General features: G+C 63.3%; 64 protein-coding genes, 1 other RNA gene and 1 pseudogene (1 of these 66 cut by a window edge). 28 read left to right on the top strand and 38 right to left on the bottom strand.

All coding sequences use genetic code 11. The annotated features are described in order from the left end of the window. Positions 1-116: 116 nt before the first annotated feature. Positions 117-587, bottom strand: a complete 471-nt coding sequence (ybgC, locus tag FJ953_RS20940) for a tol-pal system-associated acyl-CoA thioesterase (protein WP_140493226.1) — start codon at positions 585-587, stop codon at positions 117-119. A 57-nt stretch (positions 588-644) separates the two neighbouring features. On the opposite strand from ybgC, the gene FJ953_RS20935 reads away from it, so the two are divergent. After that, the gene (locus FJ953_RS20935; protein ID WP_140624978.1) at positions 645-1,913 is read left to right on the top strand and encodes a cellulase family glycosylhydrolase; all 1,269 of its coding nucleotides are present in this window, start codon (positions 645-647) and stop codon (positions 1,911-1,913) included. A gap of 107 nt (positions 1,914-2,020) precedes the next feature. Here the strand turns inward: FJ953_RS20935 and ruvB are convergent, their stop codons facing one another. From ruvB to FJ953_RS20900, 7 genes are all read right to left on the bottom strand, one after another. Next, the gene (gene ruvB / locus FJ953_RS20930; RefSeq protein WP_140493220.1) at positions 2,021-3,058 is read right to left on the bottom strand and encodes a Holliday junction branch migration DNA helicase RuvB; all 1,038 of its coding nucleotides are present in this window, start codon (positions 3,056-3,058) and stop codon (positions 2,021-2,023) included. A gap of 43 nt (positions 3,059-3,101) precedes the next feature. After that, a complete protein-coding gene (gene ruvA / locus FJ953_RS20925) occupies positions 3,102-3,722 on the bottom strand; it encodes a Holliday junction branch migration protein RuvA (RefSeq protein ID WP_140566844.1) in 621 nt (206 codons plus the stop codon). 27 nt (positions 3,723-3,749) lie between these two features. Beyond that, a complete protein-coding gene (locus FJ953_RS20920) occupies positions 3,750-4,169 on the bottom strand; it encodes a type II toxin-antitoxin system VapC family toxin (RefSeq protein ID WP_140493214.1) in 420 nt (139 codons plus the stop codon). Further along, entirely contained in the window at positions 4,147-4,416 is a 270-nt protein-coding gene (locus FJ953_RS20915) for an AbrB/MazE/SpoVT family DNA-binding domain-containing protein (RefSeq protein WP_140493211.1), read from the bottom strand. Before FJ953_RS20915 ends, FJ953_RS20920 begins: the two co-directional genes overlap by 23 nt. A gap of 55 nt (positions 4,417-4,471) precedes the next feature. Further along, positions 4,472-4,981 carry a crossover junction endodeoxyribonuclease RuvC gene (gene ruvC / locus FJ953_RS20910; protein ID WP_140517554.1) on the bottom strand — a complete coding sequence of 170 codons (510 nt, stop codon included), beginning with the start codon at positions 4,979-4,981 and terminating at the stop codon, positions 4,472-4,474. A gap of 92 nt (positions 4,982-5,073) precedes the next feature. Beyond that, on the bottom strand, positions 5,074-5,607 hold the full coding sequence (locus FJ953_RS20905) for a DUF1465 family protein (protein ID WP_140493205.1): 534 nt from the start codon (positions 5,605-5,607) through the stop codon (positions 5,074-5,076). Positions 5,608-5,990: 383 nt separating this feature from the next. Then, entirely contained in the window at positions 5,991-6,371 is a 381-nt protein-coding gene (locus FJ953_RS20900) for a cbb3-type cytochrome c oxidase subunit I (protein ID WP_140550847.1), read from the bottom strand. 327 nt (positions 6,372-6,698) lie between these two features. Here FJ953_RS20900 and FJ953_RS20895 point away from each other — a divergent pair, with 327 nt between their 5' ends. Continuing rightward, positions 6,699-7,250, top strand: coding sequence for a DUF2269 family protein (locus tag FJ953_RS20895; protein ID WP_140624977.1), 552 nt, complete (start codon positions 6,699-6,701; stop codon positions 7,248-7,250). A gap of 21 nt (positions 7,251-7,271) precedes the next feature. Here FJ953_RS20895 and FJ953_RS20890 read toward each other — a convergent pair whose 3' ends face one another. The 3 genes from FJ953_RS20890 to FJ953_RS20880 all read right to left on the bottom strand — a co-directional run bounded on the left by FJ953_RS20890 (position 7,272) and on the right by FJ953_RS20880 (position 9,415). Continuing rightward, on the bottom strand, positions 7,272-8,042 hold the full coding sequence (locus FJ953_RS20890; protein ID WP_140493196.1) for a sulfite exporter TauE/SafE family protein: 771 nt from the start codon (positions 8,040-8,042) through the stop codon (positions 7,272-7,274). Positions 8,043-8,158: 116 nt separating this feature from the next. Further along, on the bottom strand, positions 8,159-8,887 hold the full coding sequence (locus FJ953_RS20885) for a class I SAM-dependent methyltransferase (RefSeq protein ID WP_140517552.1): 729 nt from the start codon (positions 8,885-8,887) through the stop codon (positions 8,159-8,161). 87 nt (positions 8,888-8,974) lie between these two features. Further along, positions 8,975-9,415, bottom strand: a complete 441-nt coding sequence (locus FJ953_RS20880; RefSeq protein WP_140517551.1) for an Lrp/AsnC family transcriptional regulator — start codon at positions 9,413-9,415, stop codon at positions 8,975-8,977. Positions 9,416-9,545: 130 nt separating this feature from the next. Between FJ953_RS20880 and FJ953_RS20875 the strand changes: the two genes are divergently transcribed. The 11 genes from FJ953_RS20875 (at position 9,546) to FJ953_RS20830 (ending at position 18,020) form a co-directional block, all read left to right on the top strand. Further along, complete coding sequence (locus FJ953_RS20875; RefSeq protein WP_140624976.1) at positions 9,546-10,451, top strand: DMT family transporter; 906 nt, start codon at positions 9,546-9,548, stop codon at positions 10,449-10,451. A 131-nt stretch (positions 10,452-10,582) separates the two neighbouring features. Continuing rightward, complete coding sequence (locus tag FJ953_RS20870) at positions 10,583-11,230, top strand: thiamine phosphate synthase (RefSeq protein WP_140624975.1); 648 nt, start codon at positions 10,583-10,585, stop codon at positions 11,228-11,230. A gap of 1 nt (position 11,231) precedes the next feature. Beyond that, a complete protein-coding gene (locus FJ953_RS20865; RefSeq protein WP_140517548.1) occupies positions 11,232-12,272 on the top strand; it encodes a tetratricopeptide repeat protein in 1,041 nt (346 codons plus the stop codon). Between the two features lie 36 nt (positions 12,273-12,308). Continuing rightward, positions 12,309-12,482, top strand: coding sequence for a hypothetical protein (locus tag FJ953_RS30585; RefSeq protein ID WP_181171627.1), 174 nt, complete (start codon positions 12,309-12,311; stop codon positions 12,480-12,482). Position 12,483: 1 nt separating this feature from the next. Beyond that, positions 12,484-12,801 carry a UBP-type zinc finger domain-containing protein gene (locus FJ953_RS20860; protein WP_140525042.1) on the top strand — a complete coding sequence of 106 codons (318 nt, stop codon included), beginning with the start codon at positions 12,484-12,486 and terminating at the stop codon, positions 12,799-12,801. A gap of 112 nt (positions 12,802-12,913) precedes the next feature. Further along, positions 12,914-13,480 (top strand): elongation factor P, encoded by a 567-nt coding sequence (efp, locus tag FJ953_RS20855; RefSeq protein WP_140493174.1) that lies wholly within the window; start codon positions 12,914-12,916, stop codon positions 13,478-13,480. An 87-nt stretch (positions 13,481-13,567) separates the two neighbouring features. After that, complete coding sequence (locus tag FJ953_RS20850) at positions 13,568-14,368, top strand: inositol monophosphatase family protein (protein ID WP_140493170.1); 801 nt, start codon at positions 13,568-13,570, stop codon at positions 14,366-14,368. A gap of 124 nt (positions 14,369-14,492) precedes the next feature. Then, positions 14,493-15,179 (top strand): hemolysin III family protein, encoded by a 687-nt coding sequence (locus FJ953_RS20845; protein WP_140493526.1) that lies wholly within the window; start codon positions 14,493-14,495, stop codon positions 15,177-15,179. Positions 15,180-15,284: 105 nt separating this feature from the next. Continuing rightward, positions 15,285-16,310, top strand: coding sequence for a MotA/TolQ/ExbB proton channel family protein (locus tag FJ953_RS20840; RefSeq protein ID WP_140493167.1), 1,026 nt, complete (start codon positions 15,285-15,287; stop codon positions 16,308-16,310). 1 nt (position 16,311) lies between these two features. Next, positions 16,312-17,343: a peptidoglycan -binding protein gene (locus FJ953_RS20835; RefSeq protein ID WP_140493164.1), complete on the top strand. Its 1,032-nt coding sequence runs from the start codon at positions 16,312-16,314 to the stop codon at positions 17,341-17,343. Positions 17,344-17,594: 251 nt separating this feature from the next. Further along, on the top strand, positions 17,595-18,020 hold the full coding sequence (locus tag FJ953_RS20830; RefSeq protein ID WP_140554911.1) for a hypothetical protein: 426 nt from the start codon (positions 17,595-17,597) through the stop codon (positions 18,018-18,020). Between the two features lie 77 nt (positions 18,021-18,097). Here the strand turns inward: FJ953_RS20830 and FJ953_RS20825 are convergent, their stop codons facing one another. Continuing rightward, positions 18,098-18,451, bottom strand: a complete 354-nt coding sequence (locus FJ953_RS20825) for a DUF1304 domain-containing protein (RefSeq protein WP_140624974.1) — start codon at positions 18,449-18,451, stop codon at positions 18,098-18,100. A gap of 143 nt (positions 18,452-18,594) precedes the next feature. Here FJ953_RS20825 and FJ953_RS20820 point away from each other — a divergent pair, with 143 nt between their 5' ends. After that, on the top strand, positions 18,595-20,082 hold the full coding sequence (locus FJ953_RS20820; RefSeq protein WP_140624973.1) for a carboxypeptidase M32: 1,488 nt from the start codon (positions 18,595-18,597) through the stop codon (positions 20,080-20,082). Positions 20,083-20,100: 18 nt separating this feature from the next. Here the strand turns inward: FJ953_RS20820 and FJ953_RS20815 are convergent, their stop codons facing one another. Further along, positions 20,101-21,900 carry an ABC transporter transmembrane domain-containing protein gene (locus FJ953_RS20815; RefSeq protein ID WP_140493152.1) on the bottom strand — a complete coding sequence of 600 codons (1,800 nt, stop codon included), beginning with the start codon at positions 21,898-21,900 and terminating at the stop codon, positions 20,101-20,103. A 208-nt stretch (positions 21,901-22,108) separates the two neighbouring features. Here FJ953_RS20815 and rpmE point away from each other — a divergent pair, with 208 nt between their 5' ends. Further along, on the top strand, positions 22,109-22,330 hold the full coding sequence (gene rpmE, locus FJ953_RS20810) for a 50S ribosomal protein L31 (RefSeq protein ID WP_006327661.1): 222 nt from the start codon (positions 22,109-22,111) through the stop codon (positions 22,328-22,330). 207 nt (positions 22,331-22,537) lie between these two features. On the opposite strand, the gene FJ953_RS20805 is transcribed toward rpmE, so the two are convergent. After that, positions 22,538-23,173: a TetR/AcrR family transcriptional regulator gene (locus tag FJ953_RS20805; protein WP_140624972.1), complete on the bottom strand. Its 636-nt coding sequence runs from the start codon at positions 23,171-23,173 to the stop codon at positions 22,538-22,540. Positions 23,174-23,394: 221 nt separating this feature from the next. Here FJ953_RS20805 and FJ953_RS20800 point away from each other — a divergent pair, with 221 nt between their 5' ends. After that, on the top strand, positions 23,395-23,874 hold the full coding sequence (locus FJ953_RS20800; protein WP_140624971.1) for a DUF1772 domain-containing protein: 480 nt from the start codon (positions 23,395-23,397) through the stop codon (positions 23,872-23,874). Positions 23,875-23,937: 63 nt separating this feature from the next. Continuing rightward, positions 23,938-24,099 carry a hypothetical protein gene (locus FJ953_RS30580; RefSeq protein ID WP_181165385.1) on the top strand — a complete coding sequence of 54 codons (162 nt, stop codon included), beginning with the start codon at positions 23,938-23,940 and terminating at the stop codon, positions 24,097-24,099. A 22-nt stretch (positions 24,100-24,121) separates the two neighbouring features. Here the strand turns inward: FJ953_RS30580 and FJ953_RS20795 are convergent, their stop codons facing one another. The 3 genes from FJ953_RS20795 to FJ953_RS20785 form a co-directional block, all read right to left on the bottom strand. Continuing rightward, positions 24,122-24,418 carry a SelT/SelW/SelH family protein gene (locus FJ953_RS20795; RefSeq protein WP_140493146.1) on the bottom strand — a complete coding sequence of 99 codons (297 nt, stop codon included), beginning with the start codon at positions 24,416-24,418 and terminating at the stop codon, positions 24,122-24,124. A 12-nt stretch (positions 24,419-24,430) separates the two neighbouring features. Further along, the gene (locus FJ953_RS20790) at positions 24,431-25,180 is read right to left on the bottom strand and encodes a YebC/PmpR family DNA-binding transcriptional regulator (RefSeq protein ID WP_140525039.1); all 750 of its coding nucleotides are present in this window, start codon (positions 25,178-25,180) and stop codon (positions 24,431-24,433) included. 209 nt (positions 25,181-25,389) lie between these two features. Further along, entirely contained in the window at positions 25,390-25,713 is a 324-nt protein-coding gene (locus FJ953_RS20785) for a helix-turn-helix domain-containing protein (protein ID WP_140493140.1), read from the bottom strand. Between the two features lie 51 nt (positions 25,714-25,764). Between FJ953_RS20785 and FJ953_RS20780 the strand changes: the two genes are divergently transcribed. The 4 genes and pseudogenes from FJ953_RS20780 to FJ953_RS20765 all read left to right on the top strand — a co-directional run bounded on the left by FJ953_RS20780 (position 25,765) and on the right by FJ953_RS20765 (position 27,339). Then, positions 25,765-26,247 carry an SRPBCC domain-containing protein gene (locus FJ953_RS20780; protein ID WP_140624970.1) on the top strand — a complete coding sequence of 161 codons (483 nt, stop codon included), beginning with the start codon at positions 25,765-25,767 and terminating at the stop codon, positions 26,245-26,247. A gap of 17 nt (positions 26,248-26,264) precedes the next feature. Then, complete coding sequence (locus FJ953_RS20775; protein WP_281405133.1) at positions 26,265-26,654, top strand: VOC family protein; 390 nt, start codon at positions 26,265-26,267, stop codon at positions 26,652-26,654. Between the two features lie 11 nt (positions 26,655-26,665). After that, a pseudogene (locus FJ953_RS31000) lies at positions 26,666-26,845 on the top strand (hypothetical protein); the annotation flags it as partial. A 26-nt stretch (positions 26,846-26,871) separates the two neighbouring features. Beyond that, entirely contained in the window at positions 26,872-27,339 is a 468-nt protein-coding gene (locus tag FJ953_RS20765; RefSeq protein ID WP_140624969.1) for an SRPBCC family protein, read from the top strand. Positions 27,340-27,345: 6 nt separating this feature from the next. Here the strand turns inward: FJ953_RS20765 and FJ953_RS20760 are convergent, their stop codons facing one another. From FJ953_RS20760 to ssrS, 6 genes are all read right to left on the bottom strand, one after another. Beyond that, complete coding sequence (locus FJ953_RS20760) at positions 27,346-27,633, bottom strand: BrnA antitoxin family protein (protein ID WP_140624968.1); 288 nt, start codon at positions 27,631-27,633, stop codon at positions 27,346-27,348. After that, on the bottom strand, positions 27,614-27,901 hold the full coding sequence (locus FJ953_RS20755; protein WP_140566813.1) for a BrnT family toxin: 288 nt from the start codon (positions 27,899-27,901) through the stop codon (positions 27,614-27,616). The genes FJ953_RS20760 and FJ953_RS20755 overlap by 20 nt, the downstream gene beginning before the upstream one ends. Positions 27,902-27,981: 80 nt before the next feature. After that, entirely contained in the window at positions 27,982-28,749 is a 768-nt protein-coding gene (locus tag FJ953_RS20750) for a TerC family protein (protein WP_140517541.1), read from the bottom strand. 70 nt (positions 28,750-28,819) lie between these two features. Then, positions 28,820-29,644, bottom strand: coding sequence for a YmdB family metallophosphoesterase (locus tag FJ953_RS20745; protein WP_140493122.1), 825 nt, complete (start codon positions 29,642-29,644; stop codon positions 28,820-28,822). Between the two features lie 61 nt (positions 29,645-29,705). Beyond that, positions 29,706-30,293, bottom strand: coding sequence for a 5-formyltetrahydrofolate cyclo-ligase (locus tag FJ953_RS20740; RefSeq protein WP_140517540.1), 588 nt, complete (start codon positions 30,291-30,293; stop codon positions 29,706-29,708). A gap of 95 nt (positions 30,294-30,388) precedes the next feature. Further along, a non-coding RNA gene (gene ssrS / locus FJ953_RS20735) (6S RNA) lies at positions 30,389-30,544 on the bottom strand. A gap of 159 nt (positions 30,545-30,703) precedes the next feature. Here ssrS and FJ953_RS20730 point away from each other — a divergent pair. Then, the gene (locus FJ953_RS20730) at positions 30,704-31,543 is read left to right on the top strand and encodes a MoxR family ATPase (protein ID WP_140517539.1); all 840 of its coding nucleotides are present in this window, start codon (positions 30,704-30,706) and stop codon (positions 31,541-31,543) included. 40 nt (positions 31,544-31,583) lie between these two features. Here FJ953_RS20730 and FJ953_RS20725 read toward each other — a convergent pair whose 3' ends face one another. Further along, positions 31,584-33,146 carry an MFS transporter gene (locus tag FJ953_RS20725; RefSeq protein WP_246671771.1) on the bottom strand — a complete coding sequence of 521 codons (1,563 nt, stop codon included), beginning with the start codon at positions 33,144-33,146 and terminating at the stop codon, positions 31,584-31,586. Between the two features lie 143 nt (positions 33,147-33,289). On the opposite strand from FJ953_RS20725, the gene FJ953_RS20720 reads away from it, so the two are divergent. From FJ953_RS20720 to msrB, 5 genes are all read left to right on the top strand, one after another. Next, positions 33,290-34,153, top strand: coding sequence for a LysR family transcriptional regulator (locus FJ953_RS20720; RefSeq protein ID WP_140517537.1), 864 nt, complete (start codon positions 33,290-33,292; stop codon positions 34,151-34,153). Between the two features lie 65 nt (positions 34,154-34,218). Further along, complete coding sequence (locus FJ953_RS20715) at positions 34,219-34,665, top strand: GNAT family N-acetyltransferase (protein ID WP_140517536.1); 447 nt, start codon at positions 34,219-34,221, stop codon at positions 34,663-34,665. A gap of 7 nt (positions 34,666-34,672) precedes the next feature. Further along, complete coding sequence (locus FJ953_RS20710) at positions 34,673-35,863, top strand: VWA domain-containing protein (RefSeq protein ID WP_140517535.1); 1,191 nt, start codon at positions 34,673-34,675, stop codon at positions 35,861-35,863. Between the two features lie 24 nt (positions 35,864-35,887). Then, positions 35,888-36,685: an MBL fold metallo-hydrolase gene (locus FJ953_RS20705; protein WP_140493101.1), complete on the top strand. Its 798-nt coding sequence runs from the start codon at positions 35,888-35,890 to the stop codon at positions 36,683-36,685. Positions 36,686-36,798: 113 nt separating this feature from the next. Continuing rightward, on the top strand, positions 36,799-37,200 hold the full coding sequence (gene msrB, locus FJ953_RS20700) for a peptide-methionine (R)-S-oxide reductase MsrB (protein ID WP_140525027.1): 402 nt from the start codon (positions 36,799-36,801) through the stop codon (positions 37,198-37,200). 63 nt (positions 37,201-37,263) lie between these two features. Here the strand turns inward: msrB and FJ953_RS20695 are convergent, their stop codons facing one another. From FJ953_RS20695 to FJ953_RS20635, 13 genes are all read right to left on the bottom strand, one after another. Continuing rightward, entirely contained in the window at positions 37,264-37,563 is a 300-nt protein-coding gene (locus FJ953_RS20695) for a hypothetical protein (protein ID WP_140525026.1), read from the bottom strand. 7 nt (positions 37,564-37,570) lie between these two features. Beyond that, positions 37,571-38,011 carry a hypothetical protein gene (locus tag FJ953_RS20690; protein WP_140566798.1) on the bottom strand — a complete coding sequence of 147 codons (441 nt, stop codon included), beginning with the start codon at positions 38,009-38,011 and terminating at the stop codon, positions 37,571-37,573. A gap of 32 nt (positions 38,012-38,043) precedes the next feature. Continuing rightward, entirely contained in the window at positions 38,044-38,304 is a 261-nt protein-coding gene (locus FJ953_RS20685; protein ID WP_140493089.1) for a DUF2312 domain-containing protein, read from the bottom strand. 165 nt (positions 38,305-38,469) lie between these two features. After that, entirely contained in the window at positions 38,470-41,928 is a 3,459-nt protein-coding gene (pyc, locus tag FJ953_RS20680; protein WP_140624967.1) for a pyruvate carboxylase, read from the bottom strand. A gap of 273 nt (positions 41,929-42,201) precedes the next feature. Continuing rightward, complete coding sequence (locus FJ953_RS20675) at positions 42,202-43,320, bottom strand: branched-chain amino acid ABC transporter substrate-binding protein (protein WP_140493083.1); 1,119 nt, start codon at positions 43,318-43,320, stop codon at positions 42,202-42,204. Between the two features lie 137 nt (positions 43,321-43,457). Then, positions 43,458-43,805, bottom strand: a complete 348-nt coding sequence (locus FJ953_RS20670) for a DUF6867 family protein (RefSeq protein WP_140493080.1) — start codon at positions 43,803-43,805, stop codon at positions 43,458-43,460. A 17-nt stretch (positions 43,806-43,822) separates the two neighbouring features. Further along, positions 43,823-44,551, bottom strand: a complete 729-nt coding sequence (locus FJ953_RS20665; RefSeq protein ID WP_140493077.1) for an ABC transporter ATP-binding protein — start codon at positions 44,549-44,551, stop codon at positions 43,823-43,825. Further along, complete coding sequence (locus FJ953_RS20660; RefSeq protein WP_140624966.1) at positions 44,551-46,053, bottom strand: ATP-binding cassette domain-containing protein; 1,503 nt, start codon at positions 46,051-46,053, stop codon at positions 44,551-44,553. Before FJ953_RS20660 ends, FJ953_RS20665 begins: the two co-directional genes overlap by 1 nt. Further along, positions 46,053-47,651, bottom strand: a complete 1,599-nt coding sequence (gene livM / locus FJ953_RS20655; protein WP_140624965.1) for a high-affinity branched-chain amino acid ABC transporter permease LivM — start codon at positions 47,649-47,651, stop codon at positions 46,053-46,055. Before livM ends, FJ953_RS20660 begins: the two co-directional genes overlap by 1 nt. Before the next feature lie 4 nt (positions 47,652-47,655). Further along, the gene (locus tag FJ953_RS20650) at positions 47,656-48,558 is read right to left on the bottom strand and encodes a branched-chain amino acid ABC transporter permease LivH (RefSeq protein ID WP_140493067.1); all 903 of its coding nucleotides are present in this window, start codon (positions 48,556-48,558) and stop codon (positions 47,656-47,658) included. 335 nt (positions 48,559-48,893) lie between these two features. Beyond that, a complete protein-coding gene (locus FJ953_RS20645; RefSeq protein ID WP_140554899.1) occupies positions 48,894-49,895 on the bottom strand; it encodes a 4-hydroxyproline epimerase in 1,002 nt (333 codons plus the stop codon). Positions 49,896-49,911: 16 nt separating this feature from the next. Then, on the bottom strand, positions 49,912-51,225 hold the full coding sequence (locus tag FJ953_RS20640; RefSeq protein ID WP_246674860.1) for an FAD-binding oxidoreductase: 1,314 nt from the start codon (positions 51,223-51,225) through the stop codon (positions 49,912-49,914). Between the two features lie 27 nt (positions 51,226-51,252). Then, the gene (locus FJ953_RS20635) at positions 51,253-52,146 is read right to left on the bottom strand and encodes a dihydrodipicolinate synthase family protein (RefSeq protein WP_140560778.1); all 894 of its coding nucleotides are present in this window, start codon (positions 52,144-52,146) and stop codon (positions 51,253-51,255) included. 116 nt (positions 52,147-52,262) lie between these two features. Between FJ953_RS20635 and FJ953_RS20630 the strand changes: the two genes are divergently transcribed. Next, positions 52,263-52,907, top strand: coding sequence for a GntR family transcriptional regulator (locus FJ953_RS20630; RefSeq protein ID WP_224518934.1), 645 nt, complete (start codon positions 52,263-52,265; stop codon positions 52,905-52,907). Between the two features lie 85 nt (positions 52,908-52,992). Here the strand turns inward: FJ953_RS20630 and FJ953_RS20625 are convergent, their stop codons facing one another. Next, a protein-coding gene (locus FJ953_RS20625) for a hypothetical protein (protein WP_140517526.1) crosses the window boundary here: on the bottom strand, positions 52,993-53,125 show its final stretch. 167 nt of this gene lie beyond the right edge of the window; the window shows 133 of its 300 coding nt (coding positions 168-300); its start codon lies off the right edge, out of view; it ends in the stop codon at positions 52,993-52,995.

Below are 53,125 nucleotides of genomic sequence, written 5' to 3'. Positions count from 1 at the left end.
CCAATCTTCACCAATCTCTTCATGAACCGTTATGGTTAAGGATGGGTTAGTCCATCAGGCGCGGCGCATTGCCGCGCTTCAAGGCGGCGCCGGCGATACCAACAACGCCGACCCTTTTAGCCCGCCTTGGGTATGAACGCTGCTATCCACTCCCTGGGGAAGCGGCGTGGCCGGCCATTCTCGCCGATGATCGCCGCCTCCACCCTGGCCTCGACCAGCACCTCGTCGCCGCGCTTGAGCTGCTGGGCCATGAAGATGCGCGCGCCGGAGATTTCCTCGGTCCGGGTGTCGATCGTCAGGATGTCGTCCATGCGGGCCGGGATGCGGAAGTCGATCTCCATGCGACGCACCACCCAGACTATTCTTTCGCCATGCTTGCCATCGGCAAGTTCGGTGTGGTGGACGCCGCTCAGCCTCAGATAGTCGGAGCGGCCGCGCTCGAGGAATTCGAGATAGCGGGCGTGGTAGACGACGCCGGAGAAATCGGTGTCGGCATAGTAGACCCGCGCCATCAGCCGATGGCCGAACGCCGTCAGCGCACCGGAAATCCCCGCCAGCAAGGTCGCGGATTCACCATGATCGTCCATTGCGCTTCCTTTTTCAGTCGCGGCAAGGCACCTGTGCCGCGCGTGACATGGCATCGGATGGCACTGTTGACGGCGATGATCAAGACCTTGGCGGCGGCGCTGTTCGTGGTGATGGCTCTGTTCGTCGTGATGGCTCTGGCCGGGCCGAGCCAGGCCGCGACCTTCTCCATGAAGCGCGGGCTCAATCTCGACCAGTGGGTGACCTGGCCGGGCGAAGACCAATGGGGCAACGCCAAGGCCATCCTGCCCTACCCGGAATGGCGCAAATTTCTCAAGGACGACGATCTCGAGGCTTTGAAGCATGCAGGCTTCGATTTCCTGCGCATGCCGGTCGATCCTTCGCCCTTCCTTTCCGAAAATACGATGGCCTTGCGCGAGGATCTCTATGCCAGCGTGCTGGACTCTGTCCGCATGATCAACCGCGCCGGCCTGAAGGTTGTCGTCGACATGCATCTGATCCCCGCCGGCAGTGGGCGCAAGATCGGCATGGCCGAGGTGATGAACAACCCGGTGACATTCGATGCCTATGTCGAGGTGGTGCGCAAGATGGCGCACACGCTCGCCGGGGAAGATCCGGGGCAAGTGGCCTTCGAACCGATGAACGAACCGATCGTCGACTGCGACGCCGACGGCACCAGCCTGTGGCCGCAACGCCAGCAGAGGTTGTTCGCCGCGGCGCGTTCTTCGGCGACGAGATTGACGCTTGTGCTGACCGGGGCCTGCTATTCCGCGGCGTCGTCGCTGGAAAAAATCGATCCGATGGCGATCCCGGACGACAACGTCATCTGGACCTTCCATTCCTACGATCCGTTCCTGCTTACCCATCAGGGCGCGACCTGGGCCGGCGATTTCATTCCCTATGTGACCGGCCTGCCCTACCCGCTGACCGCGGTGCCGCCGGCTGAGCTCGACGTCACGCTCGACGCCATCCGCGCCAGGATCAAGACCGAGGCACCTTGGGCGCGGCAGGGCGGGCTGCTTGCCTATCTCGACGAGCAGGTAGCCAGCATGGACACCGACGCCAAGCTGCTTGGTCTCATGGACGCCCCATTCAAGGCCGTCGATGCCTGGGCGAAGGCCAACCGCATCAGGCCGGAAAACGTCACGCTGGGCGAGTTCGGCATGATCCGCCAGGAATACGGCAATCCCTATGTGATGCCGGCCGGCTATCGTGCCGCCTATGTCCGGGACATGATCGCGCGCGCCGAGGCGCATGGCTTCTCCTGGTCGGTCTGGAGTTACGGCGGCGCTTTCGGCATCGTCGATGCTTTCAACGGCGAAAAGGCCGAGCACGATGTGCTGGACGTGATCCGGTCGCTTCACTGAGCGCCGTTGCTCCACACCGCCGGGATCGATCAGCAAGATCTCCGGTCGCACACCGCAAAGCGGTTGCGACGCTTGATCGCCGGCCCGAACGCCGCCGCCGGGGGCCGCTATTCTTCCTGGAATAAATTGATCTGCTGTTGCGCCAGGTCCTTCGGCGCGTCGAGGCCGAGATGGCGCCAGGCATTGGCCGTCAGCACACGGCCGCGCGGCGTGCGCTGGATGAAACCCTGCTGGATGAGATAGGGCTCGATGATGTCCTCGATGGCATCGCGCGGCTCGGACAGGCCGGCGGCGATCGTCTCGATGCCGACCGGCCCGCCGCCGAAATTGCGCGCGATCATCGAAAGATACCGGCGGTCGAGCGCATCGAGGCCGAGCGCGTCGACCTCCAGCCGGGTCAAGGCCTCGTCGGCGATCAAGCGGTTCACATGACCATCGCCGGCGACCGAAGCGAAATCGCGCACGCGCCGCAACAGCCGGCCGGCGATGCGCGGCGTGCCTCGCGCGCGCCGCGCGATCTCCAGCGCGCCGTCATCGCCGAGCGGCATTTGCAGGATGCGTGCGCCGCGCCGCACGATCTGCTCCAGTTCCTCGACCGTGTAGAAGTTGAGCCGCACCGGGATGCCGAAGCGGTCGCGCAGCGGATTGGTGAGCAGGCCGAGCCGCGTGGTGGCGGCGACCAGGGTGAAACGGGCAAGATCGATCTTGACCGAGCGCGCCGCCGGCCCCTCGCCGATGATCAGGTCGAGCTGGAAATCCTCCATCGCCGGATAGAGGATCTCTTCCACCGCAGGATTCAGCCTGTGGATCTCGTCGATGAACAGGACGTCGCCTTCTTCGAGATTGGTCAAGAGTGCGGCGAGATCGCCGGCTTTGGCGATGACCGGTCCGGAGGTTGAGCGGAAGTTGACGCCGAGCTCGCGCGCCATGATCTGCGCCAGCGTCGTCTTGCCTAGACCTGGCGGCCCGACGAACAGCACATGATCGAGCGCCTCCTTGCGCCCCTTGGCGGCCTCGATGAACACTTTGAGGTTGGCCCGCACCGCCGCCTGGCCGACGAAATCGTCAAGCGTCTGCGGCCGCAAACTCTGGTCGGCATCCTCGCCGCGTTTTTCCGGAGCGATCAGACGGGGGGAAAGGCTCATGCCGCCTTCCTTGCATATGGCCGGGAACCGAACAAGCGTGCGCTCATCGCGCCAGTTCCTTGAGCCCGAAGCGAATCAGCTTCGACGCGTCCGCCTCCTCGCCCGCCGTCTTCAGTGCCGCCGCCACCGCATTGGCGGCGGTGTCGCGGGAATAGCCGAGATTGACTAGGGCCGAGACCGCGTCTGTGATCGGCGCGGCTGCCACGCCTTCGCCGAGCTCCTGCTTCAAGCCGATCGTGCCCGACGCGGCACCGGCATAGGCCGGCGCCTTGTTTTTCAATTCGGTAACGATGCGCTCGGCCACCTTCTTGCCGACGCCCGGCGCCCGGGAAACCATGGCGATGTCGCGCAACGCGATCGCGTTGGCAAGGTCGGCCGGCGCCAGTGTCGACAGGATGGCCAGCGCCACCTTGGCGCCGACGCCCTGCACATTGCTCATCAACAGCCGGAACCATTCGCGCTCCAGCACCGACTGGAAGCCGTAGAGCCGGATCATGTCCTCGCGCACATAGGTCTCGATGAACAGCACCACCGCTTCGCCGGGCGAAGGCAGCGCGGCCAGCGTCCGCGCCGAGCAGTAGGCGACGTAGCCGACGCCATGCACGTCGACCAGGCAATGATCCTCGTCGATCTCGTCGAGCATACCCTTGAGCTTGCCGATCATGCCAAATCTTTCATGGAAGATAGGCCCTCATGGGTGCGTTTCAGGAGAAATGATGTCAAGGTCCGGGAAATAACTGCGATAACGCGCGGCGTCGCGCGTCAAAAGACGATGTCCGGCAACGGTCGCATGAGCGCCAATAAAGAAGTCCGGCAAGGTTCGTTCGCGGATTCCACCAGCACGGCGATAACGGGAATGCGTCACACCTGCAAGGAAGGCCGCATCCCAGGGCAGAAACTCGCGATCGATCTCGAGCATGTCGACCGCTTTTCGAAGCGCTGCCTCCGAGGCGATCAGCGGCGCCAGTTCAGACCAGATGATCGTATTGACCACCAAGTCGCCGTCGCGGCGGCATGAGGCGATTGCAGACGCCGACCATTTTGTCAGCGGTCCGGCCGGCCCCCAAACGTCGATCAGGACATTTGTGTCAATCAACGTCGAGATCTTCACGCGGCCCCCTCAGCCACTCCATATACTCGTCGGTCGTCATGCCACCCAGATCCAACGTCCCCTCCATCCGGTCAAGGACATTACTGAACCTGCGCAATTTCTCCTCCTCGGGGAGATTCTCGTTGACGGCCACAAGCCGAGCACCCTCATCGGTGGCCACGAATTCCACCTCGGAGCCCGGGCGGATACCCAGGTGATCCCTTATCTGTTTGGGGATCGTGACTTGGCCTTTGGTGGTGACGCGCATGGTAATACCTCAAAGTATTACCTACGACAGACAAGGGAACAAGTCAAGAACATCGTCAACCGGCAAGTGCCATCCGATAGGCGACGCTTTGCCGGTGATGCGCGTGGCAAATGGCTATGGCGAGCGCGTCGGCGGCATGTTCGGTGTCGAAGGTCGCTTTCGGCAGCAGCACCTTCACCATCATGTGGATCTGCTTCTTGTCGCCATGGCCGACGCCGATCACCGCCTTCTTGACGGCATTGGGTGCATATTCGGCAACGACCAGGCCGGCTCGCGCCGGCACCAGCATGGCGATCCCGCGCGCCTGGCCAAGCTTCAGCGTCGCCACCGCATCCTTGTTGACGAAGGTCTGTTCGACGGCCGCCTCATGCGGCATGGCGGAATGCAGGATTTCAGCCAACCCGTCATGCAGCTGGCACAGCCGCGTCGCCAGCGCCGCCTTGTCTTCGGAACGTACCGTGCCGGACGCGACGAAGCGCAGCGAGTTGCCGAGGCTTTCGACAATGCCCCAGCCGGTGCGCCTGAGCCCCGGATCGATACCGATGATGCGAATCGCGTCCCTCATCCGGTTACTCTATCTCCCGGAGACAGCGATGCCAGCGAAATGTGAACAAACCGGAAACAGTAACGCGCTGACCGGGAACGTTCCAGAATAGTTCAGTTTCGGGCGAAAGCCGTGTTGAGCAGGCTGATCTGGTCCGAGACCGGATTGGGCCGGCGGCTCATGGGCTGCATGTCGACCACCGCGCCGGCGCCGTAGATCTCCTCGTCCATGCGGCGCACCAGTGCCTGCAGGCGCAGCGACCGGTTGACGAGGTCGAGGAAATCCTTGGGCAGTTCGGCCCAGCCGGCCGCCTCGTCATGGGCGGAGGCGGTGTCGAGGCGCACCTTGGACTTTTCCGATGCGACCTGGTCGCGGGTCATCTCGCCGGAATTCGCGGCGCGCTGCAGAAGCAGCCACGAGGCGACCTGCATCAGCCTGGTGGTCAGCCGCATCGATTCGGCCGCATAGAGCGTGGCCGCCAGCCGCGACAGCTTCTTGGCCTCGGCCCGGCCCTTGCCGTCGAGATACTCCGCCGCCTGTTCGACTAGCCCCATGCCTTCCTGGTAGAGCGGTTTGAAGGAGTGCGAAAAGACCCGACGTTCCGCCAGCTTGACGGTTTTCGCGCTGCCCTTCGAAGGCTCGTTCATCGATACGCCCCTGCACTTGCAACCGGCCGATTCGGCTTACTGCCGATACACCCGGAACCCTACATAACTGAAGCTTGAAAATGCGCCTCGTCCGGGGTGAAGGCAAGCACATGTTTAACAGAAGGTTAACGTGATCCGGTGCGGACCGTGTCGCTGGAAAGCGGACAAAAAAAGAGCCGCGGATAAGGCGGCTCTCAGGAGTTTAACAGGGAGGCGTCAAACAAAGTGGCTCCAACCACTCGGTAAGAATCCAGATCACTGGATGCGCATAGTAAACGCCTGTAAAGCTTAATGAACCCTTAACGGCGCCGATGTTTTTTGAGCGAACCCCGCGCCACTGTGCCGTAACAGCACAGTTCCTGAAGGATGTGCCGAGCCTCGACTCAGGCCGTTTTCCACACCGCCGGCAAGGCAATGAAGGCAAACAGCAGCAAGGCCGCGTAGAAACCCATCGAAGACGCCGCCACCAGCGGTTCGATCGCGGCATTGCCGCCAAGCAGGAAGTAGAGCCCGATCAAAAGGCCGATGCCGCTGATTGCGGTCAGCCAGAAGTGAACGACGGCAACCGTCTTCTGTCCGACCGCCGGAAACAGGTGATAGAAGAAGGCGAAGACCGCCGACATCAGCCATCCAGCGACCATCGTATGGGCGTGGGTCGGCATCTGGCCATGGTCCTGGCTGATCGCCATGTACAGGCCGAGCGCCATGCCGCACAGCGCATAGATAACGGCCAGCGTGAAGAAATTCCGTGCTACCCCTTGCATATCTTTCCCCCGAGTTGCCTTTCCCGTGTTCGGGAAAGGGTTGATCGTCAGGCGATTGCTCTCGCCACCGGGCTCCCGGCGCGGGCGCACTAGCATCGGCACTGTTTCTGGACGATGTCGCGCCCCCGGACGCCCCTCATAATAGCAGAAAACCGAATGGCGCGCTCGCAATATCAGTGGCTCCTTACGTTAGCCGGCACTTGAAACAGAACTGGTTTTTTCACGACATCGTTCCGAAACAGGCGCGGCGATAAACGCTTGGCCATCGAAGCGGTGGGCGGGCGACGGCTCGCTTCCTTCGCTACATCAGGCACCGGGGAGAAAGCCATGGATTGGTATTCCATCGTCAAATTGCTGCACATACTTTCGGCGACCCTGTGGGTCGGCGGCGGCTTCGCGCTGATGGTGCTGGCGACGCTTGCCGACCGCTCGGGAAACATCCAGGGAACGCTGCAGGCAATGCGGGCCACGGGCGAATTGGGAAACCGCTTCTTCGCGCCGATGTCGATACTGACACTGGCCTTCGGACTGATCATGTGCTGGTTCTGGGTCGGCTTCTCGCAACTGTGGATCCTGATCGGTCTTGCCGGCTACGCGACCACCTTTTCAATCGGCATGTTCGTCTTCAAGCCGAGCGCCGATCGCATGGGCGCGATGATCGCCAGGGATGGCGTGACGCCGGCCGCCCTAGCCTATGGCCAGCGCATCCTGCGGGCGGCGCGCTTCGACTATGCGGTGATGCTGGTCATCATCGCCGACATGGTGCTGAAGCCGACCATCGACGACTTCACGGTCCTTGCCGCCATGGGGCTTGTGTTGGCGGCTGGCGCCACCCTGGCGCTCGGCCGACCAAGGCGCATGGTGCCGAGCGTCGCCTGAGGCAGGCGAAAACGGTCCCGGCTACATCAGGCCGGCGATCCCGTCCCACAGAAGCTTCACCGCGACGACGGCCACCGTCGCATAGGTGAAGGGATAAAAGATCTCCGGACGCATGCGGCGCACCAGCCAGGCGCCGGCGATGGTGGATAGCGGCGCCAGCGGCATCAGCACCGCCGACGCGGTCAGATTGGTGCTGTCGAACTGGCCGAGCGCGAAATAGGGAACGAGCTTCAGCGCGTTGGTGGCGGCAAAGAAGATCGCCGCCGTGCCGGACAACACCTTCGGGTCGAGCCGGATCGGCAGCGCGTAGACCTGAAAGGGCGGGCCGCCGACATGGGCGACGAAGCTGGTGAAGCCGGCGACCGTGCCCCAGAGGGCCGCGGCGACGCGGTTGGGCTGCGCCGCATGGTCGGCGCCGTGGCGGTACTTCAGATAGAGCCAGCGCAGCACGAAAATGATGGCGACGGCGCCGACGATCAGCCGCACGGCCTCCTCGGTGACCAGTGCGGCCGTCAGCCAACCGAGACCGATACCGATCACCGCGCCGGGCATCATGTCGACCAGCATCTTCCTGTTATAGACGCCCCACCATGTCCATACCGAAACGATGTCCATCAGGCATAGGATGGGCAGCAGGATGGCCGCCGCTTGCACCGGCGGCATGGTCAGCGCCATCAGCGGCACGCCGACGAAACCGACCGCGCCGCCAAATCCGCCCTTGGACAGGCCGACCAGAATGACCGCCGGGACGGCGGCCGCATAGAACCACGGATCGGAAAGCAGGCCTGACATGGAGGAGGGACTGGTCTGGAGGGAAAGCGAGTCAACGCCTGAATAGCCCAGATTCCCGAGCGGAGCGACAGCAAATGTGGGCGTCGCCACAGCAAGGCCGGCCCATTCTGCTCTGCCTATCGCCGGGCCGAGACCAGCAGGAACATCGGCCGCTCGAGCTCTTCCGCCAGTTCGGGCTTGGCCGCGATCTGCGCGTCGGTCGGACGGAATTCCTCGACATGCTCGATGGTGAAGCCGCACCGGATCAGCGTGTTGAGCGTGGTGCCGATGGTGCGGTGATGTTTCACAACTCCCTTGGCCAGCCAGTCCGTCTTGCGCGGTCCCTCCACCAGATACCGGTCGACGGGCCATGTCTTGCGGCCTTCGGCATCGACAGACCAGCCGGGATGCGTCGGAGCCATATAGATCGGATGCTCCGTCGAAAAGACGAAATGCCCGCCGGGGACCAGGCACCGGTGCACGGTCTGGAACAGCCGCGCGGCATCGCTGACATAGTGCAGGGCAAGCGAGCTGTAGGCGAGATCGAAAGCCGTCGGCGGCAGGCTGAGTTCATCGAGATCGGCGCGTTCGTAGACGATGCCGGCGTCCGGGCCGGCGGCACGCGCCCGGGCGAGCATCTTTTCCGACAGGTCGAGACCCAGAACCTCCTTGGCCCCGTGTTCAAGAGCCCAGCGGCAGAACCAGCCGAAGCCGCAACCGAGATCGACGATTCGCAAGCCGCTGACGTCGGGAAGCATCGCGCGCAACGCCGGCCATTCGGCGGCGCCCTCCAGCCCTTCGACGGACCGGCCGAGTTGGCTGTAGCCTGCGAAGAAGTCCGGCTGATCATAGACATTCTGCGCCATGTTCTTTCCTCGTTGTTCATATGCCTGACTGGCGGAGCCGCCACGCATTTCCACCACCGCCAAGCAGAGTCAAGAAACGCGGACCGGTCATGCGCCGAGCGGTGGCGGCCGCCGCCGGATCGGCTGCGCCTTGATGATGGCGGTGCTGGTCTCGGCCTTGTCGGCGATCCGATCGAGGATGCCGTCGAGGTCGCCGATCGAACGCACGAACAGCCTGGCGACGAAGCAGTCGTCCCCCGTCACCTTGTCGCATTCGCCGAATTCGGCGATCTCCTCGATCAGCTTCTGGACGATGTGCAGCTTGCCCGGCAGCGGCTTGATGCGCACGATCGCCTGCAATGTATAGCCGAGCGCCAGCGGGTCTATCTCGACGGTGAAAGCCCTGATCACGCCGCGCTCCTCGAGCCGCCGCAGCCGCTCCGAAACGCTCGGCGATGACAGCCCGACCTGGCCGGCCAGCTCCTTCAGTGAAGTCCGCGCATCCTTCACCAGGATTTCGAGGAGACGTCGGTCGAGATCGTCAAGCATTTCACATTCTCAGGATTTCCGGGTATTTACCTATTTTTAATAGGCAAAACCAGCATGTCAACTTTCTCGCTGGATGGAAAGCCCAGGATCAGCATGAGATTATGCACGCTCAATGATCTGGAGATTTGCCGTGAGCGATACAGCACGTGGGACGATCGAAATGTCCACCGCAATGGCGATCCTGGGAACGATCGGATGGTTCGTCGTCCTGTCCGGCCAGCCTATCATGGATGTGGTGTTCTGGCGCTGCGCTTTCGGCGCGGTGACGCTGCTCTTCATCTGCGTCGGCCTCGGCCTGTTGCGCAACAGGCTGTCGCTTCGCGTTTTCGCCATCGCGGCCCTCGGTGGCGCCGCTATCGTCGTCAACTGGCTGCTGCTGTTTAGTGCATTCTCGCGCGCGTCGATCTCGATCGCCACCGCTGTCTACAATACCCAGCCTTTCATGCTGGTCGGCTTCGGCGCGCTCTTCTTCGGCGAGCGGCTGACCCTGACGAAATTGACTTGGCTGGCAATCGCCTTCGCCGGCATGGTGCTGATCGTCGAGGCCGCCCCTGACGCCGGCGATATCGGCACCAACTATTTCGCCGGCATCGTCATGGCGCTGGCCGCTGCCTTCTTCTGGGCCGTCGCCTCCATCGTCACCAAGAAGCTCAAGGGCACGCCGCCGCATCTCATCGCGCTCGTCCAGGTCTGCGTCGGCGTGTTGATGCTGGCGCCCTTCGCCAATCTCTCGCATCTTCCGACCGACGCAAGGAGCTGGGCCATGCTGGCGACGCTCGGCATCGTCCACACCGGTCTGATGTACATCCTGATGTACGGCGCCATCCAGAAGCTGCCGACGCACCTGCAGGGGTCGCTGTCCTTCATCTACCCGATCGTTGCGATCCTGGTCGACGTCACGGCATTCGGCCATCGCCTGCATCTCAGCCAACTCGTCGGCGCCGCCGCCATCCTGATCGCGGCCGCCGGCATGAATCTCGGCTGGACATTGTGGAAGCCAAGGCCTGCCGCGGCAGGTGCGCAACCGATCGAGTAACGCCAATCGCCGGCGCTTCGGCGGTCAAAAATAGTGATCCCGCCTGCCCGCCTGTTCAAAGCGGGCACTTTGCTCTATGCCGCAATCCAACCATCTTCGCCCGGCATAGGCGAAACTCGGGATCGAAGACCATGAACGACGCAACGCCCCCCAATCGCTGCCGCATCGTGCTGATCGCGCCATCTGGCGTGCCGGCCGCCCATATCGTCTCGGCCTTCGAGGGCGGCGACGTCGCCTCGCTCATCCTGCCGCAGAACGACATGGACGAAGCTTCCTTCCAGGCCTTCGCCGCCGAAATCGTACCGGCGGCACAGGCGGCCGGCATCGCGGTCGTCATTGCCGGCGATACGCGCATCGCCGGGCGTGTCCAGGCCGACGGCATTCATGTCGAGGTCTCCAAGGCCGAGCTCGCCGAGACGGTCGAGCATTTCCAGGCAAAAATGATGGTCGGCGCCGGCGGCGCCAAGACACGTGATGACGCGCTCGAACTCGGCGAAGTCAGGCCCGACTATATTTTCTTCGGCCGCTTCGGCTACGACAACAAGCCCGATCCGCATCCGCGCAACCTGGCGCTGGGACAATGGTGGGCGCAGATGATTCAGATCCCCTGCATTGTCATGGCCGGATCGGAGCTCGCTTCGATCGAAACCGTCGCAGATACGGGCGCCGAGTTCGTCGCCCTGTCGAGTGCGGTGTTCGCCGACGGCGTCGATCCCAAGGCGGCGATCGCGCGGGCCAATGCGCTGCTCGACGAAACCGCACCGCGTTTCGAGGACTGACGTGTCTTCGGCAAGGCTTCCCCTTCAGGCCCTGCTTGCTGCGGTCATGATCCAGGCCGCTGCCGCCGAAACGATTCCTTCGCCGCACCCTAAGCCGGATGCCGGCGTGCATACCGACAAGCCGATCGAAAAGCAGTTGCCGCAGCCCGCCACCACCGCCGAGCCAGCGCCATTGCCTTCGGCCGACGCGATCAATCCCGACCGCTTCGGCGCCAAGCCGGCGGATGCGGCCTACGGGGCTTTCCAGCGCGGACTCTACAAGACCGCCTACAACCTCGCGCTGGTGCGGGCGCAAAACGGCGACCCGGCGGCGCAGACGCTGGTGGCCGAGATCCTGTCGCGCGGACTGGGCGTGCCCCTCAATGCGGCCGAAGCGGCGAAATGGTACGCAGCCGCCGCTGAGCAAGGGGTGCCGGAATCGCAGTTCCAATATGCGCTGATGCTGCTCGACGGCCGCTACGTCAAAAAGGACGAAAAGGAAGCCTATGCGCTGATGCAGGCCGCCGCCGAAGCGGGCAACCGGCTGGCACAATTCAATTTCGCGCAGATGCTGGTCCAGCAGGACCCCGGCGACGCCGGCATCGCCAAGGCCGTGACCTATTACGAGCGCGCCGCGGCGACCGGCCTCGCCGACGCCCAGTATGCGATGTCACAGATCTATGCCAACGGCGTCGGCGGCAAATCGCGCGACGACGCCCAGGCCCGGCGCCTGCTGGCTCAGGCTGCGCGGCAAAACTATGACACCGCGCAACTCGACCTCGCCACCTGGATGATCGAGGGCCGCGGCGGCGGGCGTGATTTGAAATCCGCCTTCGGCTGGATGAAGCAGGCCGCCGAAGGCGGCAATGTCGCCGCCCAGAACCGCCTGGCGAAACTCTATATGCAAGGCATCGGCACCGAGCCGGACCTCGTGCTTGCCGGCGCCTGGTACATCGTCGCCCGCCGCGCCGGCCTCATCGACCCCGAGATGGACGATTTCCTGCAAGGATTGAGCGACGACCAGACCAAGCAGGCACTGCAGAAGGCAAACCGCCTGCCCTGACGCGATCAGCGGAAATCCAGCGGAAGTCATCGCGCGATGCTCGTCGAGGCAAGTGACCTCGATCTTTCCATGCAGATGGCTATCATGCGGTCGTCGCAGATCCGTCGGCTGGCAAAAGTCTTCGATATTACTACCGAAGCGGTCGCCGCGGTTTCGATGAGAGCGGTTGAGGGTTTATATCGCGGCATCGCTTCTCCAAGGAGGCAATGAAATGGCTTCGCCCGACAAACGATGCACGCATGGCAGCTTCATCCTCGAGGTAACGCCAAGCGCCGAAGGTTGCGAGGAGTGCCTGAAGACGGGTTCCTGGTGGGTGCATCTGCGGCTGTGCCGCACCTGCGGCCATGTCGGCTGCTGCGACAGTTCTCCGAACCGTCACGCCACCGGCCACTACCGGGCGACCGGCCATCCGGTCATCGAGGCCTACGACCCGCCCGAGACGTGGGGCTGGTGCTATGTCGACGAGGTCATGCTCGATTTCTCGCAGGACAAGACGCCGCAACGCGGCACCATCGTGCGCTTCGATTGAGCCGCCGCCACGGGACACCCGATCAGCGCCAGCTTGCCTCTTCGGGCGATTTGTGGTCTTGGAGGCCCGAAATCGCTGTCTTGCGAACATCTCATTCCCGGATCACATCATCATGGCCAAGATCAACGGCAACGAAATCCGTCCCGGCTACGTCATCGAGCACGATGGCGGCCTGTGGGTGGCCGTCAAGACCAACACGGTCAAGCCGGGCAAGGGCGGCGCCTATAACCAGGTCGAACTGAAGAACCTCATCAACGGCACAAAGCTGAACGAGCGCTTCCGTTCGGCAGAGACGGTCGAGCAGATCCGGCTCGATCTCAAGGATTTTTCCTTCCTCTACGAGCAGGGCGACGCCCTGGTGTTCATGGACACCGAGAGCTACGAGCAGCTCGAGCTGGCGAAGGACTTCGTCGGAGACCGCGCCGCTTTCCTGCAGGACGGCATGATGGTGACGGTCCAGCTCTACGAGGAAAGGCCTATCGGCATTTCGCTCCCCGACCAGGTAACGCTGACCATCACCGAAGCGGACCCAGTGGTAAGGGGCCAGACGGCGGCCTCTTCCTACAAGCCGGCGGTGCTGGAAAACGGCATTCGCGTGCTGGTGCCGCCCTTCATCGGCGCGGGGGAACGCATCGTCGTCGACACCAATGAAATCACTTATATGCGCCGCGCCGACTGATGCATGTCGCCCAGAGGTGGCCCAGGTTTCGGGTCACCGACATGCATCAGGACAAAGGTTAAAGCGCGGGCAGCAGGAAGAGTTACGATGGCACGCTCAGCCCTTCTCAACGTCATGGTCCAGGCCGCAATGAAGGCCGGCCGCTCGCTGTCGCGCGATTTCGGCGAGGTCCAGAACCTGCAGGTCTCGATGAAGGGACCGGGCGACTATGTCAGCCAGGCCGACCGCAAGGCCGAGGATATTGTCTTTGCCGAACTGTCGAAGGCGCGGCCCGGTTACGGCTTCCTGATGGAAGAGCGCGGCACGATCGCCGGCGATGACAGCCAACACCGCTGGATCGTCGATCCGCTCGACGGCACCACCAATTTCCTGCACGGCATTCCGCTTTTCGCTGTCTCGATCGCGCTCGAGCGCCAGGGCCAGATCGTGGCCGGCGTGATCTACAATCCGGCCATGGACGAGCTCTATACGACCGAGCGCGGCGGCGGCGCCTTCATGAACGACCGCCGCCTGCGTGTCGCCGGCCGCACCAAGCTCATCGACACCGTCATCGGCTGCGGGGTGCCGCATCTGGGGCGTGGCCAGCATGGCAATTTCCTGATCGAATTACGCAATGTCATGGCCGAGGTTTCCGGCGTCCGGCGCCTGGGTTCGGCCTCGCTCGATCTCGCTTACGTCGCCGCCGGCCGCATGGACGGATTCTGGGAAGTCGGCCTGTCGCCCTGGGACATCGCAGCCGGCCTGTTGCTGATCCGTGAAGCAGGAGGGTTCGCCTCCGACATGGACGGCGGCCAGGACATGCTCGACAACGGTTCGGTCGTCGCCGGCAACGAGATCATCCAGCGCGCCCTCCTGAAGGCCGTGAAAAAGCCGCTCGCTGCCCGCTGAAGCAGGAATAAGCGCGGAGTAATATCAAATCCCCGCCGCGCTGAAGCGCCGCAGTCGCAAAACGGCAAACAAAGCTTGAAATACTGTCCGGCGCTTGCCCAGATAGGGTTGACGCAGGACGATGATGATCAAGACGCCGCCGCAGATCGAGATCCCCTTTGTCGGACGATGGCACTATTCGCGTGCCGAGATGATCGCCGACGGCATCGTCCATGCCGTCGGCATCGTGCTGGCGATCGCGGCCGGTTCGGCGCTGCTGGCGCTGGCCGCCTTTCGGGTCGGACCGGGCGAATACATCGCCGCCGCCTTCTATGTCGTGTCGCTGCTCACCGTGCTCTCGGTGTCGCTGACCTACAATCTATGGCCGGTGACTTCGCCGGTGAAATGGATTTTGCGGCGTTTCGACCACGCTGCGATCTATCTGCTCATCGCCGCCACCTACACGCCCTTTCTCGCGCAGCTCGACGGCTCGGCGCTGGCCGGCTGGATGATCGTCCTGGTCTGGACCGCGGCCATTATCGGCATCGCCATAAAGGTGTTTTTCCCCGGCCGCTTCGACCGGCTGGCGATCGTCTTCTATCTCGCCATCGGCTGGAGCGGCATCGTCCTGGTCGAGCCGCTCGTCGCTACCTTGCCGACGACGGCGATCGTGCTCATCGTCGCCGGCGGCGTCGTCTATTCCTGCGGCGTGATCTTCTTCGCCTGGAAGGGGCTGCGCTTCCACAACGCGCTGTGGCATGGTTTCGTGGTCACCGGCGCAGGCCTGCATCTGGCGGCGATGGTCGATTGCCTGGTCATCAACCGTCTCTGAAACTGCTGGCGGCAATATTGCCAAGCACCATTCAATTTGGTCACAATTCCGTTTAGAGTCGCCGACGACGTGATCGGCGGCAGCGGCATCGGAAACGGGGCACGGATGGCTTTTCTCAGATCCTTCGGCATGGGCAGGCGCTCCGACGTGCTGATCTACGATCCACACAAATTGTCGAGCCCGCAGGTCTTTCTCCTGACCATGGTCATCTTCCTGGCCATCGTGGCCTTCATCGCAGCGATCCTGACACGGCAGATCTCGACCGCCTTCGTCACCAATCCGGGGCTCAACGGCCTGATCATCGGCGTGCTTGCCGTCGGCATCCTTTTGGCCTTCGTCCAGGTCGGGCGGCTGTTTCGCGAAGTGCGCTGGGTCAACTCCTTCCGCGCCGGTTCCGAGATCACCGAACCGGTGCTGCTGGCGCCGATGAAGGCGATGATCGGCCGCTCGTCGAGCATGGCGTTTTCGACCAGCTCGATGCGCACCATGCTCGACTCCATCGCCACGCGGCTCGATGAAAGCCGCGACACCTCGCGCTACCTCGTCGGCCTCCTGGTGTTCCTTGGCCTGCTCGGCACCTTCTGGGGCCTGCTGAACACGATCGGCTCCATCCGCGAGACCATCGAGTCGCTCGATCCCGGCACGGGCGATGCCGCCGCTGTGCTGGATTCGCTGAAGCAAGGGCTGTCGGCGCCGCTCGCCGGCATGGGCACGGCCTTCTCGTCCTCGCTGTTCGGCCTGTCCGGCTCGCTCGTTCTCGGTTTCCTCGACCTGCAGGCCGGCCGCGCGCAGACGCGCTTCTACACCGAACTGGAGAACTGGCTGTCCTCGGTCACCGACCTGTCGTCCGACATCGTCGTCTCCGACGCGGTCCGGACCGAGCCTTCCGATGAAATCCGCCTGCTGTCGGAGCGGCTGCGCAGCATGCAGGAGAATGGCGGCGGCTCCAATCCGCGCGTCGCCACCGCCATGGCCAATCTCGCCGACGGCATTTCCGGCCTGGTCAAGAACATGCGCTCCGAGCAGCAGATCATGCGCGACTGGGTCGAAGCACAGTCGGATGAACAAAAGGCGATGCGCAACACGCTGGAAAAGATCGCCGACGCCCTGAAGAAGACCGGGGTGCACTAGCATGGCGCTCGCCAGGAGCCGGCGCGCCGACCGCCGCATCGACTATTGGCCGGGCTTCGTCGACGCGTTGTCGACGCTGCTTCTGGCCATCATGTTCCTGCTCACCGTCTTCGTGCTGGCGCAGTTCCTGCTCGGCCGCGAAATCTCCGGCAAGGACGCCGTGCTGTCGCGTCTCAATTCGCAGATCAACGAACTGACGCAGCTTCTGGCGCTGGAGCGTTCCACGACACAGGACAAGGAGGATTCGCTCGCCAATCTGCAGGCATCGCTGTCGGCGGCCGAAGCGGAGAAGAGCCGGCTCCAGCAGCTGCTGGCGCAAGGTGCGGGCGCCGGTGATGCGGCCAACCAGCGCGCGGCGGCGCTGACGGGCGAGCTCGACAGCCAGCGCCAGATCAGCCAGCAGGCGCTGAGCCAGGTCGAGATCCTCAATCAGCAGATCGCGGCCTTGCGCAAGCAGATCGGCGCGCTCGAGGACGCGCTCAACGTCTCCGAGGCCCGCGACCGGGATTCCAACACCAAGATCGCCGACCTTGGCCGCCGCCTCAACGTGGCGTTGGCGCAGCGCGTGCAGGAACTCAACCGCTACCGCTCCGACTTCTTCGGCCGCCTGCGCGAAATCCTCGCCGACCGCGAGAACATCCGCATCGTCGGCGACCGCTTCGTCTTCCAGTCGGAAGTGTTGTTTCCGACCGGCTCGGAGGTGATCAACGATGCCGGCAAGGTCGAGATGAAGAAACTTGCCGACGCCATCATCGAGTTGCAGAAGGAGATCCCGCCGGAGATCAACTGGGTGCTGCGCGTCGATGGCCATACCGACAACAAGCCGTTGTCCGGCACCGGTCGGTATCGCGACAATTGGGAGCTATCGACGGCGCGCTCCACTTCCGTGGTGAAGTTCCTGATCGAGAACGGCGTGCCGGCCAACCGGCTGGTCGCCGCCGGCTTCGGCGAGTTCCAGCCGCTCGACCCCGCCGACACCGAAGAGGCGCGCAACAAGAACCGCCGGATCGAACTGAAGCTCACCGAACGGTGATTCCATCATCACGCGATCTCACGCGAATTTGTTCGCCGGCTCAACTCTAGGGCGCAGTTGCGCACCGGCAAGGCCTGAAAAGATTATCTTTTTTTAATTACACTTCGCCACAGAGCGCTCCTAGCGTGTTGCGCAGGGCCGAGAACCGCCGGCGATGCCTCCCATCGCGACGCGACGGAACTGGACGGCCCGCATTGTCCGGAAGCGGAACGGCAGAGCCGTTCTTTTCCGCAGCAAAAGGAGGCGCCGTCATGCGCTCTTCAGCATCTCTCAAGACTGCAACCCTTGCCGTGATTCTCGTCGCCGCCCCGCTTGCCGGCGCCTACGCCGCGGGTCACCACAGGGGCGCGCTCGACGCGACCGACCCGACCGACATGACCGGCCCGCGTGTCGAGGCTCTCATTGAACAGGTTCAAGGCGTGCATCAGGGCATAATCACCGCCAGACAGGCCAACAACATCACCCCGGCCGCGGCGGAGCGCCTGGAGATGCGCACCGCTCGCATAGGTCAGGCGGCGGAGAAGATAGCCTCGTCGGATCACGGCAGGATACCGGCCGCACAATATCATGACCTGCTGCGCCGTCTCGACAATGTCGACCAGCGGCTGAGGGTCGACATCGGTAGCGGTTTCCTGATGGGCGACGGCGCCGACGGCGGGAACTATCCGAACGGCTGAGGGCATTCTGTCGGCAGTTCAAAAGGAAGGGACCACCTGGCGTCTACGGGACCCAATCCCGCAGGCGCCTCTTTTCCTCACCAGCCGAGCCAGACCGCGGCCAGGGCGGCCGCTGCCGGCACGGCCTGCACGAACAGGATCTTGCGACCGACCGTTGCGGCCCCGTACAGGCCGGCAATGGCCACGCAGAGCAGGAAGAAAACCTTGACCTGGAAACCGGCCGTGCCGAGGTAGAGGGCCCAGATCAGGCCGGCGGCGAGAAAGCCGTTATAGAGACCCTGATTGGCGGCAAGCACCTTCGAGGCGCTGGCGAATTCCGGCGTCAGCCGGAATGCCTTGTGCCCGCGCGGCGTGTCCCAGAGCACCATCTCCAGATAGACGATATAGACATGGATCAAGGCCACCAGCCCGACCAGGATGTTGCCGATCATCGTGTTCCCCCGTGATGTATCGTCGGGCAGCATTTCACGCGTCGGTTCACCAGCGCAAGGCGCATCTGCCGGGCGGCGCGTGAGGGTTGCAAACGCGCAGGCGTTGGTATCTTTTCGCCCCGTCCCCAATCACGGAAGCCGCCATGTCCTTTCAAAAACTCGATGACCTCGGCCACAAGCTCGAAGCCCTGGAGCACGCGCTGGCCATCCTCGGCGCCGATGAAGCGACCCACATGGCCGTCGGCGGCGGCGAGAAGCGCGCCGAGGCCATGGCGGCGCTTGCCGGCATGTACCACACCAGGGCGACCGCGCCGGAAATATCGGACTGGATCGCCGCCGCCGAAGGCGAGGCGCTTGACGATGAACAGCGGGCGGCGCTGGCCGAACTGCGGCGGCAATACACCAACCTGACCTGCCTGCCGGTCGAATTCGTCGAACGCCAGACGACCGCGCGCATGCGCTGCGAGCAGTTGTGGCGCGACCTGCGGGCCAAGAACGACTGGGCGGGCTTCCTGCCGGCGCTTGAAGGCGTGGTGGCGCTGGTGCGCGAAGAGGCGGCCCTGCGCGCCGATATCCTCGGCCTCGCCCCCTACGACGCGCTGATGGAGCAATACGACCCCGGCAACCGCACCGCCGACATCACCCCGGTGTTCGCCGACTTGAAAGCTTTCCTCAAGGGGTTCGTGCCGGAAGCGCTGGCTGCGCAGGAAGCGCGGCTGCGCAAGCGCCCTCTCAAGCCGCTTTCGGGAACCTATGCGGTCGACAGGCAGCGCGAACTCGGCCTCGCCATGATGGCGGCGGTCGGCTTCGACCTGACGCACGGCTCGCTGTCGGTGTCGCACCATCCGTTCTGTGGCGGTGTGCCGAGCGACGTGCGCATCACCACCCGCTACAAGACGTCCGATTTCCTGTCGGCGCTGATGGGCGTGCTGCACGAGACCGGTCATGCACTCTACGAGCAGAACCTGCCGAAGGCCTGGTCGCACTGGCCGCTCGGCAAGGCGCGCGGCATGGCCGTGCATGAAAGCCAGAGCCTGTTCGTTGAAAAGCAGATCGGGCGCAATCCCGCCTTCTGGCGTTGGGCATTGCCGGTCGTGGAAAAACATCTCGGCGAAATCTGGTCGCTCGACGACATCCTGCCGCATGTCCACCATGTCGAGCGCGGCCTGATCCGTGTCGATGCCGACGAGGTGACGTACCCGCTGCATGTCATCCTGCGCTACGAACTGGAGCAGGAGCTCGTCTCCGGCAGGATTGAGGTGGCCGAGCTGCCCGAGGCCTGGGATGCCAGGATGCGCGACTATCTCGGCCTTTCAACGATCGACAACCCCGCGGATGGGCCGATGCAGGACGTGCATTGGCCTGCTGCCGCCTTTGGCTACTTTCCCTCCTACACGCTGGGCGCGATGATGGCGGCGCAGCAATGGGCGGCGCTGACGCGGGAGCATCCGTCGGCCGATGACGATCTTGCCAAGGGGAATTTCGGTGCCATCAACGATTGGCGCCGCAAGAACATATGGTCGCAGGGATCGCGCTGGTCGACGCCCGATCTGCTCGAACGCGCCACCGGTGAAAAGCTCAATGCCGTCTATTTCACCGACCACCTGCGCAAACGGTATGGAACCGCGTGAGCACGCCCAGCGTAGCCGCTACTCAGCCGCGCCCCTGAAGGCGCTGGCGCCGGTCTCGAACTGCAGCTTGGCCAGCCGGGCATAGATGCCGCCCTTGGTCACCAGGCTTTGATGCGTGCCTTCCTCGACGATGCGGCCGCCATCCATCACCAGGATGCGGTCGGCCTTCAGCACCGTCGCCAGGCGGTGCGCGATGACGATCGTGGTGCGGCCCCGCATCAGCCGCTCCAGCGCCATTTGCACCAGCGTCTCGCTTTCGGCGTCGAGTGCCGAGGTCGCCTCGTCGAGCAACAGAATCGGCGCGTCGCGCAGGATGGCGCGGGCGATCGCCACCCGCTGGCGTTGCCCGCCCGACAGCGTCACGCCGCGCTCGCCGACCTGGCTGTCATAGCCCTTCTCGAGCTTGAGGATGAATTCGTCGGCCAGCGCGTCCTTTGCCGCCGCTTCGATCTCTGACTCGCTGGCGCCCGGCCGGCCGAAGCCGATATTGTCGCGCGCGCTGGCCGCGAAGATGGTGACGTCCTGCGGCACGATGGCGATGCGCTGCCGTATCGAAAGGGGGTCGGCTTCGCGGATGTCGACGCCGTCGATCAGGATCCTGCCGGTCTCCGGATCGTAGAAGCGCAGGATCAGCGAGAACACCGTGCTCTTGCCCGCTCCCGAGGGACCGACGATCGCCACCGTCTCGCCAGGCTTGACCGAGAAGCTCAGGCCGTGGACGGCGGCGCGGTCGGGCCGGGCCGGGTAGGAAAAGGACACGGCCTCGAAGCTGATCGCTCCCTTGCTCGCCACCGGCAGCGGCCTGGGATTGGCAGGCGCCACGATCGCCGGCTCCTCGGCGAGGATTTCGGTCAGCCGTTCGGCGGCACCTGCTGCCTGGGCCAATTCGCCCCAGACCTCCGATAGCGCGCCGAGCGCACCGGCGGCGAATACCGAATAGAGCAGGAACTGGCCTAGCGTGCCCGGCGACAGATTGCCGTCGAGCACGTCGCGCGAGCCGAACCACAGCACCGCCACGACCGAGGAGAAAATCGTGAAGATGGCGAAGAAGGTGAGGAACGAGCGCGCGAAGATCGAGGCGCGCGCGGCCTCGAAGGCGGCCTCGACGGCACCCGAAAAACGCCCGGTGACCAGCGTCTCATTGGTGAAGGCCTGCAATGTGCGCACCGCGCCGATCTGCTCGCTGGCATAGGCGGTGGCATCGGCCAGCGTGTCCTGCGCCTGTCTTGACTTGCGCCGCACCGAGCGGCCGAAGGCGACCAGCGGCAGCACGATGATTGGAATGGCTGCGATGACCAGCCCGGACAGTTTCGGGCTGGTGAAAACCATCATCGCGACCGCGCCGAGGCCAAGGATGACATTGCGCAGCGCCACCGAAGCGGTCGCCCCGACCGCCGATTTGACCTGCGTGGTGTCGGCGGCGAGCCGCGACACGATCTCGCCCGACTGGGCAGTGTCGAAGAAGGCCGGCGACAGTTTCGTCACATGGGCAAAGACATCGCGCCTGATATCGGCGACGACGCGCTCGCCGAGCGTGATGACGAAATAGTAGCGGCCCGCCGATGCCGCCGCCAGCAGCGCGGCCATCGCCACCAGCGCGGCGAAATATTCGGCGATGAAGGAGGAACCGGACGGCGTGAAACCATGATCGATCATGCGCCGTACCGCCAGCGGCAGCGCCAGCGTCGTCACCGCCGCGACGATCAGCGAGATGACGGCGCCCGCCACCAATGTGCGGTAGCGGCCGATGTAGGGAAACAGGCGCCTGAGCGGCTTGAGCGAGCGCCGGCGCTCGTCTGCGCTGCTGGTTTGCGCCATCCTGGTCTTTCCTCTTGGCCGCCTTCAGCTATGCGCCTCAATATGCGCTTGCCGCGGCCTTGTGATTCAATTCCGGCTGATGTATAGGCTCGCCGACCGTTTTAGAAGCCGTGGCTCCTCAATAGCTGCGGCTTCGAGTTTTAAAAAGGGGCGCATCGACGCAGGCTTTCAGCCCGTCAGCCGCACCCGGCAAACCAGGAACCGAGCCATGAAGACCGATATCCATCCCGACTACCACACCATCAAGGTCGTCATGACCGACGGCACCGAGTACATGACCCGTTCGACCTGGGGCAAGGAAGGCGATACGATGAACCTCGACATCGACCCGACCACGCACCCGGCCTGGACCGGCGGCCAGCAGACCCTGCTCGACCGCGGCGGCCGCCTGTCGAAGTTCAAGAAGCGCTTCGAAGGTTTCGGCCTCTAGGCCCCATCAGCTTTTCGCTGACCAGAGAACCCGTCCTCGTGGCGGGTTTTTTGTTGGCCAATGCACGTCCCTTCACGCTGGCGCTTGCCTCCACCTCCCCCTTGTCGGTCCCGTGTGGGAGGTCGGACCGAAGGTCGGGTGGGTCGGCGCTGCCCCCACCCCGCTGCTTCGCAGCGACCCTCCCCACGAGGGGAGGGTGAGAGCATCCTATTCCGCAAGCAATTCCCTGAGCGCCATGCGCTTGTAGGCGGCGACCAGCCTGTCGCCCTCCTTCCGCTCGACCGAGATCGCCAGCCGCATGGCGGCCTCGCCCATCTGCCAGACGAGAAACGCCGTCGTCTCCAGCGCGACGGCATCGGCATCGGGCCGCAGGCGTTTGAGCGCCGCAGTGAGAAATTCGGCGTTCGCACGGCTGTCGGCAAGCTCCAGTTCGCGCAGCGCTTTGTCGGCCTGCGTGCCCGACCAGATATCGCGCATCACCGGCTCCGCCAGGAACAGGTGGTAATAAATGTCCACCAGTTCCGAGAACGCCCGCCGAAGGCCCTCGGCGTCGCCGACGTCCTTGAGCGCGGCTGAAATGCAGGCCTGGCTTTCGGCGGTGTAGCGCTCGGCCAGCGCCCAGACGATCGCCCGCTTGTCGGGGAAGAACTGGTAGAGCGAGCCGATCGACACCCCAGCCCGCTCCGCCACCTCGCCCATGCGCATGGCATCGCTGCCTTGCTCCGCAATCAGCGCCGAGGCGGCGGCGAGCATGCGCTCGACCCGTTCACGGCTGCGCTGCTGGCTCGGCGCGCGGCGTGGCGTGGCGACCTGTTCCGGTGGGGACGTGGCGGTTTTTTCCATGGCTCTTCAACAGATGCCGGGCGGCAATGCCACCCAGAAATGACTTGACTCGCAAAATACGAGGGTTTATCACGTTTTGCAAATATGAGGATTTCTCATGTTTTGAAAGAAGCAGACGGGATAATTGATTTGAAGGCGTCGAACAGGTGCCCGGCCACCCCCCAAAACTTTTCTGCCCATTGCGACTGAAACCGCCGCAACCGGCATCTGGAGCAACTGACATGATCCCGAAATTACTTCCCACCCTCATCTTCATCGCCGCTATCGGCTCGGGCGTTGTTGGCGGCGTGTTCTTCGCCTTTTCCAACTTCGTCATGCCGGCAATGGCTCGCCTGCCTGCCGCGGGCGGTATCGCCGCCATGAACTCGATCAACATCACCGTCATCACGCCGATGTTCATGACCGCCTTGTTCGGCACCGGCCTGATCTGCCTTGTCTTGATCGCCGGCGCCATCATCGGCTGGCAGCAGCCAGGCTCCTTCTGGCTGCTGGCCGGCGCAGTCATCTATCTCGTCGGCAACCCGATCGTGACGATGGTTTTCAACGTGCCGCTCAACGACGCGCTGGCCGCCATCGATCCGGCCAGCAGCAACGGCGCTGCTGTATGGACCACCTATCTCAGGGACTGGGTGATGTGGAACCACGTGCGCGCCATCACCGCCATCGCCGCGCTGGCATCCTTCTGGTTCGCCGCGCGTTGACGTGTCTCGGTCCGCCGCGTTCGGCATCGCGGCGACCGAGGCGTGTTTATCGGGAGAAGCGCCGTGAACGACCCGTATTCCACCATGGCCTTGGGCATTGCCGCGGGGATCGGCCTCGGCGCTGTCTGTGGCGCAGCGATGGATGACCCTGCCGTCGGCATCGGCATGGGCATAGCAATCGGCGCCGGGATCGGCGCGATTTTCGGGCAGAGGCGAGGAAAATGACGTCCGGCTTCTGCGGGAAGTCTCAGCTCTTCGCCTTGCGGTCGGAATGACCGAGATCGCGGTCCGGGTCGATGACGTCGCGCACCAGTTGCTTGAGTTTTGCCGCATCCGGAAAGCCGCCGTCGCGCTTGCGGTCCCAGACCAGCACCTCGTTGCACGATATGGTGAAGACGCCGCCGGTGCCGGGCACCAGCGTCACCTCGCCCAGATCGGTGCCGAATGTCGATAGCAGTTCCTGCGCCATCCAGCCGGCACGCAGCAGCCACTGGCACTGCGTGCAATAGGTGATGCGGATGGTGGGCAGCGGTTTTTCGATCATGTCAGGCTTTGCTCACGCAGCGCTGAGCTTGGCCATGGTCTCCTCGTCGACCTCGAAATTGGCGTAGACGCTTTGAACGTCATCGTCGTCCTCGAGCGTGGCAACCAGCTTCATCAGCGACTGGGCGCGTTCCTCGTCGACCGGAATATTGTTCTGCGGTTTCCAGATCGGCTTCACCGATTCCGCCTCGCCGAGAGAGGCTTCGAGTGCCTTCGACACCTCGCCGAGGTTTTCGAAGGCGCAATAGATGGTGTGGCCTTCCTCGTCCGACTCCACGTCATCGGCGCCGGCTTCGATCGCGGCGTCCATGACCTTGTCGGCGCTGCCGGCCGATGCCGGATAATAGATTTCGCCGACCCGATCCCACATGAACGACACCGAGCCGGTTTCGCCCATCGCCCCACCGGCCTTGGTGAAGGCGGCGCGCACATTCGAAGCCGAGCGGTTGCGATTGTCGGTCAGCGCCTCGACGATCACGGCGACGCCGCCGGGACCGTAGCCCTCGTAACGCACGGCTTCGTAATTTTCGGCGTCGCCCATCGACGCCTTGTTGATGGCGCGCTGGATATTGTCCTTCGGCATCGACACCGCCTTGGCGTTCTGCACGGCAAGGCGCAGGCGCGGATTCATCGACGGATCGGGGGTCCCGCTCTTGGCCGCGACGGTGATTTCGCGCGCCAGCTTGGAAAACATTTTCGACCGCACCGCGTCCTGACGGCCCTTGCGGTGCATGATGTTCTTGAACTGTGAATGGCCAGCCATGGCACCCCTGTCGTGTTCGGCTAGAGCATCGCGCGGCGAGATGCATGACCGCCTTCCGCAATGCTCGAATTCAAAATGTCAGAACGTCCCTGCTGCGTCCGAATGGACGTATGGCGCTCTTTGTCGGAATGGCCGGCTTATAGATAAATCGGCTCAATTCGTCCAGCCGCGCCGCGCTTTACCACGCACGGCAAAGCCGTGACGGCCGTTCACCCCTCCAGATCGGATTTCAGCCGGTCTATGATGCTAAGCGCATGGCCGGCGTACTGGCTGATCCAGCGGTCGTGAATCTGCTTGATCGGCAGCGCGTTGAGATGGTTCCAGCGCTCGCGCCCCTCGCGCCGCGCCACGATGAGATCGGCCTCTTCCAGCACTTTGAGATGCAGCATGACGGTGCAGCGGTCGACATCGGAAAACGCCTCGCACAGCATGCCGGTCGTCTTTGGCGCGTCCTTCAGCAGATCCAGCATCTCGCGCCGGCGCGGATGCGCCAGCGCCTTGAAAACATTGTCGTCTTGCGATCGGCTTGACATGTTATTTTTTTATAACATAAACTCCTATCAATCAAGGAAGGAGCTGTGGATATGTCTCTTGGATTCAGGGTTTCAGGACGCATCGGCAAACCGGTCGCCGACGTCTTCGACGCGGTCGTCAATCCGAAGAAGCTCAGCTCCTATTTCACCACTATCGGCGGTGCCAGCGCGCCCTTGGTGTCGGGCGCCAATGTCGTGTGGTGGGGCAAGGTGCCGGTCGAAGTAGACGAAATCGTCAGGGACAGCCGCATCGTGCTGCGCTGGGATGCCACCGACGAAGAGGGAAAGCCGGCCTACAAGACCCGCATCGAGATGAATTTCGAGCCGCTCGACGACGGCGGCACTTTCGTCACCATCGCCGAGGCCGGCTGGCACGAGGACGCGGTCGGCCTGAAGAAGTCCTATCTCAATTGCGAGGGCTGGTCGCAGATGCTGGCCTGCATGAAGGCCTATGTCGAACACGGCATCAATTTGCGCGAAGGCTACTACCGCAGCGAGATAAAGGGCGAGCCTGCCAACGAGACCAACATTTGAGCGAAGGGAGGCCTGCCGTGAAAGTAACCCCGTTCCTGATGTTCGAAGGCAAGGCCGAGCAAGCAATGGCCTTCTATTGTGAGACCATTCCGGATAGCCGCGTCCTCGACCTCACGCGCTACGGTGCAGGCGAGGACGGACCCGAAGGGGCAGTCAAGCTGGCTCGCGCATCCATCGGCGGCACGGAGGTCATGATCTTCAACAGCCCGGTACAGCACGCCTTCACCTTCACGCCGTCGGTCTCGCTCTTCGTCGACTGTTCCACCGAAGAAGAGCTGGAGCGCATCGTCGAGGCCTTGTCCAAAGACGGCACGTTTCTGATGCCGACCGGCAATTACGGTTTCAGCCGCCGTTTCGCCTGGCTGAACGACAGGTTCGGCGTTTCCTGGCAGATCAATCTGCCATAGCAGGACCGGGCCAAGCCGAGATCTGGCTGGGACTGTTCACCGGGGATTTCCCGGGCGCCGCCGATCATCTCGCCAAGGTCGGCGTCGAGCGATGCGACGCCATCGAGCCGCTGGGAGAAGGCTTCCGCGGTTTCTGGATCACCAGCCCCGCCAACATCGTTCACATGGTGCGGGAGCCCGACGCCTGGTGAAGGCGTATTCGGCAGGGGAGAACGCTATGGAAATCCGCGAGACACCGACGGCCGAAGCCGCCATGATGATCCGGCGGCCGGTCTCCGACGTTTTCGAGGCCATCGTCAACCCGGAGATCACCACGAAATTCTGGTTCACCCATTCCAGCGGCAGGTTGGACGGCCGCAAGCCGGTTCAATGGGAGTGGCGCATGTATGGCGTCTCGACGACCGTGGTCGTCAGCGAGATCGTCGCCAACGAAAAGATCGTCATGCAATGGAGCGATCCGCCGACCACGGTGATCTGGACCTTCACCGAAATGCCAGGTGACGCGACCTTCCTGGAGGTCCACAATTTCGGCTTTGCCGGCAATGGCGACGAACAGGTGAAACAGGCGGTCGATTCAACCGGCGGCTTCACGCTCGTTCTGGCCGGCGCCAAGGCCTGGCTCGAACAAGGCCTGACACTAGGCCTGATCGGCGACCGTCACCCGAAGGGCGCACCGGGGAGTTGAACCGGCTCAGGTTTTACGCTTTTCCTGCTCGATCACGTGATGGCGGAGCACACGATTGATTTCGGTCTGGTAACCACCACCCCCGACATGCTCCTTGAACCACGATAGCACGTCAGCATCGAGTCTGATTGTCACTGGCTGCTTGAGTGGTCTGTAAAGATGTCCACGACGAGCATGAATCCAATTCTCCGCCGGAACTTCTGGGATGTCGGAAGTATTAATTTCGCTGTCAGGCAAACCAGCCAGCTTGGCGAGCTGGTTGCGCTGATCCTGACTAAGGTCCTTCTTGCTCATAGCGCCTCCTTTCATGCGCTGTCGCTTTCCGGGCACCAACAATCCTAACTCGTTCCTCATCTTCGCGATCAGGATATGTGTGTACAACCAGCATGACCACTACGGCATCGATCGTCCCGATAGCGTGCCAACGCTGCTCACCATCTTCAAACCGGTCGGGCACGATGAGATAAAGCGGATCATCGAACACCTTCTGCGCGAGATCGAATCCGATGCCGAGCTTGGCAAGTTTGCGCCTGGCTCTTTCAGCATCCCATTCGAACCGCAAAGCAGCACCATCGATTACGATATTGTACGTACAATTTCGTAAGAGTCAGCCTGAACTCGGCATTGGCCATGTCGTCAGGCTCAATGCCCGCCGCCGGACTTCGCCTTCTTGCGGTTCCGCGCCAGCATGTTGAGGCCTTCGACGAGCGCCGAAAAACCCATCGCCGCGTAGATATAACCCTTGGGCACATGGTAGCCCATGCCGTCGGCGATCAGCGTCATGCCGATCATCAACAGGAAGCCCAGCGCCAGCATGACGATGCTCGGGTTCCTGGCTATGAAGTTCGCCAACGGCGTAGCCGCCAGCATCATCACCGTAACCGCCACGATGACGGCGATGTACATGATGGCGATCTCGTCGGTCATGCCGACGGCGGTAATGATGGAATCGATGGAGAAGACAAGGTCGAGAAGCAGTATCTGGAAGATGGCGCCGGCAAGGCTCATCTGCACGGTCTCGCCCAGCATCGTGTCCTGGTGGTCGTCGGGGTCGACCGTGTGATGGATCTCCTTGGTCGCCTTCCACACCAGGAACAGGCCACCGGCGATCAGGATCAGGTCGCGCCAGGAAAAGCCGTGGCCAAGGGCGGTGAAGACCGGCGCCGTCAGTTGGACGATGATCGAGATGGTGGCGAGCAGCACCAGCCGCATGACGAGCGCCGCCGAGATGCCGAGCCGGCGGGCGCGGGCTCGCTGTGCTTCCGGCAGCTTGTTGGTCAGGATCGAGATGAAGATCAGGTTGTCGATGCCGAGCACGATCTCGAGCACCACCAGGGTCAACAGCGCGACCCAGGCGGTGGGATCGGACACGAAGGCGAAGTGCGGCGCCAGGAACTCGATAAGCTGCATGGAGGTCGTCCCCTCTACGATCTAGAGCAGTGTCGCCGGCAGTTAGGTATTGAGAGCCCCTATATCAATGTCACGTCCAGAAGGACGGCGCCGTTTCCTCGAGCCGCGGCCCGCGGCGAAACGGCGCGATCTTCTCGGTCAGCCCCGTGCGGTCGGAAATATCAACGCCGACGCCGCACAAGGTCGCGGGTCCGGTCGCCGCCTCGAAACGCCCCTTCGGCACTTTCGACAGGAACCGGTTGAGCGGCTCCTCCTTGTCCATGCCGAGCGACGAATCATAATCGCCGCACATGCCCGCGTCGGAAATGTAGCCGGTGCCGCCATTGAGGATATGGTGATCGGCGGTCGGCTGGTGGGTGTGAGTGCCGACCACGAGGCTGGCGCGACCGTCGACGAAATGCGCGAAGCACATTTTTTCGGAGGTCGCCTCGGCGTGGAAGTCGATGACCACGGCATCCGCCTGCTCGCCGAGCGGACAGGCGGCAAGCTCGCGCTCGCCAGCCTGGAAGGGATCGTCGAGCTCGGGATGCATGAACACCCGGCCCATGATGTTGGCGACCAGCACGCGCGCGCCGCTCCTGGCGATGTAGACGCCCGAGCCGCGCCCTGGCGTACCCTTGGGAAAATTCGAGGGGCGCAGGAAGCGCTCTTCGCGCGGCGCGAAGGCGAGCGCATCGCGCTGGTCCCAGACATGGTTGCCGGTGGTGACGACATCGGCGCCGGCCGCGATGGTCTCGCGAAAAATCTCCTCGGTGATGCCGAAGCCGCCGGCCGCGTTTTCGCCGTTGACGATGACGAAATCGAGCTTGAAGTCCGAGATCAGGCCCGGCAATTGCTCCCACACCGCCGTGCGGCCTGTCTTGCCGACCATGTCGCCGAGGAAGAGAAGTCTCATCACGCTTGACCCCGAAAAGTGGCATGACTTTCGGCAAAGATCATGCGTTCCAAAGAACTATCTACAATTCTGGCTCGAACCGGCGCAACCCGCTCTCGGTGAGTATTTCCGGGATGATGACGTCATGGTCCTCATTGGGAACCATCGTCACTTCCTGGCAGTCGAAAGCAATGCCGATCAGCCGGGGCGCATGCCCCTTGTCGACAAGCTTGGCGATCGCACGGTCATAATAGCCCGCGCCGTAACCGATGCGGTGGCCGCGCGCGTCGAAGCCGGCGAGCGGCACCAGCATGACGGAGGGGTCAAGAACTTCGGCCTCCTCATGCGGCCCGACGGTGCCAAATCCCATATCGATCATCGGCGCGCCGCGTACCAATTCGCGAAAGACGATGGTCGTCTTGTCGAGGATCGCCGGAAGGCAGAGCCGTGCGCCCTTTTCGCGCAAGGCGAACATCAGCGGCCGGACATCGACTTCCGAGCGCATTGGCCAGAAGCCGGACACGATTTGGCCTGGCTCGATGGCAAGCTGGTCGCGCGCGGTTTCGGCCATATCGAGCGCGACTTCCACCCGCCAGAATTCATCGAGCGCGTCGCGGCGGCCAAGTGCTTCCTTGCGCAGCTGTTTTTTCAGGTCTTTTGAGGATGCCATGCGCAGACGCTAGAAAAAGCCAGACCTGAATGGACGTTTTGGGAGCGACGTTTTCCATCGCATGATCCACGAAATACGTGGATGTGGCGAATAAGTGACGATCCACACAACCGGTGGAGAAGTCGATCCCGGGTGCCTACAAAGTAGGTGGGCGCCGTGTGAGAAAACCCACGGGTCTTCCCAGGGACAGCTCCCTAAGGATCGTTAAGGCCCCGGGGAAAAGTGTCTCCTGCCGGGAAGCGCAGACCGTCAGCCCCAATATAGGCCGATGCCCTCCCAAGCGCCAGAGACTTGGCGCCAGAGAGTTGGCGCTCTTGCCCTGCCGGCTTCACACTTCGCCGCCGCCAACCCACCCTTGCATGGGCCAAGCCGTCTCCTTACGGTCGTCCGTACTGAACCAAGGAGCAAAAATGCGTTTCGAAGGCACGGCGGCCTACGTCGCCGACAAGGATCTGATGGTGGCGGTCAACGCGGCGATCGCGCTGGAACGGCCCTTGCTGGTCAAAGGTGAGCCCGGCACCGGCAAGACGGAGCTTGCCAGGCAAGTGGCGGCGGCACTCGGGCTGGAACTCATGGAATGGCACGTCAAATCGACGACGCGGGCGCAGCAAGGCCTCTACGAGTACGATGCAGTGTCGCGGCTGCGCGACAGCCAACTTGGCGATACCAGGTTCAACGATATCAAGAACTACATCAAGCGCGGCAAATTGTGGGAAGCCTTCGCCGCCGGCAAGAAGGTTGTGCTTCTGATCGACGAGATCGACAAGGCCGATATCGAATTTCCCAACGACCTCTTGCAGGAACTCGACCGGATGGAGTTCTTCGTCTACGAGACCGGCGAGACGATCCGCGCCGCGGTGAGGCCGATCGTCATCATCACCTCCAACAACGAGAAGGAACTGCCCGACGCCTTCCTGCGTCGCTGCTTTTTCCACTACATCCGCTTTCCCGACGTCGAGACGCTGCACAGGATCGTCGATGTGCATTATCCCGGCATCAAGCAGAATCTGGTGCGGGCGGCGCTCACTCAGTTCTACGAAATCCGCGACGTGCCGGGACTGAAGAAGAAGCCGTCGACCTCCGAGGCGCTCGACTGGATAAGGCTGCTGGTCGCCGACGACATCGCGCCCGAGGATCTGCGCGCCGACCCGAAGAACGCGCTGCCCAAGCTGCATGGCGCACTGCTGAAGAACGAGCAGGACGTGCATCTGTTCGAACGGCTGGCCTTCATGGCGAGACGGCAAGGGTGACGAGCGGCTCGGCGTCCTGAGGCCGAGCCGCAAGGCATTGCTAGGAGCGCACCTTGCCAGCACCCTGCGCAGGACGCCCGCTTCGCTGCTGCGGCGCGACATGTTTTGGACCGAAGATAGCAAAGCTGATGACGGCAAGAGCCAGAACGCCGATCCCGCTATAGAGCATGACCCAGCCAAAACCGTTGACCAGGGAGGCATGAACGATGGCGCCCGTCGGGTCGAGGGTCGCAAGCTTGGGCGAGTATTGCGCCAGGCCGTCGAGATTGCCGGCTGCGATCTTCTCCGCCAGGGCGCGCAGTTCGTTCGGGTCGATAGCCGTGCCGAATGCGTTGCGCAGATAAGAAACGATCCCTTGCGTCAGCAGCAGTCCCAGCACCGCGATGTTGATGGCAAGGGTGATCAGCCGCGCACTGATATCGATGCCGGACGCCATGCCGGCACGATCGGGTGACACCGAGCCGGTCGTGGTGTTGGTGGTCGGCGAATTGGTCAGGCCGATGCCGATGCCGGCGATCAGCGTGCCGGGCAGCATGGTCAGCCAGTTGCCCTCGAGCCCGGAACCTATCCACATGGCGATGAAACCGACCCCCAATGTCAACAAGCCGAGCGGGATCGCCACCCGCGCCTGATAGCGTGCCCGCAGGCGCTCGGCGATCGACGGCATCAGCATGAAAGGGAGCGTGTAGACGAGCAGCAACAGCCCGGTCGTGGTGCTGTCGTAACCGAGGACCCCCGAAAAATAGATCGGCAGATAGATGATGAACGGCCAGTAGCTGAAATTCATGCCGATGCCGCCCATGATCGCTCCCGAGAATTGGCGGATGCGGAAAACGGAGAAATCGAACATCGGATAGGGATTGATCTTCTCGGCTACGAGGAACGCGACGAAGGCCAGCACGGCCGCGCTTGCCACGCCGATGCGCGCGCCAGCGCCCAGATCGGCCCCTTGCGTGATCAGATAGGAGAAGCCGAACACCGCGAACGACAGTGTCAGTATGCCGGCCCGGTCAAGCTTCTGCGCGTTGCGATCGCGCGATTCGGTGACACCGGCGCCGATGAAAGCCAAGGCAAGAACGCCAAGCGGCACATGGATGAGGAACACCCATTGCCAACTCGACAGCGTCACAATCAATCCGCCAATGGCGGGGCCGAAGCCAAGGCCGATGCCCGAGACGACGCTCCAGGCGACGAAGGCCTTGCCGCGTTCACTGCCGTCTTGAAACTGGTGGGACAACACCGCCACGCTGCAGGTAAACATCGCTCCGCCCGCCAGGCCCTGAAGAAACCGGGCGATGATCAGCAGCGGAGCGCTCGTTGCGAGACCGCATAGCAGGGAGGCGAGGCCAAAGGCGACGGTGGTGCCCACCATCACGCGTTTGCGGCCGAGACGGTCGGCCAATGTCCCCGTCGCCATCAACACCGTGGTGCAGGCAATGGTGTAGGCATTCATGATCCATTGCAGATCCTTGAAATCAGCGCCAAGCACGGTTTCCAGTTTCGGCAGGATCACCGGGACGCTGGAGATTTCGAGGCCGAACAGCAGCGAGGCGAGGCAGACCCCCGCAAGAGCAACGGTGTTTCGGTCGATTGGAAACGTCATGTCGGTCACTTTCAGTCGGAGCATTCGGAAGTGGCTGCGAGCGTCGCTCTTCACACAGCGGTCGACATGACTTAAATGACCCCCCATCATGAAAAAAGACTATGCGTTTCTATTTCAGAAATGACAAAATGGAATGATTAGAGATGACCAGTCTTGACGTCGATGCCGTGCGGACCTTCGTCATGGTGGCCGACCTGCAGAGCTTCACGCGTGCGGCTGCCGCGCTGGGCAGCACCCAGGCGACGATCAGCGTTAAGCTGCGTCGGCTGGAAGAGAAGCTCGGCGCGCGTCTGATCGAACGAACGCCGCGCCGCGTGGCCCTCTCGGCAAGGGGAGCGGCTTTTCTCCCGGCGGCGCGTGAATTCCTTGCCGCCCACGAACGAGCCGTTACGGAATTTTCCGACGCGCCGTGTCGGCTTGCTCTCGGCTTTGTCGATCACGTCGCCGGGCCTGAGCTGTCCATATTGATAGCCCAGTTGCATGCCCATGATCCGTCGCTCGCGCTCAACATCAGGATCGATACGAGCTCCATGCTGGAGGAGGCTTTCGATCGCGGTGAGCTCGATGCGGTGATTGTCCATCAGGAAGACGACAGCCGCCGCGGCGAAGCCTTGTCGCGCACTCAATATGGCTGGTTCGCCGCCCCGGCCTTCGAATGGCGGCCGGGAACGCCATTGCGCCTGGCGCTGCTAAGCACCGTATGCAATTGCCCTGACCGCGTGAGAGCTGTCGAGACGCTGGATAAGGCAGGCATTGCCTGGAACGAGGCTTTCGTGGGCGGCGGCGGCGCAGCCGTCAATATCGCGGTGTCGGCCGGCTTCGCCGTCGCTGCGCTCGCCTACCGTGTCGCGCCGCCCGGCCTGGTCGAGGTGGGCCGCAAACTCGGCCTGCCGCCAATTCCCCCTTCCGAGATCGTTTTGCATTCGCACGGCTTGGCGCCAAGGGCACGAGAGGCGCTGCACATGCTCGCGACCGCTTTTCGCGAGTATAATTCGCCGGCGGGATAGGCAAGGGTGTTCCTGATCCCGATTCTGTTGGTATGGATTGGGTTCCAGACTTCAGAGGGAACGAAATGGCCGAGATCACTATCCGCCCGCTCACAGAATCCGACCACGCCGACTGGCGCCGGCTTTGGACCGCTTACCTTGCTTTCTACGAGACGAAGCTGCCCCAAGAGGTCTACGAGGTCACCTGGAAGCGCCTGTTCACGCAAGGCGAGTTCGAACCGAAGGGCTTTATCGCCGTCCTCGACGGCAAGGCTGTCGGCCTCACCCATTACCTGTACCATCGCTCTTGCTGGTCCGAGAAGAACAACTGCTACTTGCAGGATCTGTTCGCCGACCCCGAAGTGCGCGGCAAGGGGATTGGCGCTGCGCTGATCGAAGCCGTGAAGCAGGAAGCCGGCAAGATCGGCGTCAGGAACGTCTACTGGATGACGCACGAAACCAACACCACGGCGCGCAAGCTCTATGACTATGTCGCGCGCCGCACCGGCTTCATCGAATATGATCTTCTATAGATAGAAAATGTTCATCCCCTTGTTCCTCGAACTGAAGGCAGCGCGCGTTCCCGTTTCGCTCAGGGAATACCTGTTGCTGCTGGAGGGGTTGGAAGCCGGGCTGGTCGACTACGACGTCGAAGGTTTTTACTACCTCGCTCGCGCCGCGCTGGTGAAGGACGAACGCCATATCGACCGCTTCGACCAGGTGTTCGCGCATATCTTCAAGGGTGTGGAGGCGCTCAGCGGTCCGAATGCCGTCAACGTCGCTGATATCCCCGAGGAATGGCTGCGCCGGCTGGCCGAAAAGCACCTGACCGAGGAGGAGAAAAAGCTGGTCGCGGCGCTCGGCGGTTTCGAGAAGCTGATGGAGACGCTGAAGCAGCGGCTCGAGGAACAGAAAGGCCGCCACCAAGGCGGCTCGAAATGGATCGGCACTGGCGGCACCTCGCCTTTCGGCGCTTATGGCTACAATCCCGAAGGCGTGCGCATCGGCCAGCATGAGAGCCGCAACCGCCGGGCCGTGAAGGTCTGGGACAGGCGCGAGTTCGGGAATTTCGACGACGCCGTCGAGCTCGGCACCCGCAACATCAAGATCGCGCTGAAGCGGCTGCGCCGCTGGGTGCGTGAAGGCGCCGAGGAGGAGTTCGACCTGCCCGGCACCATCCACGCCACCGCCGAGCACGGTTATCTCGACGTCAAGACGCGGCCAGAGCGGCGCAACGCGGTGAAGCTTTTGATGTTCTTCGATGTCGGCGGCTCGATGGACGACCACATCAGAAGCGTCGAGGAATTGTTCTCGGCCGCCCGCGCCGAATTCCGCCAGCTCGAATATTTTTATTTCCACAACTGCCTCTACGAGGGCGTGTGGAAGGACAATCGCCGCCGCCATGCCGAGACGATCCCGACCTTCGATCTCCTCCACAAATATGGGCCTGACTACAAGGTGATCGTGGTCGGCGATGCCTCGATGAGCCCTTACGAGATCGCGCATCCCGGTGGCTCGGTCGAGCACTGGAACCCGGAGGCGGGCGCCGTCTGGCTCGGCCGTCTGCTGCGGCAGTGGCCGAACGCGGTATGGCTGAACCCCGAGAGCCAGAAGAACTGGGGGTTCACCCATTCGATCGCTATGATCCGCGACATGTTCGGCGGCCGCATGTTTCCGCTGACGCTCGCCGGACTGGAAAGCGCCACCAAGCAATTGTCGCGCAAGCATTGAGCCGGGAAAATGACGGGAGGTTCCATGACCTGTTTCCTCTGCCTGCAATGCGGTGTCCAGTTCGCGCAGAGCGAAGCGCCCCCACAGCACTGTCCGATCTGCGAGGACGAGCGGCAATATGTGCGCTGGGAAGGCCAGGCCTGGACCACACCGGAAGAGCTCGCGGCCGGGCATCGGCTTGTGATGAAGGGCGATGCCGGCGTTCTCGCCTTCGGCATCGAGCCGCGCTTCGCCATCGGTCAGCGGGCGCTGCTGACGCAGACGCCGCACGGCAACGTTCTGTGGGACTGCATCTCGATGGTGACCGACGAGGCGGTGGCCGAGATCAATCGCCGCGGCGGCCTTGCCGGGATCGCCATCTCGCACTGCCACTACTATTCGGTGATGGTCGAATGGAGCGAGGCGTTTGGCGGCGTGCCGATCTATCTCCATGACGACGACCGGCAGTGGATCATGCGGCCACACCCGTCGATCGTCAGCTGGCAAGGCGAGACACTGGACCTGAACCCGGCGTTGACGCTCATCCGCTGCGGCGGCCACTTTGCCGGCGGCCAGGTGCTGCACTGGAAGCGCGAAGGCGGCAATGCTCTCCTGGCCGGCGATATCTTGCAGGTGACGCCGACCCGCCGCCACGTCAGCTTCATGTACAGCTATCCCAACTACATCCCGCTCAATGCGGCCGCCGTGCGCCGCATCGCGGCCGCGCTGGAGCCTTTCACATTCGATGACATCTACGGCGCGTGGTGGAACCAGAACATTATCGGTGGCGCGAAACAGGCGCTGGCGGCCTCCGTTGCGCGCTATCTCACGGCGATCGCATGAGGATTGCAGAAGGCACGCTCGAAAATGCGGGCAAATCTCGTAACAAACGCCTATCTTGTTGCGAATAGACATTGCGATCAACAATGAGCCGTCAAGGCCGAGGAGTTTTCTGCATGGACACCCACACCTATCCTGTCACCCGCACCGACGCCGAATGGCGCGCCCGGCTGACGCCTGAGCAATATGCCGTCATGCGCAACCATGGCACCGAACGCCCGGGCAGCTGTGCGCTGCTTCACGAAAAGCGCGCCGGAACCTTCTTTTGCGTCGGCTGCGACCAGCCGCTGTTCGAATCCAAGCTGAAGTTCGAGAGCGGCACCGGCTGGCCGAGCTTCAACGACCCCGTTCCCGGTTCCATCGAGACCACGACCGACCGCAGCTACGGCATGGTCCGCACGGAATGCCATTGCGCTCGCTGCGGCAGCCATCTCGGCCACGTCTTCGAGGACGGCCCGCCGCCGACCGGGCTGCGCTACTGCATCAACGGCGTGGCGCTGAGATTCGAGCCGGCCTGAGCGAGGCCTCGCCAATGTTTTCTGCGAAGGGCGGCCTCGGCCGCCCTTTTTCGTGCAGCATTGTCAGACGACGACTGTTGCGATCAGCCAGAGCGCCGAACCCAGCATAGCAAGGGAGGCCTTGGCGCCACCGGTTCGCTCCGCCGTCCGCCAGACGGCCGAAGTCAGGAAGATGTTGTAGGGCACCGGCGCGAAATGCACCGCCAGCACAAGACCGAGCGGCATCTTCAACCCCAGCAGAATGAGCGCCGCCACGGACGATGCAACGTTGATCGCCGTGCCGACGAGCACCATATCGCGCCAGAACAGCCGGTCGAGCCGCACCTGGCCGTCCCAACGCGAGCGGAAGAAATCCGCGAGCATCGGCGGTCTATCCCTGTCCCAGAACTTCGGTGACGGCGCACTCGAACCGCGAGCATTCGGTCACCAGCCAGTCGGTCATGGCCGGCCAATTGTCCTCGGCAAAGCAGTTGACCCGCCACTGTGAATTGATGCCGAGGTTTTGTGCGCTCTGCTCCGGCCTGAGCTTCAGCCGTTCCTCGATCGCCGGCTGAAACGGCTTGAGGCGCACCCAGACGTCGGTTGCGCCAAGCTTCTCGTTACGGCCGAAGAAGACGCCGACCACATTCTCGCTCGGCGCCACATACATGGACAGCACCAGCGCGAATTCCGGCAGCCCGCGCTGCCAGAACCAGGGCCCTCGCCTCGCCAGCCGGGTTCTTTCTTCCGGGTGACGCCCGGCAAACAGCGTCCAGAAGCCGCGTTGGCGGAACTCTGAGGCCCTTCGGCCACCGAAGTCGAACTCACTCATCGCCGACCCCGGACATCACGAGATGCCTCGCCTTACACCATGCCGAGAGCGGCCTTGTAGAGGTCCAGGATGGACTCCTCCTCCTGGCGCTCGGCCTGGTCCTTCTTGCGCAGCCGGATGATCGCGCGCATCGCCTTGGTGTCGAAGCCGGTGCCCTTGGCCTCGGCGAACACTTCCTTGATGTCGTCGGAAATGGTCTTCTTCTCCTCCTCGAGCCGCTCGATGCGCTCGATGAAGGCACGCAACTGGCCGGCGGCAACAGTCTGGCTGGTCTCTGTGATATCGTCGGCCATGTTTTTCTCCAAAAAAATCGATGCTTCGCCGCGACTCGGCAACCGTGCCGCCGCAAATTTCTGCGGTTCGATGCCCGACCGGGGACGGCGGGTCAAGCGGTTATCGAACAGGCTGGCAGGGCTGCCGGCAGAAGCCGACAGTCTGTGGCTCTCTCTTGCGAGATCTCAATTGAAGGCGATCAGCAGGTCCTTGGCATCGATCTGGTCGCCGGCCTTGACCAGCACCTCGGCGACCGTGCCGTCACGCTCGGCATGCAGCGCCGTTTCCATCTTCATCGCTTCGATGGAGAGCAGGACGTCGCCGGCCTTGACCGCCTGGCCGGCGGCCACCGCGAGCGCCGAGACGACGCCCGGCATCGGCGCGCCGACATGCGCCTCGTTGCCGGGTTCGGCCTTGCGCCTTGCCTTCGCGGCGGACGCGCCATGTGCCCGGTCGGGCACCTTGACGCGGCGCGGCTGGCCGTTGAGTTCGAAGAACACGGTGACCATGCCCTTGTCGTCCACGTCGCCGATCGCCTGGCAGCGTACGACCAGCGTCTTGCCTTTCTCGATGTCGACGAACACCTCGTCTTCCGGCTTCATGCCGTAGAAATAGGTCGGCGTCGGCAGCACGCTGACGGGACCGTAGGTTTCCTGCGCGGCCGCGAAGTCCGAGAAGACCTTCGGATACATCAGCCAGGAAGCGAACTCGTATTCGCTGAGCTTGCGCTCGAGCTTCCGTTCGATCTCCTTGCGGCTGGCCTTGAGGTCTGCCGGCTTGAGCAGCGAGCCCGGCCGCGCCGTGATCGGCCTGTCGCCCTTCAGCACTTTCTTCTGCAGCGCCTGCGGCCAGCCGCCAGGCGACTGGCCGAGATCGCCGCGCAGCATTGAGACGACCGAGTCCGGGAAGGCGATATCCCTCGCCGGGTTCTCGACGTCGGCGACGGTGAGGTCCTGGCTGACCATCATAAGCGCCATGTCGCCGACCACCTTGGACGACGGGGTCACCTTGACGATGTCGCCGAACATCAGATTGACGTCATGATAGGTCTGCGCCACCTCGTGCCAGCGCGTCTCCAGCCCAAGCGAACGCGCCTGTTCCTTGAGGTTCGTGAACTGTCCGCCCGGCATCTCGTGCAGGTAGACTTCCGACGCCGGCCCCTTGAGGTCGCTTTCGAAGGCGGCATACTGGTTGCGCACCGCTTCCCAGTAGAAGGAGATCCTCCGGATCCATTGCGGGTCGAGCCCGGGATCGCGCTCGGTGCCCTTCAGCGCCTCGACGATAGAGCCGAGGCAGGGCTGCGAGGTATTGCCGGAGAACGCATCCATCGCCGCGTCGATGGCGTCGACGCCGCTCTCCACCGCCGCCAGAACCGTTGCCGCTGAGAGCCCCGATGTATCGTGCGTGTGGAAATGGATGGGCAGGTCTGTCGCTTCGCGCAGCGCCTTGAACAGCACGCGCGCGGCGCTCGGCTTCAACAGCCCGGCCATGTCCTTGACCGCTATGATATGGGCGCCGGCCGCCTCGAGCTCTTTCGCCAGCCCGACATAATATTTCAGGTCGTACTTCGCCCGCGCGGGATCGAGAATATCGCCGGTATAGCAGATCGCCGCCTCGATCAGCTTGCCCTCGGCGCCGACCGCGTCCATGGCAACGCGCATGTTCTCGACCCAGTTCAGGCAGTCGAACACCCGGAACAGGTCGATGCCGCCTGATGCCGCCTGTTTGACGAAATGCTGCACGACATTGTCGGGATAGTTGGTGTAGCCGACGCCGTTGGCGCCCCTCAGAAGCATCTGCAGCAGGAGGTTGGGCGCCGCCTCGCGTACCAGCGAGAGCCGCTCCCAGGGATCCTCGGTGAGGAAGCGCATGGCGACGTCGAAGGTGGCGCCGCCCCAGCATTCAAGCGAAAGCAACTGCGGCAGGGCACGCGCATAGGTGCCCGCTATGCCGGCGATATCGTGCGTGCGCACACGCGTCGCCAACAGGGATTGATGGCCGTCGCGCATCGTCGTGTCGGTGACCAGCACCTCTTTTTGCGAGCGCATCCAGGCGGCGAATTTTTCCGGACCGAGCACGTCAAGCTTCTGCTTGCTGCCGCCGGGCACATTGCCGTTGAGGTAGGGCACCACGGGTGCGGCGGCATCGGCTTTCGACTGCGGCCGGCCGCGCGTCTCGGGATGGCCGTTGACGCTGACGTCGGCAAGATAGTTGAGCAGCTTCGTGGCGCGGTCCTGGCGCTTGACCTGCTCGAACAGCTCCGGCGTCGTGTCGATGAACTTGGTCGTGTAGGAATTGTCGGCGAAGTTCGGGTGATTGATGATCGCTTCGAGGAAAGTCAGGTTTGTGGCCACGCCGCGGATGCGGAATTCGCGCAGCGCCCGGTTCATGCGTGCGATGGTCTCGGCCGGCGTCGGCGCCCATGCGGTCACCTTTTCCAGCAACGGGTCATAGAAGCGGGTAATGACCGCGCCCGAATAGGCGGTGCCGCCATCGAGGCGGATGCCGAAGCCGGTGGCGCCACGATAGGCGGTGATGCGGCCATAGTCCGGGATGAAATTGTGCTCGGGATCCTCGGTGGTGATGCGGCACTGCAGCGCGTGGCCGTTCAGCCTGATGTCCTTTTGTGCTGGAACGCCCGATTCCGGCGTGCCGATGGCGAAGCCGTCGAGAATGTGGATCTGCGCCTTGACGATGTCGATGCCCGTCACCTGTTCGGTGACGGTGTGCTCGACCTGGATGCGCGGATTGACCTCGATGAAATAGAACTTGCCGGTGTCGGCGTCCTGCAGGAACTCGACCGTGCCGGCGCCGATATAGCTGGTTTCGCGCGCGATCTTCAGCGCATGGCCGCACAGCTCCTGGCGCAGCTCCTCGCTGAGATAGGGCGCGGGCGCCCGCTCGACGACCTTCTGGTTGCGGCGCTGGATCGAGCAGTCGCGCTCGAACAGATGCACCGCATTGCCACTGGTATCGCCCAGGATCTGCACTTCGACATGGCGGGCGCGCTCGATCAGCTTTTCGAGATAGACCTCGTCCTTGCCGAAGGCGGCTTTCGCCTCGCGCTTGCCCTCGGTGACCTCGCGGGCGAGATCGGCCTCGGCACGGATGGCGCGCATGCCGCGGCCGCCGCCGCCCCACGAAGCCTTCAGCATCAGGGGATAGCCGATCTCCGTGGCAAGTTTCTTGACCGCCTCCATGTCGTCCGGCAACGGATCGGTGGCAGGAATGACAGGCACGCCGACCTCGATGGCCAGATTGCGCGCCGCGACCTTGTTGCCAAGCCGGCGCATCGTCTCCGGCTTGGGCCCGATGAAGGTGATCCCGGCTTCGGCACAGGCCTCGGCGAATTCGGGGCTTTCCGAAAGCAGTCCATAGCCGGGGTGGATCGCATCGGCGCCCGACAGCCTGGCGACGCGGATCACCTCCTCGATCGAGAGATAGCTTTCGATCGGCCCCATATCCTTGTTGAGGTGCGGCCCGCGCCCGACCTGGTAACTCTCGTCGGCCTTGAAGCGATGCAGCGAATATTTGTCCTCCTCGGCCCAGATCGCCACCGTTTTGAGGCCGAGTTCATTGGCCGCGCGAAACACGCGGATGGCGATTTCGGACCGGTTGGCGACGAGGATCTTCGTGATGGCCAAGGATTGGGCTCCAGCAGCGGAAGGGAAGAGCAAGCGGCGCCATGATTAGCGTGAAAATGCTGCAGTGCAAACAAAATTTGACGCGCGTTAAACCGATTTAAACCCGAGTCTTCGCCTTGAGCGTGGCCCCAAACGGCTGAACATCAGTGGAAAGCCGCCGCTGTCCTCAAAACGAGGATCTTTGCCAGATAATAAACGCGCGATCGCTGCTTCCGTAAAAGAAAATGCCCGGCGCGAGGCGCCGGGCATTCCGTGAAGTCAATTCGGACAGGCTTACATCTTCTGGACGTAGGTGTACTTGCCGTCGTCGCCCTTCTTCCACTCGTACATGACGTAGCCGGGCAGCGTCGGGTCACCCTTGGCGTCGTAGGAGAGGTCGCCGAGCACGGTCTTGAACGGACCCTTCTCATGCAGCGCCTTGGCAACTTCCTGCGGGTCGTTGGATTTGGCAGAGGTGGCTGCCTCGGCGATCGCCTGCATGGCTGCGTAGGCGTAGAGTGTGTAGGCCTCCGGCTCGAAGCCCTGCGCGCGGAACTTCTCGACCAGTTCCTTGTTGGCCGGGATCAGGCGCGGGTCCGGGCCGAACGTGTTGAGCGTGCCCGCGACCGCGTCGCCAGCGATCGAAGCCAGTTCGTTCGACACGATGCCGTCGCCGGAAACCAGCGTCGCCTTGAGGCCCTGGTCGGCCGCCTGGCGGATGATCAGGCCGGCTTCAGTGTGCAGGCCGCCCCAGTAGATGATGGAGACGCCGGCTTCCTTCATCTTGGCGATCAGCGCCGAGAAGTCCTTGTCGCCGACATTGACGCCTTCATACATGACTTCCTTCACGCCCTTGGCGTTCATAGCCTTCTTGGTCTCGTCGGCAAGGCCCTGGCCGTAGGTGGTCTTGTCGTGCACGACGGCGATCTTGGCGTCCTTGAAATTGGCCGCCAGATAACCGCCGGCGATGCCGCCCTGCTGGTCATCGCGTCCGCAGGTGCGGAACACGTTCCACAGGCCGCGCTCGGTGAACTGGGGGTTGGTCGCGGCAGGCGTGATCTCGACGATGCCGTTTTCCGCGTAGACTTCCGACGCCGGAATGGAGACGCCCGAGTTGAAGTGGCCGACCACGAACTTGACGCCGTCGCCGACGAACTTGTTGGCGACCGAGATGCCTTGCTTCGGATCGGAGACGTCGTCGCCGACTTCGAGCTTGATCTGCTCGCCGTTGATGCCGCCCGCCGCATTGATGTCGGCGACCGCCTGCTCCGCGCCCTTCTGCAACTGTGCGCCGAAGGCGGCATTCGGACCCGTGATCGGGCCAGCAACGCCGACCATTAGATCAGCCCACGCATTGCCGCTGAACGCGATCAGCGCGGTCAGGGCGACGGCGGACAAAAGTGATTTTTTCATTTAAACGCTCCCATTAACGGAGTGGGCGTGGATGAAGCTTTCATGCGATGCCCACCCTTATCGCAGAAAGCATAGTTTGCCGATTTTCAGGCACTTGTCACGCCGATTCATCCCCGAAACGGCGTTAATGATGAACGTCAACCTTTCGGTTTCCAGCTCAAGATTGAAGCTCTTTCGTAGAGCCAATTATACTGTGTCACCATCTGGTTGGTTCGTGTGTATTGATAGCCGACGAAGCCGAGGATCATCAGTACGATGGTGTCGACGACATAGTAATGCAGCGAGAACATCGTGCCGTTGAACAGCGCATGATGGATGAAGCGGATGCCGATGCCGAGACCCAGCAGATAGGCGAACAGCTGGACGAAGCTGCGCCAGGTCTGGGCGCTGGCCTTGCCGGTCATCCATGCCGCCCAGCCGCCGAGCAGGCAGGTGACGAAGAAGAACTGCCAGATGGACGGTTCCTCGTAGAGAATGCCTTGCATGGTAAGGACTCCTGAACTCAGTGATGGCCGCCTTCGAGATAGGCGGCGCGCACTTCCGGGTTGGCGAGCAGTTCCTTGCCGGTGCCGCTCATGGTCACATTGCCGTTGACCATGACATAGCCGCGCGTCGCCAGCTTCAGCGCGCCGAAGGCGTTCTGCTCGACCAGGAACACGGTCAGCCCCTGCGTGCGGTTCAGCTCGCGAATGGCATCGAAGATCTGTTTGACGATCAGCGGCGCAAGACCGAGCGACGGCTCGTCGAGCAGAAGCAGCTTCGGCCGCGCCATCAGCGCGCGCCCGATCGACAGCATCTGCTGCTCGCCGCCCGACAGCGTGCCGCCGCGCTGGGCGATGCGCTCCTTCAGGCGCGGGAACAGTGCGAACACCTTCTCGACGTCCTCGTCATAGTGCTTGAGGTTGTCGAGGCTGGCGCCCATCTGCAGATTTTCCATCACCGTCATGCGCGGGAAGATGCGCCGGCCTTCCGGCGACTGGGCAATGCGCAAGCGCGCGATCTCGTGCGTCGGCAATTGGGTGATGTCGGCGCCGGCGAAGGTGATGGTGCCCGCGCGGGCGCGCGGCGCTCCAAAAATGGTCATCATCAGCGTCGATTTGCCGGCGCCGTTGGCGCCGATCAGCGCCACGATCTCGCCCTCGTTGACGGTGACGTCGACGCCGTTCAGCGCACGGATGTTGCCGTAATAGGTCTGCACGCCCTTGATATCGAGCAGCGTCTTCCCGGCCATCACTTGCCCCCTCCGCGCTTGGCCCGAACGGGCTTGCCCGCTCCTGTCGCGGGCTTTGCTGCCTGCTTACCGGAAGCATGGCTCGTCGCCACCTTGCCGGCGTCGACGCGGCGCGAGAATTCCGTGTCCTTGCCCTGGCTAAGCAGCGTGGCCTGCTTGACCCATTCTTCGCGGGCGATGCGTCCGTCAAAGGCGAGATACGCTTCGACGGCCTCGACATCGGCCTTCTTCCAGGCGCCGATCTGGTCGAAGTGGAAGATGCCGTGTTCGTTGAGCTTCTTCTCGTTGACCGCGCCGATCCCCTTGATGCGGGTGAGATTGTCGGCCTTGCCGCCGCGGGGCGCCGCCAGGCGGTTCGAGATGCCCGCGGCCTTCGCGGCCGGCGTCTTGGCCCCTGTCTTGACACTCGCCTTGGTGGCCGGCTTCGCCACCGGCTTGGTCCGCGAAGCAGGTGCTGGCGCGACAGCCTTGGCCGCAACGCTCGCCGCCCGCGCATCGACCTGCGCCGCCTTCGAGGCGCCCTTCGACACCGTGATGCGCTCGCCTTCGCTGTGGCCGACCGTGTCGCTCACCGGGCCGGCGAGATAGGACGACGATGTTCCCGGACCATGCGCGGCATCGGGACCGGTATCGAGTTGCTCGATGACGTCCTCGTCGCCGACTTCGGTCAGCACGGTCTCGACCTCCTCGTCGTCGACGCCGAGATAGGCGGCGATGACGCGCGGATCGGTGCGCACCGAGTGCGGATTGCCGTCGGAGATCTTGCGGCCGTATTCCAGCACCACGACGTGATCGGAGATCTGCATGACCACCGACATGTCGTGCTCGATCAGCAGGATCGAGGTGCCGGTGTTGTTCTTGATGTCCATCAGCAGGTCGTTGAGCGCGGCCGATTCCTTTGGATTGAGACCGGCGGCGGGCTCGTCGAGGCACAAAAGCTCCGGGCCGGTGCACATGGCGCGCGCGATCTCGAGGCGCCGCTGCGCGCCATAGGGCAGGTCGCCGGCCGGATCGTCGGCGCGGTCGACCAGATCGGCTTTCTCAAGCCAGTGCTTGGCAAGTTCGACGGATTCGGCCGAGGCCTTGCGGTAACCGCTGAAGCCGAACAGGCCGAGCACCGTATAGCCCGAAGCCTTCATCAGCTTGTTGTGCTGGGCAACGAGCAGGTTCTCGAGCACCGTCATGCCCGAGAACAGGCGGATGTTCTGGAAGGTGCGCGCCACCTTGGCGCGCGCCGGGATCTCATGGTTGGGCAACCGTTCGAGCAGGTAGATCGAGCCGTCCTGCCGGGTGAGCGTGATCATGCCTTCCGACGGCTTGTAGAAGCCGGTGATGCAGTTGAACACGGTGGTCTTGCCGGCGCCGTTGGGCCCGATCAGCGCGGTGATCTCGCCGCGCCTGGCGGTGAAGGACAGGTCGCCGATCGCGACCAGGCCGCCGAACTTCATCGACAGGTGTTCGACGTTCAGGATGGCGTCGTTCATGGAGGGGTTCGCGTTCATCAGCCGTGCCCCTCCTTGGTGAAGGAACTGGAGACAGCCCTTCGCACCTTGAGGAAGGCGGTCGGCTCACGGCTGCCGACGAAGCCGCGCGGCTTCCACAGCATGACGATCACCATGGCCATGCCGAACAGCAGCATACGGTAGAGTTCCGGCGTGAAGTCGGGTCCGAAGACCTGCTTGAGGAAGTCGAGTTCGCGCAGCACCTCGGTGCCGCCGATCATGACCAGAGCCGCGACGGCAATGCCGACCAGTGATCCCATGCCGCCAAGCACGACGATGGCCAGGATGATGGCCGATTCCAGGAAGACGAAGGATTCGGGGCTGACGAAGCCTTGCCGGGCGGCGAAGAACGAGCCGGCAAAACCGCCGAACATGGCGCCGGTGGCAAAGGCGGTCAGCTTGGTGGTCGTGGTGTTGATGCCGAGCGAGCGGCAGGCGATCTCGTCCTCGCGCAAGGCTTCCCAGGCGCGGCCGACCGGCATGCGCCTCAGCCTGACCGTGACGAAGGCGGTGAGCAGCGCCAGCCCCAGGATGAGGTAATAGAGGAAGATCTTGTAATAGGCGCTCGATGTGGCGATGTTCAGCACCTTGCCGATGTAGTTCGGATCCGAGACGTTGAAGCTCATCAGGCCGAAGAAGGTGACCTTCGGGATGCCGGAAATGCCGGCCGAGCCATTGGTCACCTCGCGCCAGTTGATGATCACCAGCCGGATGATCTCGCCGAAGGCAAGCGTCACGATGGCCAGGTAGTCGCCGCGCAGGCGCAGCACCGGAAAGCCGAGCAGCACGCCCCAGAAGGCGGCCATGGCGCCTGCGGCCGGCAGGAGGATCCAGAAGGAGAGGCCGTAATGCGTGCCGAGCAGCGCATAGGCATAGGCGCCGACGGCATAGAAGGCGACATAGCCGAGGTCGAGCAGGCCGGCCAGGCCGACGACGATGTTCAGCCCCCAGGCCAGCATGACATAGATCAGGATCTGGATGCCGAAATTATCGACCCATTTCAGCGACCCTTGCAGCCCGCCGACGAGCGACCACGACATCAGCGACAGCATGCCCACGACAATGATCGGATAGAGCACCAGTGCGGCGATGCCGAGTTTTGTGAAGTTGGCATGGATGAAGCCGCGGAAATAGTAGATCACGCAAGCCAGCGCGTAGATGACCGCAAGGGCGCGCAGGAATTGCAGATAGCCGGCCGGCTCCGCCCCTACCCAGCCGGCGAGAGACCTGCTGAAGACGAACAGCAGCGCCGCGACGATGACGGCCACGATGAAGGCTGGAAAGAGGAAGAAGCGCGACGCCACGCTGGCCGGCAGCAAGCCGGTGGCGACGTCGGCGATCTTCTGGTTGGCCAAAAAGGGCTGGCCGTAGGCGACATAGAGGAAGCGGCCGACGGCCGTGGCGATGACCACTGCGGCGAGCAGGCCCCAGCGCTGCACCAGGATCAGCTCGTTTGAGATGTTCTGGTCGGTCTTGAGCCCGATGAACAGCATGAACAGGCCGAGCGCGATGGCACCGGCATAGAAGGCCTCGCGCAAGGCGCGCTGCATGGGCGTGGCTGCGACGGTGTCGCGCTCGGGAGATACGGTGACGGCCATGATCTCAGACCTTTTCGACTTCTGGCCGGCCGAGAATGCCGGAAGGCAGGAAGATCAGCACGATAGCCAGGATCGAGAAGGCGGCGACATCCTTGTAGTCGATCGAGAAATAGGCCGACCACATGCTCTCGATGAAGCCGATCAAAAGGCCGCCCAGCACCGCGCCCGGCAACGAACCGATGCCGCCCAGCACCGCTGCGGTGAATGCCTTCACGCCGGGCACGAAGCCGTCCGAGAAGGCGATGACGCCGTAATACATCAGGAACAGCGTGCCGGCGACGGCGGCAAGTGCCGCGCCCATGATGAAGGTGATCGAGATGGTGCGGTCGACATCGATGCCGAGCAGCGCCGCCATCTTGCGGTCCTGCTCGCAGGCGCGCTGCGCCCGGCCAAGCGAGGTCTTGTTGACCAGGTACCAGAACAACACCAAGAGCAACGCGGTGACGACGACGATGATGATCTGCTTCAGCGACACGCTGATGCCTTCGATGTTGTAGACCTTCGACACCATCGGCGGGATCGGCTTGTTGCGCGGGCCTTGCGTCACCTGCACGAAATTCGACAGCGCGATCGACATGCCGATGGCGGTGATCAGCGGCGCCAGCCGGAACGAGCCGCGCAGCGGCCGGTAGGCCACCTTCTCGATCGTCCAGTTGTAGAGGCTGGTCAGCAGCATCGCCACGATCATCATCACCAGCAGCGCGATGACCACGGGAACCGAATAGAACAGGGCACCCAGGATGAGGAAAACGATCAGCGCCGTGAAAGCGCCCACCATGAAGATATCGCCATGAGCAAAGTTGATCATGCCGATAATGCCGTAGACCATCGTGTAGCCGATCGCGATCAGCCCATAGATCGATCCCAGCGTCAGCCCATTGATAAGCTGCTGGACAAAATACTGCATGTGTACATGGCTCCCCTGGAATGTCGCCCATGCAGACGCATTCCTTTTCGTATTTCCCCTAGTCGTAAAGTTTCGAGGCGGGATTGCAACGTCATTTTTTGATCGTCATGCGTGTTTCCGACTGCACGCCGTTCGATTGCCCGTTTTTTCGCACCCGCCCCCTGGACTATCGCGGACCCTATCATTGGCATAACGCAATGTCTTTGACGATTAAGCGTCATCATGCGCTCCATTTCGAAGAAATCGCCGTCAAAATAAGTTGATGAGACGATTCGTTGCGCTCGTGACAGCAATCCTTTTTGTCCTTCCCGACCTTCCGCAGCGTGATGAATCGCCTATTTGACGACGAAGCCGTGCGCGAACGGATCGCGGTCATCGATGAAGATCGTGTTGAGCCCGGTCATGCGCGCCCAGCCGCCGATCGAGGGAATGATCGCCGGCTTGCCTGCGACCGTGACGTCTTTTTCAACCTTGCCCTTGAACAGCGAGCCGATGATCGATTCATGGACGAACGCATCGCCGGCCTTGAGCTTGCCCTTGGCATGGAGCTGCGCCATGCGTGCCGAGGTGCCCGTGCCGCACGGTGAGCGGTCGATCGCCTTGTCGCCGTAGAAGACCGCGTTGCGCGCGTCCGCACCCGACACCGTCGGCTCGCCGGTCCACAGCATGTGCGACAGCCGGTTGATGCCCGGATTCTCCGGATGCACGAAAGAGTATTTCTCGTTGAGCCGCTGCCGCACCACCGGGCTCCAGGCGATGAGGTCGCCCGCCGAATGGTCTGCCATGTCGCGATAGTTTTTCTGCGGCTCGACGATGGCGTAGAAATTGCCGCCATAGGCGACGTCGACGACGATCTCGCCGAGCCCGGGGCATTCGACCGTCAGGCCCTCGGCATGGAGGAAGGAGGGCACGTTGGTGATGCGCACCTCTTCGACATATTCGCCGACCTGTTTGTATTCGGCGATGACCAGGCCGGCCGGTGTGTCGAGCCTGAGCACGCCGGGCGTCGTCGGCTTGATCAGCCCGTGCTCGATGGCCATCGTCACCGTGCCGATGGTGCCGTGGCCGCACATTGGCAGGCAGCCCGAGGTCTCGATGAACAGGATGGCGATGTCGCAATCCTCACGCGTCGGCGGGTAGAGGATCGAGCCGGACATGACATCGTGGCCGCGCGGCTCGAACATCAGGCCGGTGCGGATCCAGTCATATTCGGCCAGGAAATGTGCGCGCCGCTCCATCATCGTCGAACCCTGGAGCAGCGGGCCGCCGCCGGCGACAAGCCGCACCGGGTTGCCGCAGGTGTGGCCGTCGATGCAGAAGAAGGATTTCCTGGCCATGACGCTCCTCGAAAAATCAAAACCGTTGTGGACTGAAGGGGGCCACGTCGATCGGCGGAGTCTGCCCCAGGACAAGCTCGCGGATCAACCGTCCCGTCGCAGCAGCCTGGGTCAGGCCAAGATGGCCGTGGCCGAAAGCGTAGACCACCGGCCGGCTTCCCGATGCGCGGCCGACGACAGGCAATGAATCCGGCAGCGAGGGACGAAACCCCATCCATTCGCGTCCGCCCGAAGGATCGAGGCCCGGCAGGAAGTCTTGCGCCTTGCGCAGCAGCGCCTTCGAGCGCGCGTAGTTGGGCGGCCGCTCGATGCCGCCGAGCTCAACCGCGCCGCCGATGCGCAGGCCCGTGTCGAGCGGCGTGATCACGAAGCCTTGGCCGGAGAAGATCAGCATCCGCTTCACGTCGAAGGCGGCCTTTGGCAACGTCGTGTTGTAGCCGCGCTCGGTTTCGAGCGGAATGCGGTCGCCGAGCTGCCGCGCCAGCAGATGCGACCAGGCGCCGGCGGTGACGACCAGGTGCCGGGCTTGCCGCGTCGTGCCGTCGGCCAGGGCCAACGTCGCGCCGTTCCCGTCCGCGGCGACGCCGGCGATGCGGGCCTTCTCGAACCGCGCGCCCTTGGATTGCGCATAGTCCCAGATCGCCTTGCCGAGCAGTTTTGGATCGGCGATTGTCTTCCAGCCCGGCACGAACGTGCCTTTGCCGAAGCGCGGCGACAGGCCGGGCTGCAGCTCCGCCAGCTCCTCGCCGCCGACATGGCGGAAGCCGATGCCGAAGCGCTGGCGCGCCGCCCAGCCGGACAGCGAGGCCTGGAATTCGGCCTCGCTTTCGTAGAGTTCGAGCGAGCCATCCTCGCGCAGCATCCGCCTCGTGCCGGAGCGGTCGAGCAGGCCCATCCATTCGGCCTCGGCGAGCGCCATCATTGCGGCCTGCGCCACCAGGCCAGCCTCGTAGTGCTTCGCCGAGCCGGCACGCCAGAAGCGGATCAGCCAGGGCAGCAGCTTCGGCAGGTAGGCGGGCGGGATGGCGAGTGGGCCGAGCGGATCGGCCAGCCATTTCGGCAATTGCCGGAGCATGCCCTTGTGCGCCAGTGGCAGCACGTCGGAAAAGGCGAAGGCGGCGGCATTGCCGGAGCTCGTCTCCTCGCAGATGCCGGTGCGGTCGTAGACCGTGACGTTTCGCCCCGCCTCGGCAAGAAACGCCGCCGCGCAGATGCCGATGATGCCGCCGCCGACGATGGCGATATCTATTTCTTCTCCCTGTTCACGGGGAGAAGACGCCCGCAGGGCGGGGCGCCGCCGCGCTTCCATCGATTTGGAACTTCCTGTCACCTGGGCGCCGCCTCTCGGAAGAAAGCCTCAGAACGCCGGTAGTGTCGGCCGCACCGCCAGTGCGTCCTTGACGATCTTCTCGACCGCCTTGCGGCGCTCGCCCGACAGCGGCTGGCGCGGCATGCGGACGCGGTCGTTGGTTTGAATGGCGAACACCTCGGCAAGCTTGATGTTCTGCACCAGATAGGTCGAGACGTCGAGATCAAGCAGCGGCCGGAACCAGCGATAGATGGCGAGCGCCTCTTCGCGGCGGCCCCGCTGCATCAGCTGGTAGATCGCCACCGTCTCGCGCGGGAAGGCGGTGACGAGACCGGCCACCCAGCCGATGGCGCCCACCGACAGCGCCTCGAAAGCGAGATTGTCGACGCCGGTAAACAGGTCGTAGCGGCTGCCCAGGCGATTGATGATCTCGGTCGAGCGCCTGATGTCGTCGGAGGATTCCTTGATGGCGACGAAGCGCTCGTCCGACGCCAGCTCCTCCATCTGGTCGACGGTGACATCCACGCGGTAGGCGAGCCGGTTGGAATAGATCATGACCGGCAAGTCGCCGGCCTCCGCGACGGCGCGCAGCGCCGCCACCGTCTCTTCCGCATTGGTATGGTAGATCGGGCTGGGCACCACCATCAGGCCGTTGGCGCCTTCCTTGGCGGCGCGGCGGGCGATGCTGGCGGCCTCGCGTGTCCCGGCCTCGTTCACCGTCAGCAGCACCGGTTTCTTGCCAGCCACCTTCTGCGCGGTTTTCAGCACTTCAATCTTTTCGTCATGGGACAGCATCGGCCCTTCGCCGAGCGATCCGCAGACGATGATGCCGTCGCAGCCGGCCTCCATCTGCAAGCCGAAGCAGCGCTCCATCTCGGCATGGTCGAGGCGGTCGTCCGTGGTGAATTTAGTCGTGACGGCTGGGAAAATTCCGGTCCACATGGTCATCGCTCCTCTGATATATCAGCCGTATATCTATTAAGAAAGCCGCTGTCAACACGGATTCTCCTATGATATATGCAAAATATATCAGGAGACTGCCTTTGATATCCATGCAAATGAGCGCTGCGTTCGAGCCGGCTGCGACCAAGGCCTACCGCATGCTCGAGCATATGATTGTCACGCTCGAACTGGCGCCGGCGAGTTTCGTCACCGAAGGCGGCCTGATCGAGAAGCTGGCGCTCGGCCGTACGCCGGTGCGCGAGGCGATCCAGAGGCTGGCTTGGGAAGGACTGCTTGACGTGCGGCCGCGCGCAGGCATCGCCATCGCGCCGCTGCACCCCGGCGACTGGCTGCGCGTCCTCGACGCGCGCCGCGGCGTCGAGGTGGTGCTGGCCCGCTCCGCGGCGCGCTTCGTCACCCGCGACGCAGCCGACCTCTTCCACGATGCCGCGCTTGCCATGCAGAAGGCTGTCATCTCCGGCAACGTGCTTGCCTTCATCCAGGCCGACAAGACGCTGGACGAGGCGCTGGCGCGGGCTGCCGACAACCCGTTCGCGGCCAGGCTGGCTGCCCCGCTGCAGACCCACAGCCGCCGCTTCTGGTTCCGCTACAAGGCCGATACCGGCCTGGCGGAATCGGCCGAGCATCACGTCGCGCTGATCCGCTCGATTGTCGACGGTGACGAGGAAGCCGCCGCGAAGGATGCCAAGCGGCTGATGGCATTGCTGCGCGCCCATGCCGAGGCGGCCGCCACACGTTGAAGCATACCGCCCGACACCGACCTCGGTTCAGGACAGTGCATGCCCAAGCCTACGCGTCGCCTGAACCGCTTCGACGCGATGAGGCTCAGGCTCCTGGCAAGGCCGCCTTGATCGTCGGGCTGTCCCAGCCCTCGCCGACCGACAGGATGCAACTCTGGCCCTTGGTGTCGGAGGCGAGGACGGTCCAACTGCCCTGTTCGGAAACGAACACCTCAAGC

Source organism: Mesorhizobium sp. B2-3-6 (genome assembly GCF_006442305.1).
GTDB lineage: Bacteria > Pseudomonadota > Alphaproteobacteria > Rhizobiales > Rhizobiaceae > Mesorhizobium.
This window is presented reverse-complemented; position numbering and strand designations above follow the sequence as displayed.

What these genes read in the sequence shown, in the direction of transcription:
- FJ953_RS20665 (WP_140493077.1), bottom strand. Translation starts at nt 44,551, where the DNA reads ATGGCCGGGAAGACGCTGCTCGATATCAAGGGCGTGCAGACCTATTAC.
- FJ953_RS20900 (WP_140550847.1), bottom strand. Translation starts at nt 6,371, where the DNA reads ATGCAAGGGGTAGCACGGAATTTCTTCACGCTGGCCGTTATCTATGCG.
- FJ953_RS20660 (WP_140624966.1), bottom strand. Translation starts at nt 46,053, where the DNA reads ATGAACGCGAACCCCTCCATGAACGACGCCATCCTGAACGTCGAACAC.
- FJ953_RS20650 (WP_140493067.1), bottom strand. Translation starts at nt 48,558, where the DNA reads ATGCAGTATTTTGTCCAGCAGCTTATCAATGGGCTGACGCTGGGATCG.
- FJ953_RS20885 (WP_140517552.1), bottom strand. Translation starts at nt 8,887, where the DNA reads ATGGCGCAGAATGTCTATGATCAGCCGGACTTCTTCGCAGGCTACAGC.
- FJ953_RS20790 (WP_140525039.1), bottom strand. Translation starts at nt 25,180, where the DNA reads ATGGCTGGCCATTCACAGTTCAAGAACATCATGCACCGCAAGGGCCGT.
- ybgC (WP_140493226.1), bottom strand. Translation starts at nt 587, where the DNA reads ATGGACGATCATGGTGAATCCGCGACCTTGCTGGCGGGGATTTCCGGT.
- FJ953_RS20915 (WP_140493211.1), bottom strand. Translation starts at nt 4,416, where the DNA reads ATGCGCGTCACCACCAAAGGCCAAGTCACGATCCCCAAACAGATAAGG.
- FJ953_RS30585 (WP_181171627.1), top strand. Translation starts at nt 12,309, where the DNA reads ATGCTCGTCGAGGCAAGTGACCTCGATCTTTCCATGCAGATGGCTATC.
- efp (WP_140493174.1), top strand. Translation starts at nt 12,914, where the DNA reads ATGGCCAAGATCAACGGCAACGAAATCCGTCCCGGCTACGTCATCGAG.
- FJ953_RS20760 (WP_140624968.1), bottom strand. Translation starts at nt 27,633, where the DNA reads ATGAGCAAGAAGGACCTTAGTCAGGATCAGCGCAACCAGCTCGCCAAG.
- FJ953_RS20630 (WP_224518934.1), top strand. Translation starts at nt 52,263, where the DNA reads ATGAGCGCTGCGTTCGAGCCGGCTGCGACCAAGGCCTACCGCATGCTC.
- FJ953_RS20825 (WP_140624974.1), bottom strand. Translation starts at nt 18,451, where the DNA reads ATGATCGGCAACATCCTGGTCGGGCTGGTGGCCTTGATCCATGTCTAT.
- FJ953_RS20745 (WP_140493122.1), bottom strand. Translation starts at nt 29,644, where the DNA reads ATGAGACTTCTCTTCCTCGGCGACATGGTCGGCAAGACAGGCCGCACG.
- FJ953_RS20870 (WP_140624975.1), top strand. Translation starts at nt 10,583, where the DNA reads ATGAACGACGCAACGCCCCCCAATCGCTGCCGCATCGTGCTGATCGCG.
- FJ953_RS20860 (WP_140525042.1), top strand. Translation starts at nt 12,484, where the DNA reads ATGGCTTCGCCCGACAAACGATGCACGCATGGCAGCTTCATCCTCGAG.
- FJ953_RS20835 (WP_140493164.1), top strand. Translation starts at nt 16,312, where the DNA reads ATGGCGCTCGCCAGGAGCCGGCGCGCCGACCGCCGCATCGACTATTGG.
- FJ953_RS20635 (WP_140560778.1), bottom strand. Translation starts at nt 52,146, where the DNA reads ATGTGGACCGGAATTTTCCCAGCCGTCACGACTAAATTCACCACGGAC.
- FJ953_RS20880 (WP_140517551.1), bottom strand. Translation starts at nt 9,415, where the DNA reads ATGCTTGACGATCTCGACCGACGTCTCCTCGAAATCCTGGTGAAGGAT.
- FJ953_RS20740 (WP_140517540.1), bottom strand. Translation starts at nt 30,293, where the DNA reads ATGGCATCCTCAAAAGACCTGAAAAAACAGCTGCGCAAGGAAGCACTT.
- ruvC (WP_140517554.1), bottom strand. Translation starts at nt 4,981, where the DNA reads ATGAGGGACGCGATTCGCATCATCGGTATCGATCCGGGGCTCAGGCGC.
- FJ953_RS20715 (WP_140517536.1), top strand. Translation starts at nt 34,219, where the DNA reads ATGGCCGAGATCACTATCCGCCCGCTCACAGAATCCGACCACGCCGAC.
- FJ953_RS20670 (WP_140493080.1), bottom strand. Translation starts at nt 43,805, where the DNA reads ATGCAAGGCATTCTCTACGAGGAACCGTCCATCTGGCAGTTCTTCTTC.
- FJ953_RS20840 (WP_140493167.1), top strand. Translation starts at nt 15,285, where the DNA reads ATGGCTTTTCTCAGATCCTTCGGCATGGGCAGGCGCTCCGACGTGCTG.
- FJ953_RS20720 (WP_140517537.1), top strand. Translation starts at nt 33,290, where the DNA reads ATGACCAGTCTTGACGTCGATGCCGTGCGGACCTTCGTCATGGTGGCC.
- rpmE (WP_006327661.1), top strand. Translation starts at nt 22,109, where the DNA reads ATGAAGACCGATATCCATCCCGACTACCACACCATCAAGGTCGTCATG.
- FJ953_RS20935 (WP_140624978.1), top strand. Translation starts at nt 645, where the DNA reads ATGGCACTGTTGACGGCGATGATCAAGACCTTGGCGGCGGCGCTGTTC.
- FJ953_RS20820 (WP_140624973.1), top strand. Translation starts at nt 18,595, where the DNA reads ATGTCCTTTCAAAAACTCGATGACCTCGGCCACAAGCTCGAAGCCCTG.
- ruvB (WP_140493220.1), bottom strand. Translation starts at nt 3,058, where the DNA reads ATGAGCCTTTCCCCCCGTCTGATCGCTCCGGAAAAACGCGGCGAGGAT.
- FJ953_RS20705 (WP_140493101.1), top strand. Translation starts at nt 35,888, where the DNA reads ATGACCTGTTTCCTCTGCCTGCAATGCGGTGTCCAGTTCGCGCAGAGC.
- FJ953_RS20690 (WP_140566798.1), bottom strand. Translation starts at nt 38,011, where the DNA reads ATGAGTGAGTTCGACTTCGGTGGCCGAAGGGCCTCAGAGTTCCGCCAA.
- FJ953_RS20850 (WP_140493170.1), top strand. Translation starts at nt 13,568, where the DNA reads ATGGCACGCTCAGCCCTTCTCAACGTCATGGTCCAGGCCGCAATGAAG.
- FJ953_RS20795 (WP_140493146.1), bottom strand. Translation starts at nt 24,418, where the DNA reads ATGATCGAAAAACCGCTGCCCACCATCCGCATCACCTATTGCACGCAG.
- FJ953_RS20830 (WP_140554911.1), top strand. Translation starts at nt 17,595, where the DNA reads ATGCGCTCTTCAGCATCTCTCAAGACTGCAACCCTTGCCGTGATTCTC.
- FJ953_RS20730 (WP_140517539.1), top strand. Translation starts at nt 30,704, where the DNA reads ATGCGTTTCGAAGGCACGGCGGCCTACGTCGCCGACAAGGATCTGATG.
- FJ953_RS20895 (WP_140624977.1), top strand. Translation starts at nt 6,699, where the DNA reads ATGGATTGGTATTCCATCGTCAAATTGCTGCACATACTTTCGGCGACC.
- FJ953_RS20800 (WP_140624971.1), top strand. Translation starts at nt 23,395, where the DNA reads ATGATCCCGAAATTACTTCCCACCCTCATCTTCATCGCCGCTATCGGC.
- FJ953_RS20710 (WP_140517535.1), top strand. Translation starts at nt 34,673, where the DNA reads ATGTTCATCCCCTTGTTCCTCGAACTGAAGGCAGCGCGCGTTCCCGTT.
- FJ953_RS20645 (WP_140554899.1), bottom strand. Translation starts at nt 49,895, where the DNA reads ATGGCCAGGAAATCCTTCTTCTGCATCGACGGCCACACCTGCGGCAAC.
- FJ953_RS20725 (WP_246671771.1), bottom strand. Translation starts at nt 33,146, where the DNA reads ATGACGTTTCCAATCGACCGAAACACCGTTGCTCTTGCGGGGGTCTGC.
- FJ953_RS20675 (WP_140493083.1), bottom strand. Translation starts at nt 43,320, where the DNA reads ATGAAAAAATCACTTTTGTCCGCCGTCGCCCTGACCGCGCTGATCGCG.
- FJ953_RS20845 (WP_140493526.1), top strand. Translation starts at nt 14,493, where the DNA reads ATGATCAAGACGCCGCCGCAGATCGAGATCCCCTTTGTCGGACGATGG.
- FJ953_RS20765 (WP_140624969.1), top strand. Translation starts at nt 26,872, where the DNA reads ATGGAAATCCGCGAGACACCGACGGCCGAAGCCGCCATGATGATCCGG.
- msrB (WP_140525027.1), top strand. Translation starts at nt 36,799, where the DNA reads ATGGACACCCACACCTATCCTGTCACCCGCACCGACGCCGAATGGCGC.
- FJ953_RS20695 (WP_140525026.1), bottom strand. Translation starts at nt 37,563, where the DNA reads ATGCTCGCGGATTTCTTCCGCTCGCGTTGGGACGGCCAGGTGCGGCTC.
- FJ953_RS20805 (WP_140624972.1), bottom strand. Translation starts at nt 23,173, where the DNA reads ATGGAAAAAACCGCCACGTCCCCACCGGAACAGGTCGCCACGCCACGC.
- FJ953_RS20750 (WP_140517541.1), bottom strand. Translation starts at nt 28,749, where the DNA reads ATGCAGCTTATCGAGTTCCTGGCGCCGCACTTCGCCTTCGTGTCCGAT.
- FJ953_RS20685 (WP_140493089.1), bottom strand. Translation starts at nt 38,304, where the DNA reads ATGGCCGACGATATCACAGAGACCAGCCAGACTGTTGCCGCCGGCCAG.
- FJ953_RS20785 (WP_140493140.1), bottom strand. Translation starts at nt 25,713, where the DNA reads ATGTCAAGCCGATCGCAAGACGACAATGTTTTCAAGGCGCTGGCGCAT.
- livM (WP_140624965.1), bottom strand. Translation starts at nt 47,651, where the DNA reads ATGGCCGTCACCGTATCTCCCGAGCGCGACACCGTCGCAGCCACGCCC.
- FJ953_RS20780 (WP_140624970.1), top strand. Translation starts at nt 25,765, where the DNA reads ATGTCTCTTGGATTCAGGGTTTCAGGACGCATCGGCAAACCGGTCGCC.
- FJ953_RS20815 (WP_140493152.1), bottom strand. Translation starts at nt 21,900, where the DNA reads ATGGCGCAAACCAGCAGCGCAGACGAGCGCCGGCGCTCGCTCAAGCCG.
- FJ953_RS20905 (WP_140493205.1), bottom strand. Translation starts at nt 5,607, where the DNA reads ATGAACGAGCCTTCGAAGGGCAGCGCGAAAACCGTCAAGCTGGCGGAA.
- FJ953_RS20890 (WP_140493196.1), bottom strand. Translation starts at nt 8,042, where the DNA reads ATGTCAGGCCTGCTTTCCGATCCGTGGTTCTATGCGGCCGCCGTCCCG.
- ruvA (WP_140566844.1), bottom strand. Translation starts at nt 3,722, where the DNA reads ATGATCGGCAAGCTCAAGGGTATGCTCGACGAGATCGACGAGGATCAT.